Source organism: Pseudomonas sp. NPDC086581 (assembly GCF_044746165.1).
Classification (GTDB): Bacteria; Pseudomonadota; Gammaproteobacteria; order Pseudomonadales; family Pseudomonadaceae; genus Pseudomonas.
Genome location: NZ_JBIVBR010000004.1, coordinates 166,493 through 219,957, shown reverse-complemented (window position 1 = coordinate 219,957; position 53,465 = coordinate 166,493). Strand labels below are relative to the sequence as shown.

Genomic DNA, 53,465 nt, shown 5'->3' with positions numbered 1-53,465 from the left:
TATCTCGGGCGGTTCGCGAGCAAGGGCTAGGCGCCCCCCTCGGTCCTAAGAAGAGCAAGCTCGGCACGCGGGCTACCTGTAGGAGCGAGCTTGCTCGCGAACACCGCCTGGCACCGAAACGGAAAAACCGGCACTCTCTCGGCCTTTCGTTTTTCACGCCCCAGGATTTCCCATGGACCGCTACTGCGTCTTCGGCAACCCCATCGGCCACAGTAAGTCGCCGCAGATCCATCGTCTGTTCGCCGAGCAGACCGGCCAGGCGCTGAGCTACGACGCGCGGCTGGCGCCGCTGGACGATTTTGCCGGAAACGCCCTCGAGTTCTTCGCCGAGGGCTGGGGTGGCAATGTCACCGTGCCGTTCAAGGAAGACGCTTATCGCCTGGCCACCGAGCTGACCGAGCGCGCGCGCCGGGCTGGCGCAGTGAACACCCTGAAGAAACTCGACGGCGGCGGGCTGCTGGGCGACAACACCGACGGCGCCGGGCTGACCCGCGACCTCACGGTGAACCACGGTGTCGTCCTGCACGGTGCGCGCATCCTGGTGCTGGGCGCTGGCGGTGCGGTGCGCGGCATCCTCGAACCCTTTCTAGGCCAGCAGCCGGCGTGCATTGTCATAGCCAACCGCACGGCGTCCAAGGCCGAGCAACTGGCGCAGGAGTTCAAGGACCTGGGCGAGGTGAGCGGCGGCGGTTTTGACTTGCGTGCCGAGCCTTTCGACCTGATCGTCAACGGCACCTCGGCCTCCCTGGCCGGCGAGCTGCCGCCCATCGATCCGACGCTGATCAAGCCAGGGCATACCGTCTGCTACGACATGATGTACGGCAAGGATGTGACGGCCTTCAACCGCTGGGCCGCCGAACACGGCGCGGCGCGCTGCATCGACGGGCTGGGCATGCTGGTCGAGCAGGCGGCAGAAGCCTTCCTGCTGTGGCGGGGCGTGCGCCCGGATTCGGCGCCGGTGCTGGAGGAGTTGCGCCGTCAGCTCAAGGGCTGATCGGGGCTCCCCCTGGGTTACTCCTGCGCTCGGATCGGCCCTCACCCTAACCCTCTCCCAGGGGGAGAGGGGACCGTTCGGTGCCGGATGAAACCACAGCGTCAGCCGGCACGATTTGCTCCCTCTCCCTGAGGGAGAGGGGGACAGCGCCAGCACGGAATCATCCGGTGAAGGACGGTCGCTCCTGTAACGGGGCACCCCAACCCCAAAGGTGCGAAGCAAAAGCGCACACCTACTCCTCGACCAGCAACACCCCGCCCTTCCCCATCTGTCTTTCCAGCTCCGCGCGCACCCGTGGCCGGGCGTTGCGCAGTACCAGGCTGCGGCCTTCGCTGGCCAGGCGGCGGGCCTCCTGCTGGAGCATCTGCGCACCGGCGAAGTCGATGAAGTTCACGTGGTGGGCGTCCAGCACCAGGCGTTCGCCGCGGCTGTGCTGCATCAGCTTCTGCAGGTAGTCGCAGGCGCCGAAGAAGATCGAGCCTTCGATGCGCAGCACTTCCTCGTCCTCTTTCTCCCACTGCTGCACGCGCGGTTGCGAGGTGCGCTTGAGGTAGAAGAACAGCGAGACCAGTACGCCGGCGTAGATGGCGTTCTGCAGCGGCAGCAGCAGGGTAGCGGCGAGGGTCAGCAGCATCACCAGGGACTCCGCGCGGCTGCCTTTCCACAGCGCGTGCAGGGCTGGGCGGTCGACCAGGTTCCAGCAGATCAGCAGGATGCCGGCGGCCATGGCCGGCAGCGGGATATGGGTGATCAGGCCGGAGCCGGCCACGGCGAGAAGTGCGACCCACATTGCCGAGAAAACCCCGGCCAGCGGCGTGCGTGCGCCCGCATCCTGGTTTAGCCCGGAGCGGGTGAAGGAGCCGGCGGACAGCGTGCCCGACAGCCACGGCCCGATCAGGTTGGACAGCCCCTGCGCGCGGACTTCCTGGTTGGCATCCAGCGGCTGGTGCGAGCGCGCGGCCAGGGCGCGGGCAATCGACAGGCTGGTGACCAGCCCGAGCATGCCGCAGGCCACGGCGGCGGGGAGCAATTGGGCGAGGGCGGACAGGTCGAACGACAGCGGGCTAAGCGGCGGCAGTGCGCTGCGGAAGGCGGCCACCTTGGCAACCTCGGCGAAGGTCGCCGGCATCGCCCAGACCAGCGCGCTGGCGCCGAGCAGGCCGACCAGCAATGCCGGCCCGCGCCGCCACAGTCGCTTCACGATCAGGCTCAGCGCCAGGCTGAACAGCCCCACCAGCAGCGACGGCCCGTGGAACTGCGGCAGCTGCCACCAGAGCGCGGCGGCGCTGGTCAGCGCCGTGCCCTGCCCCGCTGCACTGATGCCGAGCAGGTACGGCAACTGGCCGATCACGATCACCAGCGCGGCGCCGCAGGTGAAGCCGAGCAGCACCGAGTGCGAAACGAAGTTCACCAGCACGCCGAAGCGCAGCATGCCCAGCAACCACTGGAACAGCCCGGCGAGGAAGGTCAGCAGCAGTGCGTACTGGATGAACTGCGCGCTGCCCGGCGGCGCTAGCGGGGCTATGGCGGTGAACAGCACCACCGAGATCGCCGCCGTCGGCCCGCCGACCATGTGCTTCGACGATCCCCACAGGCAGGCGATCAGCACCGGCAGCATGGCCGCGTAGAGCCCGTATTCCGCCGGCAGCCCGGCGATCAGTGCGTAGGCCATGGACTGCGGAAGGGCGAGCACCGCGCCGGAAAGGCCCACTCCCAGGTCACGGCGCAGGTCGCGACAGCTGACCTGGGGCAGCCAGGCGAGGAACGGTAGCAGGCGGATCAGGCGCTCCATCGAAGGCCTACAGCTTGGCCTTCACGGCAGCTAGCGCGTCGCCGCCGTCGCGGGTCTTAACGCCTTGCAGCCAGGTGTCGAGGCTCTGCGGGTTGGCCTTGATCCAGGCTTTCACCGCGTCGGGGGCCTTGGCGTTCTTCTCCAGCACCTCGGCCATGATGGCGTTCTCCATCTTCAGGTCGAAGGACAGGTTGGCCAGCAGCTTGCCGCTGTTCGGGCACTGCTCGGTGTAGCCGTTGCGGGTCACGGTGAACACGCTGCCGGTGCTGCCGAAGTACTTCTCGCCGCCGGTGAGGTACTTCATGTCGTATTTCACGTTCATGGGGTGCGGTGTCCAGCCGAGGAATACCACCCAGCGCTCGCGCTTCACCGCGCGGCCGACCTCGGCGAGCATCGCCTGCTCGCTGGACTCCACCAGCTTCCAGTCGCCCAGACCAAACTCGTTGCCCGTGATCATCTTCTGGATCGACTGGTTGGCCGGCGCGCCGGAACCGATGCCGTAGACCTTCCGGTTGAACTGGTCGGCGTGCTTGTCCAGGTCGTCGAAGGTCTTCACCCCGGCGTTCCACACGTAGGTGGGCACGGCGAGGGTGAACTCGGTGCCCTGCAGATTCTTCGCCAGTTGGGTGACCTGTTTGCTGGCGATGAACTGGTCATGAAAGCCCTGCTGCGCGGGCATCCAGTTGCCGAGGAAGGCGTCGACCTGGCCGTCGCGCAGGCCGCCGTAGGTGATGGGCACCGACAGGGTGTCGATCTTCACCTTGTAGCCCAGGCCTTCGAGGAGGAAAGCGGCGATGCCGTTGGTGACGGCGATGTCGGTCCAGCCCGGATCGGCCAGCTTCACCGTACTGCAGGCTTCATCTTCGGCCCGGGCCAGCGGGCCGCCCAGCGCCAGTGCGCTGGCCAGCAATAGTGCGGATGCTTGTCGTACGGTGCGCTTGGTCATGCTCCCTTCCCCTTCGGCGTGTTGTGGTTGTTATTTCGGTTGCGGATAGCGGGCGCGGCGCTCCAGATCGTCGAGGTCGATGTGGTTGCGCATGTACTGCTGGCTGGCGTCGACCATGGGCTGGTGATCCCAGCTTTTCAGCGTGCCCTGGGTCAGTGCGTCGGCCACCAGTCGGCGGCGGCGTTGGCTGGCCAGTACCTGCCGGGTGATGGCTGTCACGTCCCAACGCGCGCGGGCTTCGCCCAGCAGGTCGCGTACCAGGTTCGCGTGGGCCGGCGAATCCATGAGGTTGTGCAGCTCGCGCGGATCGTTGGCGACGTCGAACAGCAGGCACGGGTCCTGCTCGGAGTAGATGAACTTGAAGTCACCGCGACGGATCATCATCAGCGGGCTGACGGTGCCTTCGGCGGTATATTCGCCGATCACTTCGTCATGCCCGCCGGCGCCTTGCAAGTGCGGCAGCAGTGAGCGGCCGTCGAGATCGACGCCGGGCTCGACCTGCCCGCCGGCCAGCTCGAAGAGGGTCGGCAGCAGGTCGACGGTGGACACTGACTGGCTGACCCGATGCGCGGCGAAACGCTTGGGCGCGTGCACCAGCAGCGGCACACGGGCGGCCATCTCGAACCAGTGCATCTTGTACCAGAGGCCGCGCTCGCCAAGCATGTCGCCGTGGTCGCCGGAGAACACGATCAGGGTGTCTTCACTCAGGCCGCAATCCTCCAGGGTGCGCAGCAGCGCGCCGATCTGCGCGTCCACGTAGCTGCACGAGCCGAAGTAGGCGCGGCGGGCGGCGCGCACCTTCTCCTCGGGCATCTCCTGGCCCCACAGGTCGATCACCTTGAGCAGGCGCTGCGAGTGCGGGTCCTGTTCGTCCTGGGCGATCTGCACCGAGGGCAGCGGGATTTCCTCGTCGCGGTACAGGTCCCAGTACTCGCGTGGAATGGTGTAGGGGTCGTGCGGGTGGGTCATGGACACGGTGAGGCAGAACGGCTGCTCGGGGTGTTCGCGCACGTGGTCGTAGAGGTATTGGCGCGCCTTGAACACCACCTCCTCGTCGAAATCGAGCTGGTTGGTGCGCACGCACGGGCCGGCCTGCAGCACCGAGGACATGTTGTGATACCAGCTTGGGCGCACGTCCGGCTCGTCCCAGTTCACTGCCCAGCCGTAGTCGGCGGGATAGATGTCGCTGGTCAGGCGCTCCTCGTAGCCATGCAGCTGGTCCGGGCCGCAGAAGTGCATCTTGCCCGAGAGCGCGGTGCGGTAGCCCAGGCGGCGCAGGTAGTGCGCGTAGGTGGGGATGTCGGCGGCAAAATCCGCGGCGTTGTCCCAGGCGCCGATCCTGGTCGGCAGCTGGCCGCTCACCAGGGTGAAGCGCGAGGGCGCGCAGAGCGGGCTGTTGCAGTAGGCCGAATCGAACACCACGCCCTCAGTGGCGAGGCGCGAGAGGTTGGGCAGCTTGATCGGCGACTGGGCGTCGTAGAAGGGCAGGAGCGGCGCGGCCATCTGGTCGGCCATGATGAAGAGGATGTTCGGGCGCTGGCGCTTCATGGCGTTGGGCTTATCCTATTGGCGCTGTTATGGGATGCTGTGCGGTATGAGTCTGTGGCCTGCTGGATACGGGGTGAAGTGCATGGCGGAGCATGCTTCGGATAACGCCTGCTTATGTGAGGGCCAGCCATGAGCGTGCCGCTGGAACTGCTGCGCGTGTTCGAGTCCGCCGCCCGCCTGCTCAGCTTCACCGCCGCTGCCGGCGAGCTGGGCACCACCCAGCCGGCGGTCAGCCAGCAGATCAAGCGCCTGGAGAAGCTCCTCGCCGCGCGCCTGTTCGACCGCATCCACCGGGGCATCGCCCTCACCGAGAGCGGACAGCTGCTGCAGCAGCACGTCCAGGCCGGGTTGGAGAGCATCGATGCCGGAATCGCCGCAGTCACCGCCAGGCATCCCCACGAGGTGTTGCAGGTCGCCACTGACTTCGCTTTCGCCGCGTACTGGTTGATGCCGCGCCTGCCGCGCTTCCGCCAGGCGCATCCGGAGCTGGACGTCGGCCTGATCAGCAGCGACCGCAGCCCGATTGCCCTGCGTAGCGATATCGACGTGGCCATCGCCTTCGGCGACGGGCGCTTCAAGCACGGTGAGGCGTTGCGCCTGTTCAGCGAGGAAGTCTTCCCGGTGTGCAGCCCGCGTTTGCTGGAAGGCCGCGAGCTGCCGCTGTCGCCGCAGGCGCTCACCCAGTTGCCGCTGCTGCACCTCAAGCCCGAAGCCTCCAGCCGCTGGTTCGACTGGGGCGGCGTCTACCGTGCGCTGGGCATCGAGGGCGCCCCGGCACCGGCCGGGCTGCGTTTCGACAACTACACCTTGCTGGTGCAGGCGGCCATCGCCGGGCAGGGCGTGGCCATCGGTTGGCGCCACCTGGTCGACGAACTGCTGGAGCAGGGGTTACTGTGCCGGCCCATCGCCGGATCGCAGCAATCGCGCTTCGGCTATTACGCCGTACTGCCCGAGCGCAAGCGGCGGATGCGCCTGGTGCAGCGTTTCGTCGACTGGCTGCAGGCGGAACTGGAGCAGGACCCATGACCGAGATTCAGGACTTCCACGCCCACGTCTATTTCGACGCCGGCAGCCTCTCACGCGCCCGCGCGCTGTGCGAGGAGGCCGCGCGCCGCTTCGGCGCGAAGATGGGCCGCGTCCACGAGCGGCCGGTCGGTCCGCATCCGGACTGGAGCTGCCAGCTGGCCTTCGACAACGCGACCTTCGCTACCCTGGTGCCATGGCTGGCGCTCAACCGCGACGGCCTGGTGATCTTCGTCCACCCCAACACCGGCAATGACCTGCGCGACCACCGCGACTACGCCCTGTGGATGGGCGAAGTGCGGCCGCTGGACCTCTCGCAGTTTACGAGCTGACACTTTTTTGCATTCGATAATAATTCTCGATTCGTTGTATGCTGCCCACCCTTCGTATCGGCCTGACAGACGTTGGCCGATTTTCCAGGGTATTTCGGCCATCATGCGGCGCTTCGCCTCCTCCTCCCTGCTGCAGAGCTTCCAGGCGCACTACGCGGACCTGATGCGCTTCCTCGCCCGCAGGCTGGGAGACCACCAGCGCGCCGCCGACGTTGCCCAGGACACCTGGCTGCGCCTGGCCGACCACCCCGCCGAAGCCGAGGTGCAGGACCCGCGCGCCTACCTGTTCCGCGTGGCCGGAAACATTGCCATCGACAACCTGCGCCGCGAGGGCCGGCTGGCCGAGTTGCACGTCGACGAGACCGTCGCCAATGACCTGAGCGACCCCGCGTCCGGGCTGGAGCACCGCCTGCTCGCCCATGAGGCGCTGGAACATCTGGACGCCGCCCTTGACCAGTTGCCGTCGAACGCCCGCGAGGCGCTGCTGATGAACCGCCTCGACGGCCTCACCCACGCGCAGATCGCCCAGCGCCTGGGCGTGTCCGAGAGCATGGTGGGCAAGTACATCGTCCAGGCCATGCGTCATTGCCGCGACTGGGCGCAGCGCCAGGAGGGCACGCCATGAGCCGTGTGGAGCTGCCTCTTTCCGACGAGGCCATCGAGCGCCTGGTTCAGCTGCACTCGGGCGGCGCCGAGGCTGCCGAGCGCATGGACTTCCTGCGCTGGCGCGGGCAGAGCGCGGAGCACGAACTCGCCGCCCGCGAGGCCGAAGCCCTGTGGGGTGCCCTGCCGGAAACCCGCAGCGCCCAGCGCTATCGCCAGCTCGCGCGGCGTCCCCGTCGGCTGCTGGCGCTGGCGGCCGCTGCGTGTGTCGCCGCCATCGCGGTGACCATTGCCCTGCCCGAGCCGCTGGCCGGGTTGTATGCCGACTACGCCACCCGCACCGGCGAGCGGCGGATGCTGGAGCTGGCCGATGGCAGCCGCGTCTGGCTTAACAGCGACAGCGCGCTGTCCGTGGACTTCAGCCCGCAGCAGCGGCGCCTGCGCCTGCATGGCGGCGAGGCGTTGTTCGAGGTGGCCAAGGATGCGGCGCGGCCCTTCATCGTCGAGGCGAAAGGTGGCGAAGTGCGCGCCGTGGGTACACGCTTCGATGTCGACAGCCGCGGGCCGCAGGTGCGCGTGGACGTGACCGAAGGCGTGGTTCAGGTCAACAGCGCCGGCAGTGCGCCGGTGCGCCTGGCCGCCGGCGAGCGCCTGAGCTACCGCGACAGCGCCGCGTCCGAGCCGGTGCAGCCGCTGGACCTGTCCAGCGCCAGCGCCTGGCAGCGTGGCAAGCTGATCTTCAACCAGCGCCCGCTGGGCGAGGTGCTCGATGAACTGGAGCGCTACGTGCCTGGCCGCATCCTGCTGACCGACAGCGCGCTGCGCCAGCACAAAGTCAGCGGCGTGTTTGACCTGCAGGACCCCGGCGCGCTGCTCAAGACCCTGGAACGGTTGCAGCCGGTGACCGTTACCCATCTGCCCTGGCTGGTGCTGATCCGTCCCGCGCCGAAAGCCGGATAGATCTTCGTAGGATCGAGGGGGACGCCTAGTTCTTGCTCGCGAACAGATTTCCCGGCGGTTCCATGGCTGGGCGGTTCGCGAGCAAGCTCGCTCCTACAGGTACGGGAAACCGCAGAACCGGCCGTCTCGCAAGAAAATGAAAATTTTTTGCATTTACCACTGCAAGGTTTGCCTGGCCGTTTCGTCGTAGGCAGGAACGCGAAAAATTCTCAATACGCGACCCTGCCACACAAGAACGGATTTCTCCCGCATGCCTTACCGTCCTTCCCCGCTGCACCGCGCGCTGTTGCTGGCTTCCCTGCTCGGCGCCGCGGCTCCCCTAGCCCACGCGGCCGGCTCCGCGACCGTCGAACTGCACATCGCGCCGCGCAGCCTGGACAGCGCGCTGACCCAGTTCGCCGACCAGGCCGGGCTGCACCTGCTGTTCAACTCCGAGGACATCCAGGGCCTGCAGAGCGAAGGGCTGGACGGCACCTACAGCACCGAGGAAGCGCTCAACCAGCTGCTCTCCGGCAGCGGCGTGAGCTGGCGCTTCACCGACGAGCGCACCGTGCTGCTCAAGCGCGAGAAGGACGACTCCGCGGCCCTGAGCCTGGCGCCGATGCAGATCAGCGTGGCGGCGCGTACGCCCACCGAGATCAGCTCGATCCCCGGCACCGTCTGGGTCGTCGACCAGACCCAGCTGCGCGAACAGCTGGATACCGGCGTCAGCCTCAAGGAAGCCGTGGGCAAGCTGGTCCCCGGTCTCGACCTGGCGCCGGAAGGCCGCACCAACTACGGCCAGAACATGCGCGGGCGCAACGTGCTGGTGATGATCGACGGCGTCAGCCAGAACAGCTCGCGCGGTCTGTCGCGGCAGTTCGACAGCATCTCGCCGTTCAACGTCGAACGCATCGAAGTGCTCTCCGGCGCCAGCGCCATCTACGGCGGCGGCGCCACCGGCGGCATTATCAACATCATCACCAAGAAGGGTGCGGCCGGTGATACGCGCTTCGAGACGCAGCTGGGCGCCACCAGCGGCTTCAACAACAGCGACGACCTGTCGACCCGTGCCGCCCAGTCCATCAGCGGCGGCAATGACCGCGTAGTCGGTCGCCTGGGCGTCTCGGCGGAGAAGAACGAAGCCTTCTACGACGGCGCCGGCAACCAGATATTCATCGACAACACCCAGACCGACCTGCAGTACAACCGCACCGTCGATGTGATGGGCAACCTCACCGCACAGTTCACCGACGAGCAGAGCCTCGATCTGCTGGCGCAGTATTACGACTCGGGCAACGACGGCAGTACCGGCATCTACTTTCCCAACCTGAAGTACCAGGGCCCGTCGAACCTGGAAGACGCGGAGATTCGCAGTGGTCTGGACACCGATCTGGAGCCGCGCTCGCGCCGCGTACTGCTTAACGCCAACTACCACCACAGCAATCTGCTGGAGCAGGACTTCTACCTGCAGGCGTACTACCGCAAGGAAGACGACAACTTCTATCCCTTCCCCTACTACAACACCGGCAAGCCCACCGGTTCCAAGGGCGTGTACTTCGCCGGCTCGCAGCAGAATTTCGAGGTCAGCGGCCTCAAGGGGCTCTTCAGCAAGCAGTGGGATTCGCTGAAGTTCACCTACGGCGTGGACTTCGACCACGAGCGCTTCAACGCCGAGCAGAAGGTCTTCGACCAGCGCCTGTCCTCCGAGAGCGGCGGGCTGGACCTGGAAACCGCCAGCAGCGCGCCGCGCTACCCCAGCTACATCGTCGACGGCCTGTCCTTTTATGGCCAGCTGGACTGGAAGGCCACCGACAACCTGACCCTCTCCGGCGGCGCGCGCCACCAGAAGATGGACGTCGAAGTAGACGACTTCAAAGGCGTGCCCGGCGGCAGCAACGACTATCAGGTCAACCTGTTCAACCTCGGCGCGATCTACGACTTCAAGAACGGCCACCAGGTCTGGACCAACTACAGCGAGGGCTTCGACCTGCCCGACCCGGCCAAGTACTACGGCAAGGCCGGCCTGTCGGTGGACGACAACCCGCTGGCCGGGATCAAGAGCCGCCAGGTCGAGACCGGCTGGCGCTACAGCGACATGCAGTGGCAGACCCAGGCGGCGGTGTATTACATCTGGTCGGACAAGATCATCACCACCGACATGGCCACCCTGACCATCGACGTGCAGGACCAGAAGAGCCGCGACTTCGGCTTCGAGGGCGCGGTCACCCGCTACTTCGAGAATGGCTGGCAGGGCGGCACCACGCTGCACCTGGTGCGCTCGGAAGAAGAGGACGCAGACGGTGACTGGATCAAGCGCGATGCGCGTTATGCGTCGCTGTCCAAGTCCACCGCTTTCGTTGGCTGGGGCGATGGCGAGCGCAGCGCCCGCCTGCAGGCCCAGCACGCCTTCAACCTGAAGGACGACGCGGACCACGAGATCGACGGCTACACCACCTTCGACCTGATGGGCGAGCAGAAGACCGGCTTCGGCACCTTCAGCGCCGGTATCCAGAATCTGCTGGATAAGCAGTACAGCACCGTTTGGGGCCAACGCGCCGCGCTGTTCTACTCGCCGACCTACGGGCCGGCCTACCTGTACGACTACCAGGGCCGCGGTCGCACCTTCAACCTGGGCTGGAGCCTGGAATACTGAGGGCCTGAAAGCTCTGTTACCTGAAAGCTCTCTACCCAAATCTCTCTACCTGAAAAGACTCAGGCCACCTTTCCGGTGGCCTGATCGAGGGCTTCCACTATGCCGCCGCTGAGGCTTCGGCAGTGGCATAAAAGCACTTCGCCGAGCAGCTGCAACGAGGGCGTGGCGAAGTAGTCGAGCAGTGCCTCCTCGTCCTTCCAGCTGCCCTGCAGCAGCCAAGGCTGACCGTTCTCACGGGCTACCAACTGACAGCGCAGGCAACCCGGCGCACGACGTGCGCCGTCGACCAGGTTGTCGATCAGCGCGCCCAGTTCCGCCTCGTGGCCCAGCCGGGGGTGAATCTGCAGTTCGTGTTCGATGGGGCTTTGCCAGTGCATGTCCTGTCCTCCGCGTATACAGGAAGAAGCCCGAGGTGGCTCCTCGGACGACTGACAGTAAGCTTACGGCGCGGCCAGCAGCGGGCGTTATCCGGATGCTGTCGCCTTCTTGCCTGATCCTGCGGAACATTCGCCACGCCCCGAAAAAAGATGATTCTCCGCAGTTTCCAGCCCTTGCACCGCTACGGTGCGCGCCCCGATGCCGGCGTGGCTTGTCCATTTCTGCCGATTGCTTGCCTGATCCTCCAGCGGCTGCCTTACTGTCACACGCGCGCATGCGCCGTGGGCGTAAGCTTCGTGCGCCGTCACTGGAGGTCCCGTGCATGTCCCAGTCCGTTCCCGCCTTTGATCCCATTGCTGCCGGCCGCCAGGAGCTGGCCGACATCATCCAGCGCCACTGCCTGGGTGAAGGTGTCTTCGAAACCCCCATCGATTCGCTGCTGGTCGCGCGCAACGACAGCCCGAGCGAAGGTCGCATGCCGACGCTCTACCGTCCGGCCCTCTGTGTAATTGCCCAGGGCTGCAAGGAGGTGCGCCTGGGCAGCGAGGTCTATCGCTACGACGAACTCAACCTGCTGGTGGTGTCGGTGACGCTGCCGGTCTCCGGCCAGGTGATCGAAGCCTCGTCGGACAAGCCCTACCTGTCCATCCGCCTGGACATCGACCCCGGCGAGCTGACCCGGCTGATCGCCGAAGCAGGCCTGGCTGGCAGCGCGCCGCGTCCGGCCAGTCGCGGCATCTACCTGCAGCGCGTGGATTGCACGGTGCTCGACGCCCTGCTGCGCCTGATGCGGCTGCTGGATACTCCGCGCGACATCGGGATGCTGGCGCCGCTGTTCGTCCGCGAAATCCTCTATCGCCTGCTGCGCGGCCCGCAGGGCCACCTGCTGCACGATCTGGCGATGACCGACAGCCAGACCCACCGCGTCACCCGCGCCATCGAGTGGCTCAACCGCAACTACGACAAGTCCCTGCGCATCGAGGACCTGGCCCGTGAGGTGAACCTCAGCGTGTCCACGCTGCACCACCGCTTCAAGGAAGTGACCGCGCTCAGCCCGCTGCAGTACCAGAAGCAACTGCGCCTGCAGGAAGCGCGGCGGTTGATGCTGTCCGAGGGACTGGAAGTGGCGGTAGCCGGACACCGCGTCGGTTATGAAAGCCCGTCGCAGTTCAGTCGCGAATACAGCCGTCTGTTCGGCGCGCCGCCGCTGCGCGACCTGGCGAGCCTGCGCGGGGCGCTGGGCAGCGAGGCGGTGCCGGCCTGAGGTTGTTCCGCTCTTGTAGGAACGGGGCTTCTGCGCGAACGGCCTGTGGCGATGCCCGCGGAGGGATTCGCGGACAAGGTCCGCTCCTACGGGGGCGTTGGCTTGGCATCGGAGCTATGCATTTCCCCCTCACCCCAGCCCTCTCCCTCAGGAGAGGGGGCCGTTCGGCGTGCCTGTGAACAGCAGAGCCAGCCGGCGAGCACCGAGTTTTCAAAGCGCTCGGGACAGTCCCCTCTCCCCCTGGGAGAGGGTTAGGGTGAGGGCATGCCCAGGCACCTGAAGCCGGGCATCAGCGCTCGTAAAGCTCCAGCGGCAGCTCATCCGGGTCGGCGAAGAAGGTGAAGCGCTTGCCGGTCAGTTCGTCGTCGCGGATCGGCTCGCAGGCCACGCCATGGCTCTGCAGATGGGCCACGGCGCTCTCCAGGTCGTCCACGGCGAATGCCAGGTGGCGCAGCCCCTGCGCCTCGGGATAGGAAGGCCGCGCCGGCGCGCCGGGGAAGGAAAACAGCTCCAGCCGCGCATCGCCCAGTTCCAGGTCGAGCTTCCAGGAGTCGCGGGCGGTGCGGTAGGTCTCGGCAACCACCTTCAGGCCCAGCACCTGGGTGTAGAAGTGCTTGGAGCGCGGGTAGTCCGAGCAGATCAGGGCGACGTGATGGAGGCTGTGCAGCAGGGCCATGGGCGGTTATTTCCGGAGAGTCGGAGCGCTCTATCCTGACAGCCATGCACCGATGGTCAATGCTGGCGCTGTGAAGTCGGTCGCCAACGGTGCTGGAGTGATGGCAGTGCGCCTGCTAGCATCCCGCCGCCCACTCCCATAAACGGTCGACAGGATGTCCCCCGTTCGGCCGCACCTGAAAGGACTCAGCATGAAAAAGACCGCCCTGGCCATCGCCATTCCCGTTGCCGTCGTCGGCGCCGCCATTGCCGGTGCCTGGTACACCGGCACCCGCGTCGAGCAGGAGGTGAACCGCGGTATCACCGAAGCCAATGAACTGTTCAAACAGGAAGCACCTGGTCTTGGCGCCTACCTGACCCTGGTGGACATCCAGCGCGGCCTGTTCTCCAGCACCGCGCGCTACAACCTGACCTTCACCGGCAAAGAAGGCGAGCAGCCGCAGACCCTGGTATTCACCGATCGGCTGGAACACGGCCCCTTCCCCGCCTCGCGCCTGGCGGCCGGCAAGCTGGCGCCGGTCATGGCGCAGAGCCATTTCGCCCTCGAGCAGAACGAGCTCACCGCACCGTTGTTCACCGCTGCCGGCGGCAAGGCGCCGCTGTTCGGCGACCTGACCATCCACTACGACCAGAAGCAGGAAGGCAACGTCGAAACCGCGCCCCTGGAGTTCGCCAAGGATAGCGACAAGCTGCGCCTGTCGCCGATCAAGCTGGCGTTCAGTGTCTCCGGTAACAAGAAGGACGTGAGCGCCGTGGGCAACCTCGCCGAGGTCGACCTGGACTTCACCGACGAGAACACCGGCCAGCTGGCGCATGTGCAGCTGCGTGACCTTGGCCTGCAGGGCGACAAGAAGGAAAACGCCAACGGCTTCGCCCTCGGCCCCAGCTCCGCCACCATCAAGAGCCTGAACATCAAGTCGCCGGGCGCGCCGGAAGTCGAACTGCGCGAAGCCGTGGTCGAGGAAGTGCTCAAGCAGGGCGGCAAGGGCCTTGACCAGAGCGTCTCGTACCGCATCGGCAAGGTTGTGGTGCAAGGCCAGGAAATCGGCGGCGCAAAGCTCGACCTGAGCCTGCGCAACCTCGATGAAGGCGTGCTCAAGACCTTCAAGGAAACCTACAGCAAGATGGCGCTGGACAGCCTGGAAAGCACCGAGCTGACCCCGCAACAGGAAGAGGAACTCAAGCGCCTCGGCCTGGCCCTGCTGGAGGGCTCGCCGGTGCTGTCGCTGGACGAGCTGTCGCTCCAGACCAGCCATGGCGTGGCCAAGGCTTCCCTGTCGGTCGACCTGCGCAAGCCCGACGCCGCGGCTGCCACGCCTGACGAGATGGCCCGCAGCATCCTGGCCGCGCTCAAGGCCGACCTGAAGGTGGACAAGGCAGTGATCGGCGACATCGTCGCCCTGCAGGGTTCGCTGGGTGGCGAGGCGGCTGGCAGCGTCGACCCGGTGGCGCTCAAGCAGCAGTCCGATGCCATGACCGACCTGTTCAGCGGCATGGCCCTGAACTCGCAGTGGGCGGTGCTCGACGGCAACGCGCTGTCCAGCTCGCTGGCGTACGCCAACGACCAGGTGAAGTTCAACGGCAAGGACATGAGCATGCCGGAATTCATGGCCTTCGCCATGGGCTCTGCGCAGGGCCTGGGCCTGGGCGGCGGCGCCGAAGGCGAAGAGGCGCCCCAGGAAGAAAGCGTGGAATAACCCGCGCCCGAAACGAAAAAGCCCGGCATTCGCCGGGCTTTCTTCTTGGTGCAGACCTTGTAGGAGCAAGCTCGCTCCTACAGAAAAGCGATCTGGCGGCGCCGCGATCAGCGGGCGTTACGCACGCCTTCGGCCAACTGGCGGCACAGGCCCAGCACGCTTTGCACTGCGTCGGCGGAGCTGGTGGCTTCGGCGATCTTGTCGATCAGCGCCGAACCCACCACCACGCCATCGGCCAGGCGGGCGATGTTCGCCGCGTGTTCCGGGGTGCGGATGCCGAAGCCGATGGACACCGGCAGGTCGGTATGACGGCGCAGGCGCGCCACGGCTTCCTCGACGTGGTCCAGGGTCGCCGCGCCGGCGCCGGTCACCCCGGCCACCGAAACGTAGTAGACGAAGCCCGAGCTGCCGTTCAGTACGGTCGGCAGTCGCTGGTCGTCGGTGGTCGGCGTGGTCAGGCGGATGAAGTCCAGGCCGGCGGCCTGGGCCGGCTCGCAGAGGTCTTCGTTGTGCTCCGGCGGCAGGTCCACGACGATCAGGCCGTCGACGCCGGCTTCTTTCGCGTCGGCGATGAACTTGTCCACGCCGTAGTAGTGGATGGGGTTGAAGTAGCCCATCAGCACCAGCGGCGTGGTGCTGTTGTCCTGGCGGAATTCGCGAACCATCTTCAGGGTCTTGGCGAGGTTCTGGCCGTTGCCCAGGGCGCGGATGTTGGCCAGCTGGATCGCCGGGCCGTCAGCCATCGGGTCGGTGAACGGCATGCCCAGCTCGATCACGTCGGCGCCGGCTTCGGGCAGGCCCTTGAGGATGTCCAGCGAGGTCGAGTAGCCAGGGTCGCCAGCGGTGATGAAGGTCACCAGGGCGGCGCGGTTCTGCTCTTTGAGTTCGGCGAAGCGGGTCTGCAGGCGGCTCATGCTTGCGGCTCCTGTTGCATGTGGTGCATGACGGTCTGCATGTCCTTGTCGCCACGACCGGACAGGTTCACCACCATGATGTGGTCCTTGGGCAGGTTCGGCGCGCGCTTGAAGACTTCCGCCAGCGCGTGGGAGGACTCCAGCGCGGGGATGATGCCTTCCAGGCGGCAGCACTGGTGGAAGGCTTCCAGCGCCTCGTGGTCGGTGATCGAGGTGTACTCGACGCGACCGATGTCGTGCAGCCACGCGTGTTCCGGGCCGATACCGGGGTAGTCCAGGCCGGCGGAGATGGAGTGCGCGTCGATGATCTGGCCGTCCTCGTCCTGCAGCAGGAAGGTGCGGTTGCCGTGCAGCACGCCCGGTACGCCGCCGTTCAGGCTGGCCGCGTGCTTGCCGGTCTCGATACCGTGGCCGGCGGCTTCGACGCCGATGATTTTCACGCTGGCATCATCGAGGAAGGGGTGGAACAGGCCCATGGCGTTGGAGCCGCCGCCGATGCAGGCGACCAGCGAATCGGGCAGGCGCCCTTCCTTGGCGGCCAGCTGCTCGCGGGTTTCCTTGCCGATCACGGCCTGGAAGTCGCGGACCATCGCCGGGTACGGGTGCGGGCCGGCCACGGTGCCGATCAGGTAGAAGGTGTTGTGCACGTTGGTCACCCAGTCGCGCAGCGCTTCGTTCATCGCGTCCTTCAGGGTGCCGGTGCCGGCGGTGACCGGAATCACCTCGGCGCCCAGCAGCTTCATGCGGAACACGTTGGCCTGCTGGCGATCGATGTCGGTGGTGCCCATGAAGATCACGCATTCCATGCCGAAGCGCGCGGCCACGGTGGCGGTCGCCACGCCGTGCATGCCGGCGCCGGTCTCGGCGATGATGCGTTTCTTGCCCATGCGCTTGGCCAGCAGGATCTGGCCGATGCAGTTGTTGATCTTGTGCGCGCCGGTGTGGTTCAGCTCTTCGCGCTTGAGGTAGATCTTCGCGCCGCCGCAGTGCTCGGTCAGGCGCTCGGCGAAGTACAGCGGGCTCGGACGGCCGACGTAGTCGCTCTGGAAGTAGGCGAGCTCCTTCTGGAACTCCGGATCTTCCTTGGCCTTCTCGTACTCGTGGGCCAGGTCATGGATCAGCGGCATCAGGGTCTCGGCGACGTACTGGCCGCCGAAGTGGCCGAACAGGCCCTTGGCGTCTGGACCGGTGCGCAGTGTGGACATGGGAAGGCTCCTTTATCTGTCGAAAGGTAGGTGCCGGCTGGGGCGATCGCGGACAGAGTCCGCTCCTACGAATGGCATCAGGATACGGCTGTGTGATGACGGGGAAAAGCGATAAGATCGCCATGACCTGTCAGAAAAACTCACGAATTGACCGCCATGAGCCGAGACCTTCCGCCGCTCAACGCCCTGCGCGCCTTCGAAGCCGCTGCCCGCCTGCACGGCGTGAGTGCAGCGGCTGATGAGCTGAGCGTCACCCACGGGGCGATCAGCCGGCAGATTCGCCTGCTGGAGGAAGAGCTGGGCGTGACCCTGTTCGTCAAGGAAGGGCGCGGCGTAAAACTCACCGATGCCGGCGTTCGCCTGAGCGAAGTGGCCAGCGATTCCTTCGAGCGTCTGCGCAGCGTCTGCACCGAGCTGCGCCGTCAGGCCGGTGGCGACGCGCCGTTCGTTCTCGGTTGCCCCGGCAGCTTGCTTGCCCGCTGGTTCATCCCGCGCCTGGATCGCCTGAACCGCGACCTGCCGGACCTGCGCCTGCAACTCTCCGCCAGCGACGGCGACCTCGATCCGCGCCGTGGCGGCCTCGACGCCACCCTGTGCTTCGCCGCGCCGCCGTGGCCGGCGGACATGCGCGTGCTGGAGTTGGCGGTGGAAAGTATCGGCCCGGTGCTCAGCCCGCGCTCCCCGCGCTTCGAGCAGCTGCGCGCGGCGCCCGCCGAGGCGCTGCTGGGCGAATCGCTGCTGCACACCGTGTCGCGCCCGCAGGCCTGGCCGGAATGGGCCGCGCGCCACGCTCTCGACCCGGCGCGGCTGAAGCTCGGGCAGGGTTTCGAGCACCTCTACTACCTGCTGGAGGCCGCCGTGGCCGGTCTTGGCGTGGCCATCGCGCCGCAGCAACTGGTGGCCGACGACCTCGCCGCCAGCCGTCTTGCCGCACCCTGGGGCTTCGTCGAAACCACGGCGCGCCTGGCGCTGTGGGTGCCCGAGCGCCGCGCCGACCCGCGCGCCGAGCGCCTGGCGCAGTGGTTGCGCCAGGAACTGGGTTGATTCACAGCTCCGGTGTGTATTTGACGCTGAACATCAGGTTGCGCGGATCGCCGAAGTTGTTAGCGCCATCGGCGGCGGCGAAGCCGGGCAGGTAGTAGCGCTTGTCGAACAGGTTGTTGGCGTTCACCGCCAGATCGATTTCCTGGCTCAGGCGATAGCCCAGGCGTGCGCTCCAGACGGTGAAGCCGGGCACGTCGAACTCGCGGTCGAAGCTCACGGTATGGCTCTGGGTGACGAAGCCGAGGCCGGTGCTGACGCGGTTCAGTTCGCCCGGCAGTTGGTAGTCGGCCCACATGCGCAGCATGTGCTTGGGCGTCCACTGGCTGAACACGCGGCCCTTGTTCTCCGGGTCGTCGAGGAACTTGGTGGTGTTGTAGGTGTAGCCGGCGAACAGTTGCAGGTCGCGCACGACTTGGCCGCTGACCTCGGCTTCGATGCCCTGGCTGCGCACCTTGCCCGAGGCGTTCGAGCAGTACCAGCCGTCGCAGGCGTAGCCGGAGGCCTCGTCGATCACGGCGCGGTTCTTCTGGTCGTAGCGGAATACCGCCAGCGAGGTGTTGACCCGGCCGTCGAGCAGCTCGCCCTTCAGGCCCACTTCGTAGTTGCTGCCGATCACCGGCTCGAGCATTTTCTGCTGCGCATCGCGGGCGCTCTGCGGTTCGAACACGTCGGTGTAGCTGGCGTAGGCCGACCATTCGGGCGTCAGCTCGTAGATCAGGCCGAAGTAGGGGGTGACCTCGCCGGTCTCGGTCATGCTGTCCTGGTAGTCATCGTCCGGCAGCTTGTAGGCGTAGTCGTACCAGCTCACCCGCCCACCGAGCACTGCCGTCAGCGGCTCGGCCAGCTTCACCCGCCAGCTGCTGTACAGGCCCTTCTGGCGCACGTCGTAGGCGGCGTTGGTGGAGTTGCCGCCAGGCGAGGCGAGGATGTTTTCCAGGGTCGGTTTCGGACGGTGGTGATCGATGTCGAAGATGTTGCCGCCGGGGACGAAGCGCCGCGCATAGAAGTCGTCCGAGGTGTACTTGGAGTAGTTGCCGCCCAGGACCAGCTCCTGCTCCAGGGAGAAGGCCTCGAAGTGGCCGTTGAGGTACATGTCCAGGCCGATCTTGGTGGACTCGAAGTTGGTCAGCCAGTCGGCGAAGTTCAGCCCGCTGCCATCGGGCTGCACTTCCCCGTGCATGCGCTGGTGGGTCGAGTCGTTGTGCTCGCGCATGCGCACGGCGGCGGCCTTGAAGCTCCAGTTGTCGTCGAAGCGATGGGTCAGGTCGGCGTAGACGGTGGTCTGCTCGATGTCGTTGCGATTCCAGGTGGCGCCGGAATAGGTCGAGCGCGAGAAACCGATGTCGCTGCCGTCGGGGTAGCGCGGCAGGCCGCGGACCATCGGCCGGGAGTTGAGGTCGGTGTTGCTGAAGCCGATGCCGACGGTGGTGTCCGGGCTCAGGTCGAAGTCCAGCGCACCATACAGCGAGGTGGTCTTGCTCCACACATAGTCGGTGAAGGAGTGAGTGTCGTTCTGGTCGGCGACCATCCGCCCGCGGAGCGTGCCGGCCTCGTTCAGCGGGCCGCCGACATCGGCCTGCAGGCCGTAGTGATCCCACGAACCGGCCTTGCCGGTGAAGGTGGCGACCGGCGTGTGCTGGCCGCGCTTGCGCACCAGGTTGATGGCACCACCGGGGCTGCCGGCGCCTTGCAGCAGGCCGGAGGCACCACGGAGGATTTCCACGCGGTCGAAGAACACCAGGTCCTGGTCCGCCCAGTTGCCCAGCACGTAGAAGTTGCGCGGGATCGGCACGCCGTCGTACTGCCAGTCGTCGATCTGGAAGCCGCGCGAGGAGATCACCATGCCCGGGCCGATGCCGGTGGCGCCGACCAGGCCGGTGCTGTGGTTCACCGCATCGCGCAGGTCGGTGATGTTCTGGTCGTCGAGCTGCTTGCGGGTGATCACGCTGACCGACTGGGGAATGTCCTTGAGCTTCTGTTCGCCCTTGCCGATGGTGGTGGCGCGCGCGGCGTAGGAGCCGCTGCCCTCGCTGGTGGCGTCCAGGCCCTGAGCGGTGACGGTGGTGCTGTCCAGTTCCACGGCGCCGTCGACCGGCGCGGCTTCGACGCTGTAGGCGCCGCTGGCAGTGACCTTCAGGCGCAGGTTGCTGCCAGCCAGGGCCTGTTCCAGCGCCTGCGCGACGCTCAAGTCGCTCTGCACGGCGGGCGCGCGCTGGTCGCGTACCAGCGACGGGTCCAGCGAGATCACCTCGCCGCTCTGCCGGGCGATGGCGTTCAGCGTGGTGGCGAGGCTCGCAGCGGGCAGTTCGAAATGCAGCAACGCGGGTTCGGCGGCGAACAACGAGGGAGCGTTGGCCACCAGCACGAAGGCGGTGGCGAAGGCGCGGGGCCAGGGTGAGGACACATCAATCTCCTGAGAATTATTCGTATTCAGGAGCTAGGTGCGATGAAGTGGAAAATCCGGACAGGCGCTGCCGAAATATTTTTCTCACGTAGAGACATCAAGGCTCCCGCAGGCTGATCAGGGTCAGCCAGGGACCGAAGCGGCGCACCTGCAGCGGCAGGGTTTCGCCCAGCGCGGCCAGTGCGCGGTGAGGCTCGTCCAGCGGGAAGACACCCTGCACGCGGAGAGTGCGGGCGCGTGGTTCGACGCGGACGTAGCCCGGCAGGTAGGGACGCAGCGACTCGATCACCGCTTCCAGCGGCTCGTCGGTGACGCTCAGCCGGCCGTTCAGCCAGTCAGCGCGGGCGGACTGTTCGCGCAACGGGTGGATGCCGTCCGCGGCCAGCAGCGCCGCCTCCCCTTCGCCAAGCTCGCGCGATTCGCTGTGCCCGGCCAGGCTGGCGCGGACGCTGTGCTCCAGCACCACCACGCGCGTGGCGTGCTGCTCCTGGCTGACCAGGAAGCGCGTGCCCAGCGCGCGCACTTCGCCCTGGGCGCTGCGCACGATCAGCGGGCGCTCCGCGTCCGGGGCCACCTGGATCACCAGCTCGCCGTGGCGCAGCAGGATCAGGCGCTGGCGCGGGTCGAAGGCGAGGTCCACCGAGCTGCCGGCATTCAGGCTCAGGCGGCTGCCGTCTTCAAGGGTGAAGTTGCGCCGCTCGCCGGTGCCGGTGCGCAGGTCGGCGAGCAGGTCGCGCACCGGCGTGCTGCTGGCGGTCAGCCACAGGCCGCCGCCGAGCACGCCGAGGCCGGCCAGGCCGCGCAGCAACTGGCGCCGCGAGCCATGTTGGTGCATTAGCAGATCGGCCGCGCCGGGCATGCGCCGCAGGTTGTCATAGGGCGCCCCGAGGCCGCGCTGCAGGCGCGCCCAGGCATCGGCGTGGGCCGGGTCGCTGTTCAGCCAGGCCTGCAGCTGGCGCTGCAGCCGCGCATCGGCGTGGCCCGAGCGCAGCCGCACCATCCAGTCGATGGCCTGTTCTGCGGCCGTATCCAGCTGCACTTCGCTCATGGCACCAGCTCGTTGAGGTAGATCTGCCGCAGCGCCTGCTTCATGTAGCGGCCCACGGTGCGTTCGCTGACGCCCAGGCGCCGACCGATCTCGGCATAGCCCAGGCCGTCGAGCTGGCTGAACAGGAAGGCGCGGCGCACCACCTGCGGCAGGCCGTCCAAGGTGCGGTCCACCAGCAGCAGGGCTTCCAGCAGGAGGGCGCGGTCTTCCGGCGAGGGCTCCAGGGCTTCGGGCTGGAGGGCCAGGTAGTCCAGATAGGCGCGTTCCAGGCGTCGCCGCCGGTGACGGTCGTAGATCAATCGGCGGGCGATGGTGGAGAGGTAGGCGCGCGGCTGTTCGATGCTCTGCGGATCGACCCTGGCGGAGAGGATCTGGCAGAACGTCTCGGCGGCCGCGTCCTCGCTATCGGCGCGGTTATCCAGGTAGCGCTGCACGTGCTGCAGCAGCCAGCGGTGGTGATCGCTGAAGAAGAACCCCAGCTTGCTGGAGAGTGAACCGGCCACGCGGACCATCCCTGGAAGATTAAATAAGAATGCTTCGCATTATACATTTTCGGAAAAAGACGGCAATTCGCCGCTACCGGCAATTTGCTGCACTTCTGCCCATCGACTAGGGTCCAACTGGGACACTCACTCACCGCGCGCCGTGCGGCGCACCTGGGAGCAAGCGATGTCGAATCACCACACCTACAAGAAGATCGAGCTGGTCGGCTCCTCGCGCACCAGCATCGAGGATGCGATCAACAACGCGCTGGCCGAAGCGGCCAAGAGCATCGACTTTCTGGAGTGGTTCGAGGTGGTGGACACCCGCGGGCATATCGAGAACGGCGCGGTGGGGCACTACCAGGTGACCATCAAGGTCGGCTTCCGCATCGCCAACAGCTAGCTCGCACGCGGCTCGATCCTGTTTGTAACGCATTGCTGCCATGTTGGTGGGGTGCGTGATCGTGCGTACCGGGGTAGCCCGGTTTTTCCGGCCCGTTCGGGCCTTTTCCTGTGAAAGACGAGGGAGCGTTACCGATGAAGAAGTTCCTGATCGCTGTGGGGGTCTTCGCCCTGGTTGGCAACGTCTTTGCCGCCGGCAAGCCGTGCGAAGAGCTGAAGTCGGAAATCGATGCGAAGCTCAAGGCCAAGGGCGTTGCTTCGTACAGCCTGGAGGTCGTCGACAAGGGCAGCTCGGGCGGCAAGCAAGTCGTCGGCACCTGCGAAGGCGGCACCAAGGAAATCGTTTACTCCAAGTAAGCGCCTGGATGTGAAACGAGGCCGGGCTCCGCGAGGGGCCCGGCCTTTTTCATGGTCTGCAAAAAGCTGAACCCACTGGTGCGGGCCGGCCTCGAAAGTCCTGACTGCAACCCACGCGGAGGACGCGACATGAAGAAATCGGCATCGGCCCACTGGCAGGGCGGTCTGAAGGACGGCAAGGGCACGATCTCCACCGAGAGCGGTGCGCTCAAGTCCCAGCCTTACGGCTTCAACACCCGCTTCGAGGACGCGCCGGGGACCAACCCGGAAGAACTGATCGGTGCGGCTCACGCTGGCTGCTTTTCCATGGCGCTGTCGATGATGCTCGGCGAGGCCGGCCTGACCGCCGAGAGTATCGATACGAAGGCCGAGGTCAGCCTGGAAAAGCTCACCGACGGCTTCACCATCACCGCTGTGCACCTGACGTTGAAGGCGAAGGTGCCGGGCACCGACGCGCAGACCTTCCAGGCTATCGCCGACAAGGCCAAGGCCGGCTGTCCGGTCTCGCGGGTGCTCACCGCGCGCATCACCCTCGACGCCAGCCTCGAATGAGCCTGCGGGGCACTCTGTCCGGCGGTTGCGGTCCACCGTTAGGATAGGGTGCCCCGCCGTGGGGCTATGACGAGGGACTGTGATGACGACGAAGAAGTGGGCCCTGGCGATGGGCGTGGCGGTACTGCTGGCGAGCGGCGCGAGCTGGGGGGCGGTGAAGCCCTGCGAGGAGCTCAAGGCCGAGATCGAGACCAAGATCCAGGCCGCCGGGGTGACCTCCTACACTCTGGAGATCGTGGACAAGTCCGAGGTGAAGGACCCGAACATGGTGGTCGGCACCTGCGACAACGGACAGCGGCGGATCATCTACCAGAAGAACGACAGCTGAGCGCGGAGTCTGACCGCAGGAGCACGCCTTGCACGCTCCTAGAGTCCCAGAACGTAGGGCGCATAACCCGGCACGGGTTATCCGCCAGCTCGGCGGATAACGCCCCAGGCGTTATGCGCCCTCCCAGCGCCTGGAAGTCTTCCGTCAGAACGGCCCGCAGCGCACCGCTCCCTGGAAATCCGTCTTCGCCACTAGCTTGCCGTCGGCGTCCGTCAGCAGCGCCAGGGCGCTGCGCAGTTGCGGGCGCAGCTCCAGCCGGTAGCGCTGGCCGGCGGCGAAGTCGTCGTAGGTCACCTTGACCCGGCAGGTCAGCTCCGAAGGGTCGGTCATCTGGCCCATGCCGCCGCCGCTGGAGACTTCGTACTGAAAGCGCACCAGCAGCTCATGGCGGCCCGGCGTCACCTGGTAGTAGCGGCCGTCGTTCACCGACTGGCCGTCCAGGCGCTCGGCCATCAGCGTCTTGCCCGGCGTGGTGTAGAGGTCGACCCAGGCCATCTGTGGGTCGTGGGCCGGCAGCGGGCTGGCACAGCCGGCGAGCAGGGCGATGCCCAGGGGAAGGAGGCCGGGGAGATGACGCGGGCGCATGGAGGTTCACCGTGGGATGGGCTCATCCCACAGCATACCCCGCTCAGGCTTTGGCGCAGCCCCGTTCGCGGCCGCGGGCGATTTCGCCGCCCTGGGCGTCGTAAAGCTTGGCCCAGGGGCGGAAGCCGATGCTGCCGGTCTCCAGACGGTAGCGCTGACCGGCGCTGAATTCCTTGTACTGCACCGTCATTTCGCAATCGCGCCACAGCGATTCGGCGACCGGGCCGATGTCCACTGGTTCGACCTGGAACTGGAAGCGCACGCGCAGCTCGTGAGAGCCGGGGTCGACCTCGAAGTAGCGGGTGCTCGACCATTCCTTGCTGTCCACTTCGATGGCGGCCAGGTCGCTCTGGCTGTTGGTGTTCAGGTCCACCCAGGCACGGTTCGGATCGGGCTGGGGCATCAGCAGCGAACAGCCGCTCAGGGCGAGCAGGCCGGCAGGAATGAGAAGGGCGCGCATCGGGTTGGCTCCTGGGTCGATGGGGGCGGCAGCGGGCGGACCAGGCCCTGTGCTATGTTCCGCGCATGCCCTTCCGCCTTCTTATCCCGACACTCGACAGCCGCCTGTGCCGCTGGGTTCCCTGCCTGGCCATCTGGGCGCTGAGCGGTTGTTCCACCGTGGGGTATTACGGCCAACTGGCGGACGGCCAGTTGCGCCTGCTCGCCGCCCGCGAACCGGTGGCCGAAGTGGTCGCCGACCCGACCCGCGACCCCGCCTTGCGCCAGCGTCTTGAGCTGTCCCAGGAAGCCCGCGCCTTCGCCAGCGCCGAACTGGGCCTGCCGGACAACCAGAGCTACCGCCTGTATGCCGACATCCACCGGCCCAACGTGGTGTGGAACGTGTTCGCCACGCCGGAGCTGTCGCTGCAGCCGCTGACCCACTGCTTCCCCATCGCCGGCTGCGTGGCTTACCGCGGCTACTACGGCGACCAGGGGGCGCAGGCGGAGGCCAAACGCCTCAAGGAACAGGGGCTGGACGTCTATGTCGGCGGCGTGGAGGCCTATTCGACCCTCGGCTGGTTCGACGACCCGATCCTCAGCAGCATGTTGCGCTGGGGCGACCAGCGCCTGGCCGAGACGATCTTCCACGAACTGGCGCACCAGAAGTTCTACCTGCCCGGCGATACGGCGTTCAACGAGTCCTACGCCTCCTTCGTCGAGGCCGAGGGCGGTCGCCGCTGGCGTGAGGCGCGCCATCTGCCGGATGAAGCGCCGTTGCTGGCCGAGCAACGCAAGCGCTTTACCGAGCTGGTGCTCGATACCCGCGAGCGCCTGCAGGCGCTTTACGCCAGCCCACGCAGCGACGCCGAGAAACGCGCCGGCAAGCAGGCCGAGTTCGAGCGCCTGCGCCGCGACTACGCGCGGATGCGCGATGAGGACTGGGGCGGCAAGGCGCCCTTCGACGCCTGGGTCAACGCTCCGCTGAACAACGCCAAGCTGCTGCCCTTCGGCCTCTACGACCAGTGGGTGCCGGCCTTCGCCGCGCTGTTCGCCCAGGTCGGTGGCAACTGGCCGGCGTTCTACGCGCGGGTGGAAAAGCTCGGGGCGTTGCCGCCGGCGGAGCGCAAGGCGGCGCTGGAAAAGTTGAAGGCTGGGGAGTTCGTCAGCTTCCGGTGAGCACTTCGCCGGGGTGGGTTCGCGAGCAAGCTCGCTCCTACGAAAAGCTGCATCGCGCTGGCCTCTTGGAGCGAGGGAGCGCTTAGTTATTGCTCGCGAATCGCCCAGCGCCGGCGCCCGTCCTACAGGTTGAAGAATGTCACTCCGGCCGATCCGGGCTATGCAGCGGCAAATCCAGCTGCACGCGGCGGCGCAGCCACGGGCTGGGCCGGTAGCGAGCCTCGCCGTAGCAGGCCTGCAGGCCCTGGAGGATGGTGAGGATGCGCGCCGCGCCGTAGTGTTCGCCGAAGGCCAGCGGGCCCAGGGGATAACCCAGCGCCAGTTGCACCGCGCGGTCCAGCGTCACCGGTGTGGCGATGCCGCGCTGGGCGATCTCGCCGCCGAGGTTGACGATGCCGGCGACCACCCGCTGGCTGATGAAGCCGGGCGAATCGTTGATCACTTCCACTGGCACGCCGTCGCTGCCCAGCGCCTGGCGCGCCTGGGTTTCGAGCTTGGGGTCGAGCGCCGGCTGGCGCATCAGCACGCGGCGGCGGTCCAGTTCGGTGAAGGTCTCCAGCGCCAGGCTGCGCTCCGGCGGCAGGCCGAGGGCGTCGATGCGCGTGCTGGCATCCACGCCCAGCGGGGTGACCAGGCAGATGGCGCGGGACGACGGTGCTTCGCCGGTCTCCAGCACCACGCCGCCCAGGGTAAGGATCGCCGCCACACGGTGGCGCAGCTCCGGGTCCTGGCTGTCGAGCCAGTACGGGCGATTGAGCAACACGGTTTCGTGCTGTTCCTCGGGCTCGCGCACGGCCTGGTCGTCGCGGTAGCGGTAGAAGCCCTCGCCGCTCTTGCGCCCCAGCAAGCCGCCGGCGACGCGCTGCGCGGCCAGCGGCGACGGGGTATAGCGCGGGTCCTGGTAGAACTGCTGGTAGAGCGACTCCATCACCGCGTGGGACACGTCCAGGCCGGTCAGGTCGAGCAGCTCGAAGGGCCCCATGCGAAAGCCCACGCCGTCGCGCAGGATGCGGTCGATCTGCGCCGGGCTGGCGATGCCTTCGCCGAGGATGCGCAGGGCCTCGGTGCTGAAGGCGCGGCCGGCGTGATTGACGATGAAACCGGGGCTGTCCGGCGACACCGCCGGGTAATGCCCGGCCTGCTCCGCCAGCCGGCTCAGGCGGCGCACCACCGACTCGCTGGTGCGTTGGCCGCGCACCACCTCGACGATGCGCATCAGCGTCACCGGGTTGAAGAAGTGGAAGCCGGCGACCCTCTCCGGATGCTGGCAGCGCGCGGCGATGTGGGTGACCGAGAGCGACGAGGTATTGCTCGCCAGCACGGCATCCGGCGCCACGCGTCTTTCCAGCTCGGCGAGCAGCGCCTGTTTGGCGCCGAGGTCCTCGATGATGGCCTCGATCAGCAGGTCACAGTCGGCCAGCTCGTCGAGGCTGTGGGTAGGCAGCAGGCGCTGCATCGTCGTTTCGAGGCCGTCCGCGGCGAGCTTGCCTTTGGCCACCGCGCGCTCCAGCAGCTCGCGGTTGAAGGCCAGGGCCTGCTCCACGGTCTGCGGGTTGCTATCGTACAGGCGCACCGGTAGGCCGGCCGTGGCGAACAGCTGGGCGATGCCGCGGCCCATGGCCCCGGCGCCGATCACGCCGATACGGTGGAAGGACTCGGTCATGCTGCGGGTCTCGTCGTGCGCACCTGCTTCAACCATAGACGTTGTGCTCACACGGTGGTCCTTTTGGCCAGTTCCAGATCGCGCAGCTGCCGGCGCAACAGCTTGCCGACGCTGGTCTTGGGCAGCTCGTCGAGCACCTCGACGAAGCTCGGCACCTTGTAGCCGGTGAGGTGCTCGCGGCAGTGGGCGATGATCTGCGCCGGTGCCAGCGTCTCGTCCTTGAGGCTGACGAACAGCTTCACCGATTCGCCCTTGCGTTCGTCCGGCACACCGATGGCCACGCACTCGCGCACGCCGGGGTGGCGCATCACCGCGTCTTCCACTTCGTTGGGGAACACGTTGAAGCCGGAGACCAGGATCATGTCCTTCTTGCGGTCGACGATCTTCAGCATTCCGTCGGCATCCAGCTCGGCGATGTCGCCGGTCTTCAGCCAGCCGTCGGCAGTCAGCACCTGGGCGCTTTCTTCGGGGCGCTGCCAGTAGCCCTGCATCACCTGCGGGCCGCGCAGCCACAGCTCGCCCGGCTGGTCGGGGCCGGTGTCGTTGCCCTCCTCGTCCACGGTGCGCAGCTCGGTATCCACCAGCGCCTGGCCGACGTAGCCCTCGCGGTACGGGCTCAGCAGCGTGCCTGTGGAGACCACCGGCGAGGCCTCGGTGAGCCCGAAACCTTCGCGCACCGGTGCGCCGGTCAGCGCTTCCCAGCGCCGGCCGACTTCGCGGTTCAGCGGCGCGCCGCCGGACGTCACCCACTTCAGGTGGCTGAAGTCGATGCTGGGGAAATCCGGATGGTTCATCAGGCCGACGAACAGGGTGTTGATCCCGCTCATCAGGGTGAAGGGATAGCGGCGCATCGCGCCAATGATCTCGTCGAGGTTGCGGCCGTCGCGGATGAACACCGTGTGCAGGCCCATGCCCACCGAGGACAGGCAGTTCGTGGCGAAGGCCATGATGTGGTAGAGCGGCAGCGGCGCGATGCGCACGTCGCTGGCCGGCTCCAGCAGGCCGGGGCGCAGGAACAGCTCCAGGGTCTGGATGACATTGGCGATCAGGCAGCGGTGGCTGAGCATCGCGCCCTTGGAGACGCCCGTGGTGCCCCCGGTGTATTGCAGCAGCGCGAGGCGATCCAGGCCCGGCTCGGTGTCCACCGGTGGCGCTTCGGCGCCCAGGCGCAGGGCCTGCTGGAAGCGCGTGCAGTCGGCCTCGTCGCTGTCGAACTGCGGGCGCTCGATGTCATCGATGGAAGTCAGCAGCACCTGGCGAATGTCGCTGTGTGCCTGCACGCCGCGCAGCAGCGGCAGCAGGCGGTCGAGCAGCAGCACGGCGCTGGCGCCGGAGTCGGCGAGTTGGTGGCGCAGCTCGCTGGCAGTGTACTGCGGGTTGGTGTTGACCAGCACCACGCCGGCCTTCAGCGCGCCGAAGGTGGCGATGGGGTATTGCAGGGAGTTGGGCAGCATCAGCGCCAGGCGGTCGCCGGGTTGCAGACCGGCGTGGTGGCGCAGGTAGCGGGCGAAGGCATCAGCCTGGCGCTCCAGCTCGGTGAAGCTCAGGTGGCTGTCGCCGCAGGAGAACGCCAGGCGTTCGGGGAATTCACGGCAGGCATCGCGCAGCAGGTCGTGGAGGTTCTGGTAGGCGTGACGGGCGATCTCGCGGGCCACGTGACCGGAGGGTTGAGCAGACATCGACTTCTCCGTTTCTTTTTCGAGCCTGTACTGGCTCTGGATTCGAATTGTTGTTCTGCACAGCGAAACATCGTGTCGAAATTGATGGTATGCGATAGGCTAGCCCGGCGCAACGAGCACACGCGGACCGCTGCGTGGCGACTGGGCGATCTGCTATCGTTCGCCCGCGCCGCGCGTGGCGCCGTAACTGCAATCCCCCGCCGAGGCCCCATGAGCGACGACGTCGAAGACAGCAGCAACCCCAAGGACCGCAAGTACGTCGAGGCGCTCGCCCGCGGGCTGGACGTGCTGCGCGCCTTCACCCATGGCTCGGTGGTGCTCGGCAACCAGGAAATCTCGCGGATCACCGGCCTGCCCAAGGCGACGGTGTCGCGCATGACCTACACCCTCACCCAGCTCGGCTACCTCTGCTACTCGCAGCAGCACGAGAAGTACCAGCTGGATTCCGGCGTGCTGGCGCTGGGTTACGCCTATGTTTCCAACCTGCGCGTCCGCCAGCTGGCGAAGCCGTACATGGACGCCTTCGCCCGCCGCACCAACACCACGGTCGGCCTGACCTGCCGTGACTGGCTGTCGATGATCTACGTGGAGAACTGCCGTCCGCCGGAAGCCACTTCGCTGCGCATGGACGCCGGTGTGCGCTTGCCGCTGGCAACCACCGCTGCCGGCCGCGCCTACCTCGCCGCGACTCCGGAGCAGGAGCGCGAGCACCTGCTGTCGGCCTTGCAGGAGCGCCACGAAGGCGATTGGTCGGTCATGCGTGCCTCGCTGGAAGCGTCCTTCGAGGAGTTCCGCCAGCATGGCTTCTGCCTGTCTCTCGGCGACTGGGACCGCAACGTGCGGGCGGCCGGCGTCCCGCTGCGCCTGGCCGATGGCGGGCTGATGGCGCTGACCTGCGGCGCGCCGTCGTTCCAGCTCAGCGAGGAAACGCTGCGCGGGTCGCTGGCGCATGAGCTGGAGATCCTGGCGCGGGATATCGAGAGCCTCGGGGCCTGATCGTCCTCGAGCTTTTGTAGGAGCGGACTCCGTCCGCGATGTGTCGGCCTCAAGCCTTGTTTCCCGCGTCGCTTCGGCGTGCGCGCGGGCTTCTTGTTTCGTCCCCTCGGGCGACCTTCTTTGGCAAACGCCCCAAAGAAGGCAAAGGTCTTGCCCCAATCATCCGGTTTTTCGCTTAGGCGAAAAATTCCCTCGTTGAACCGAAGTTTCAGGGGCACGCGTCGAAGGGCCATCTCTGGCCCATCGCCGCTCTCGCGACATCCATGTCGCTCAACCCCTGAAACTCCGCTTCAACGAGGTCTCCTGAACGGGGCATTCGGCGCGTGCGGATATTTCTCTGGAAGCCTTTTGGGAGTCAGAGCCGAAGCCGGGGTTGGAGCGATAGGGCTGTTCGTAGGAGCGAGCTTGCTCGCGAACCGTCCAGCGCTGGAGCTGCCGGTGAATCCGTTCGCGAGCAAGCTCGCTCCTACAGGTGAAACCGGTGCGCCTCAGGCGACTTCCATCAACCCCGCATACACCTTCAGGTGATGATCGTCGTCACCCAGTTGGTGGCTGAGCATCACCAAGCGCTTGGCGTGGTGCGCCAGGACGTATTCCCAGGTCATGCCGATGCCGCCGTGCAGCTGGATCGCCTGCTCGGCCACGAAGCGCGCCGCGCGGGTGACGATGAACTTGGCGGCGGCCAGGGTGCGGCTGCGCTCGGCGCTGTCGGGCTGGTCGGCGACGCAGGCGGCGAGGATCGCCATGCTGGTGGCCTGTTCCAGCTCGCTGCGCATGTCCACCATGCGGTGCTGCAGCACCTGGAACTGGCCGATGGGGATGCCGAACTGCTTGCGCGTCTTCAGGTAGTCCAGGGTCAGCGCGCAGGCTTCCTGCAGGCTGCCGAGGGCTTCGGCGCACTGTGCGGCGATGGCGCGGCCCTGTTGATAACGCAGCGCCGGTAGCGCCTCGCCAGGCGTGCCGATGGCCTCGCTGCTGGCACCGTCGAGGAACAGCTCGCAGGCGCGCTGGCCGTCCACCGTCGGATAGTCGCGGCGGCTCACGCCGGCCTGCTGCGGATCGACGAGGAACAGGCCGATGCCCGCTTCGTCCCGCGCAGTGCCGGAGACCCGTGCCGAGACCAGGATGGCCGCGGCGCTCTGCCCGCCGATGACCACCGCCTTGCGCCCGCTCAGCTTCCAGCCGTTGCCGACCTGCTCTGCACGGGTCTGCACGTCGTGCAACTGGTAGTGGCTCTGCGGCTCTTCCAGCGCGACCGCCAGCTGCGCTTCGCCGCTGGCGATGCGCGGCAGCCAATGGTCCTTCTGCGCATCGCTGCCCAGCTGGGCGATCAGCCCGCCGCCATGTATCACCGATTGCAGGTAGGGCTCCAGGCACAGGCCCCGGCCCAGCTCGGTGAGCACCAGCATGCTTTCCACGCCGCCACCGAAGCCGCCGTAGGCCTCCGGCAGCGACACCGAGGTCAGCCCCAGCTCGCCGAGCTGGCGCCAGAACTCGGCGCTGTAGCCCAGCTCGGAACGGCTGAAACCCTCGCGCTTGTCGAACGGGTAGGCGTCGCGGACCAGGCGGGCCGCGGTGTCCTGCAGCATTTGCTGCTCTTCACTCAGTTTGAAGTCCATGGTCCTGGCCTCACAGCTCGAGAATCATCTTGGAGACGATGTTCTTCTGGATTTCGTTGGAGCCGCCGAAGATCGACAGCTTGCGCAGGTTGAAGTACTGGCTGGCCGGCGCGGCCGAGTAGTCCGCGTGCAATGCCTCGCTGCCCAGCTCGAACTCGTCCTCGATGAAGGGCAGCGCGTAGGGACCGATCACCTTGCGCAGCAGGTGGCTGATCGCCTGGCGGATCTCGGTGCCCTTCACTTTCAGGATCGAGCTTTCCGCGCCCGGCACGCCGCCTTCGCGGGCGGCGGCGAGGATGCGCAGCGTGCTCATCTCGATGGCCATCAGCTGCATCTCCACCTCCGCCACCTGGGCGCGGAACAGCGGGTCTTCGAGCATCGGTTTGCCGTCGCACTGCTCGCGGCTGGCGACCTGCTTCAGGTGCGCGAGCACCGCCTTGGACGCGCCGATGCCGGCCAGCCCGGTGCGCTCGTAGGTCAGCAGGTACTTGGCGCAGGTCCAGCCTTCGTTCTCGCGGCCTACCAGGTTTTCCACCGGCACGCGCACGTTGTCGAAGAACACCTCGTTGACCTCGTGCTCGCCATCCAGGGTGATGATCGGGCGCACGGTGATGCCGGGGCTCTGCATGTCGATCAGCAGGAAGCTGATGCCGCGCTGCTGCTGGGCTTCGGGGTCGGTGCGCACCAGACAGAAGATCCAGTCGGCGTGCTGGCCGAGGGTGGTCCAGGTCTTCTGGCCGTTCACCACGTAATGGTCGCCGTCGCGCACGGCGCGGGTCTTCAGCGACGCGAGGTCGGAGCCGGCGCCCGGCTCGGAGTAGCCCTGGCACCACCAGTCGGTGCCGTCGAGGATGCGCGGCAGGTAGTGCGCCTGCTGCTCGGGCGTGCCGAACTTGATGATCACCGGGGCGACCATGTTGACGCCGAAGGGGATGGTGCGCGGCGCGCCGAAGGCGGCGCATTCTTCTTCGAAGATGTGCTTTTGCACGGCGTTCCAGCCGGTGCCGCCGAACTCCTCCGGCCAATGCGTGGCGTACCAGCCCTGTTCGGCGAGCACGCGCTGCCAGCGCTGGTGGTCGCCCTTGTTCAGGTGTTTGCCCAGGCGCACCTTGGTGGCGATGTCCTGGGGCAGTTTGGTTTGCAGGAAGTGGCGGACTTCATCGCGGAACGCCAGTTCGTCGGGGGTGAAATGGATGTCCATGGCAGGTCCTCTACAGATCGGCGAAGCGGCGGCCTTCGGCCGCCAGGCGTTCGAGCAGCGGAGCGGGCTGCCACCAGGCGCCGAGGCGCTGGTGGAACTCGCGGATTCGTTCGAGCACTTGCGCAAGGCCCACGCTGTCGGCGTAGAACAGCGGGCCGCCGCGCCAGGCAGGGAAGCCGTAGCCGTTGAGGAAGATCACATCGACGTCGCTGGCGCGCTGGGCGATGCCTTCGTCGAGGATGTTGGCGGCCTCGTTGATCAGCGCGTAGAGGCAGCGCTCGACGATTTCTTCATCAGCGACCGGCGCGCGGGTGATGCCGCGCTCGGCGGCGGCCTGCTCCAGCATGGCCGGCAGTGCCGGGTTGTCTTGCGCGGCGCGTCCGCCTTCGCCGTAGTGGTAAAAGCCGGTACCGGACTTTTGCCCGAGCATGCCGGCGGCGATCAGGTGATCGAGCACCGTGGGCAGGGTCTGGCCGGGCTTGAGGTTCGGCCGCTGGCGCGAGCGAATCGCGTGGCTGATGTCGAGGCCGGAGAGGTCGCGCACCGCCAGCGGCCCCATGGCCATGCCGAAAGTGCGCAGCGCGCGGTCTACCTGCGCGGGTGCGGCGCCCTCCTCCAGGAGGAATTCGGCTTGGCGGCCGTATTGGAAAATCATGCGGTTGCCGACGAAACCGTCGCACGCGCCGACCACTACCGAGACCTTCTTCAGGCGCTTGCCCAGTTGCATGGCGGTGGCCAGCACGGCATCCGAGGTAGCCTTGCCGCGTACCACTTCGAGCAGGCGCATGACGTTGGCCGGGCTGAAGAAGTGCAGGCCGACGACGTCCTGCGGACGCTGGGTGAAGGCGGCGATTTCGTCGAGGTCCAGCGACGAGGTGTTGCTGGCGAGAATCGCGCCGGGTTTGCAGACCGCGTCCAATCGTCCGAAGACCTGGCGCTTCACCTCCAGGCTCTCGAACACGGCTTCGACGACCACGTCGGCATCGCCCAGCGCGGCGTAGTCGAGCACGCCGCTGATCATGCCCAGGCGCAGCTCCATCTCTTCAGCGCTCAGGCTGCCGCGCGCCACGCTGGCGGCGTACAGGCCGCGGGCGCGGTCGAGGCCGCGTTGCAGAGCTTCTTCATTCACTTCCAGCAGTTGCACCGGAATGCCGGCGTTGGCGAAGCACAGCACGATGCCGACACCCATGGTGCCGCCACCGATGACCGCGGCGCGGCGGATGTCCCGTGGCTGCACGTCGGCGGCCAGTCCGTCGACCCGCGCCGCTTCGCGCTCGGCGAAGAAGGCGTGGATCAGCGCGGCGCGCTGCGGCGATTCCATGCATTGCATGAACAGCTCGCGCTCGCGCAGCAGGCCTTCACGCAGCGGCAATTGCGTCGCCGCTTCCACCGCGTCGATGCAGCGCAGCGGGGAGAACTGGCCGGGCAGGCGCTTCTGCACTTCGCCGCGCTTGTGGGCGATCAGCTCGGCGAGGCCGCTTTCCTGCACGCGCTCGTTGCGCTCGCCGGTGCGGCGCGGGCCCTTGCCGTCCGCCAGCAGCCGTTGGGCGAAGGCGAGGCCGGCTTCGATCAGGTCGCCGTCGAACAGGTCGTCGACGATGTTGAATTCGAGGGCCTGCGGCGCGCGGACCGGCGCGCCGGAGACGATCATGTCCAGGGCTTTTTCCACACCCGCGAGACGCGGCAGGCGCTGGGTGCCGCCGGCGCCTGGCAGCAGCCCGAGCTTCACTTCCGGCAGGCCGACCTGGGCATCGCGGCGGGCGATGCGGTAGTGGCACGCCAGGGCGACTTCCAGCCCGCCGCCCAGGGCGGTGCCGTGGATCACGGCGACGCTGGGCTTGCTGGCGCCCTCTAGGATTTCGACCACTTCGGGCAGGGACGGCGCCTGCGGCGGCTTGCCGAACTCGCGGATATCAGCGCCGGCCATGAAGGTGCGCCCAGCGCAGACCAGTACCACCGCACGCACCTGCGGATCGGCCTCGGTCTGCTGGAAGGCGGCGAGCAGCCCGGTGCGGACGGAGTGTCCGAGGGCGTTCACAGGTGGGTTGTCGACCGTCACCAAGGCTATCTCGCCCCGGCGTTCGAGCTTTACCGCTTCTGACATGCTGAACTCCGTTCTTAGCGTTGTTTTAACGGAATGATGTTTCGCTGTGCAGAATACGATGTCGATTTTGTTCTGTCGAGTCGGTGCGGGATGGCGCTCTTTGTAGGGCGATTACCTGGCGGGTGGTTGCGTGCTGCCGGCGACCAGCAGGTCGCCGTGCAGCTCGCAGTAGCATTCGTCGTTCCAGCCGTAGTGCGGGTCGCGGCAGGTCGTGTGGCGTACCGGGCCGGTTTCGCCCGGTTTGCGCGTTTTCAGGCTGTCGCGCAGAGCCGCGTAGATCGAGCCGGGCTGTGGCCAGTCGGTGCACACGGGGCCTTCGCCGAGCTGGTTGCCGGCGCGCAGTTCGGCCTGCAGGATGGCGTCGAGTTCCGGGCAGAGCCGGGCAGTGGGCGGGTGCTTCATGGGGTTCCTTCCTTGATGTTGCAGCGGATGCGCTGGGCATTATCAATGCGTTTGCCTTCGACGCTTCACTCTGCGGACAGGTCGTTTCATTCGCCCGGTGAATAGCGTTCGGACTGCCCGCCGGGCTTGGCATAGTGGAGACCGTTACTTGCGAGGGCGCGCCCATGAACGAGTTCGGTCACCAGCTGCTGGCGGTCAACGACATCCAGCTCAGCCTCTACAGTGCCGGGCCGGCGGACGGCAGGCCGGTGTGGCTGCTGCACGGCTTCCCCGAGTGCTGGCATTCCTGGCAGCACCAGATGCGCGCCCTCGCCGCTTCCGGCTATCGCGTGTTCGCCCCGGAAATGCGCGGCTACGGCCAGTCCAGCGCGCCACAGGAAGTGGATGCCTACGACGTATTGACGCTCTGCGGGGATATCCAGGGGGCCATGGATGCGCTGGGGCACGACCGCGTGGCGATGGTCGGGCATGACTGGGGCGCACCGGTGGCGTGGCACCTGGCGCTGCTGGAGCCTGAGCGCGTGGCGGTGTTGGCGACGCTCTCGGTGCCCTTTGCCGGCCGCGCGAAACGTCCGCCGGTGGAAATCATGCGCGAGGTGTTCGCCGGGAAGTTCTTCTACATCCTCTACTTCCAGCAGCCCGGTCGCGCCGAGGCGGAGCTGGATGCGGACATCGCGCTGAGCCTGCGCCACTTCCTCGGTGACAACGTGCGCCTGGCGCCGGATCAGTCTCCCGACGGCCGCCTGTTCGACGGCCTGCCACCGCCGCCGGCGCGCCCGGTCTGGTCCAGCGAAGACGACTTCCAGTGGTATGTGCGCACCTTCGAAGGCCGTGGCTTCCACGGCGCGCTGAACTGGTACCGCAACTTCGAGCGTAGCTGGCAGCGTACCGAGCCGCTGGCCGGGCGTAAGGTCGAGCAGCCGACGCTGTTCCTGATCGGCGACCGCGATCCGGTCGGGCGCTTCGAGGCTTACACCGTGCAGCGCATGCCCGAGCACGTGCCCAACCTCGAACAGCATGTGCTGGAGAACTGCGGCCACTGGATCCAGAGCCAACAGCCGGAGCGGGTGAACGCGCTGCTCGGAGACTTCTTCGGCCGGCACTACCCGGCCTGAGTCAGGCCTCGCGGCGCATGCCGATGTGCGGGATGTCGTCCTCCAGGTAGACCTCGGTCACCGCCGAGAACCCATAACGACCGTAGTAGCCCTGCAGGTGCGCCTGGGCCGAGAGGTACACCGGCAGCCCCGGCCAGCGCTGGGCGATGGCCTGCAGCGCCTGCTCCATGAGCTGGTGGCCCAGGCCAGTGCCGCGGCCCTGCGGGGCGATCACCACGCGACCGATCACCACGTCGCCGTCGTGGCGTTGCGGGTCGAGCAGGCGCAGGTAGCCGATCAGCTTGCCCTCCTCTTCCACCATCAGGTGGCAGGTGTCGCCAAGCAGGTCCAGGCCATCGACTTCCTGGTAGGGGCACTTCTGTTCCACCACGAAGACTTCGGTGCGCAGCTGCAGGATGGCGTAGAGCTCTTCCTTGGTCAGGTCGCGGTGGTGCTTGCAGGTCCAGTTCAGGGCCATGTGGTGTTCACTCCAATCATCGAGGCGGCGTCTTCAGAGCGGCATGGTAGCGCGCCTTAGACCGGCGCGTGGAAGCGCAGCGTGGTCGAGCCGCCCAGGTGTCGGCGCAACGCTTCGATGGCGACCTTCACCTTGGCCGGCTGGGCATCGCGACGCGGCGTCACGGCGTAGATGCCGAACGGCGGCAGCGACCACTCCGGCAGCAGCCGCACCAGCCTGCCCTCCTCCAGCGCCTCGCGGACTTCCGGCTCCGGTTGGGCGGAAACGCCGAGGCCGTCGAGGGTGAACTGGCGCAGGGCGATCATGCTGTTGGCTGCCACGCGCGCTTCGAGCCGTAGCTTGCAGGACTCCCCGCCCGGCCCGCTGAAGTTCAGGTAGGCCTGGTGCGCCACAGTGTTCAGCGAGAGCCAGTCAATGCCCTGCAGTTGCCGCGGATGGTCGATGGCCGGCATGCGTCGCAGGTAGGCAGGAGCGGCGCAGATGACGTTGTTCCACTCCGCCAGGTGCCTTGCCACCAGGCTGGAATCGGAAAGGCTGCCCACGCGGATCGCGAGGTCGATGCGCTGCTCGATCAGGTCGATCTGCTCGTCGTGGAAGAACAGCTGCAGACGCAGTTGGCGATGATTCTCCAGCAGCGGGCGCAGCGCCTCGGTGATCAGCTTGCCGGAGAAGCCCACCGGCGCGGCCAGACGCAGTTCGCCCACCGGCGCTTCGCGCCATTCGCCCAGGCGCTGCTCGGCCTCCTCGGCGATGGCGAGCATCTGCGCGCAACTTCGGTAGAAGGCTTCGCCGGCCTCGGTCAGCGTCAGCTTGCGGGTGGTGCGGTGCAGCAGCGTGACCTGGGCGTGGGCTTCGAGCTTGCGGATCTGCTGGCTGACCGCCGAAGGCGTCATGCCCAGCGCTTCGGCCGCAGCCGCCATGGAGCCGCGGGCGACCACGGTGGCGAATACCGCCATGCCGCGAAGATTGTCCATTGTGAAGCTCCGCTAAAGAGTGAAAGGCAAAATAGCGGGTTTTTCCCTTGATTGCCGACGCCTAGGATGTCATCTCCCAAAATGGAGAAGAGAAAAGATGCCTTCGAGCCGTGCCACCGTCCCTACCCCCGATGCCGCGCGCTATCTCAAGCGCCTGTGCAACCACTTCGCCCACAAGCTGCCGGTCGAATTGACCGACGACCGTGGCGTGCTGCCCTTCGATTTCGGCACCTGCCGCCTGCACGCGACCCCGGAAGCGCTGCTGATGGACGCCGAGTCCGCTGATGCGGAAGGCCTCGAGCGCCTGCAGAACGTGGTGGTCAGCCACCTCGACCGTTTCGCCTGGAAAGAAGGCCAGCTGCCGGTGAACTGGCAAGCCGCCTGATAGCGCTGGCGAAAAAGCGCAAAAACGAAAAAACCCGGCCAAGGCCGGGTTTTTTGTTGCCTGGAAAAAGCCAGGCGTCGCTGAGATTCCGTGACCATTGTTGCGCCATCTGGTCACTGAAAATCCATGAATTTCAGAATGGTCGATAAAGAGGCCAGCTTCCCGAGAAGTGTGCATTTGATTGCTTTTTAACCAGATTAAAAAGTCAATACTCTGAAATATCTTGTAACCGTGTGGCCACTTTTACCCCGAGTTATCCACACGGTCGATGCGCAAAATCTGCACAGAACGGCCCTTTACTCGGAAAGCGGCCTGGTACGGCCAGCGCTCGACCAACAATTCGCGCACGCCGGGCACCTCGCTGGGCACACCGCTGCTGCTTTGCTCCAGGTTCGCCAGCGGGCTGACCTGCTCGACGATGTCCTGGATGGCCCGCAGCGCCTTCTCCGGGCCGATCAGCACGACGTAATGGTCGTAGATGGCGTCCAGATCGGCGGCGGCCTTATGCGTCCACTGCAGGCTCATGCCAGGCCCCACTTGGCTTCGATGGTCGCGTGCTCCAACAGGTGGCCGGCATCGGCGTCCGCCACCCCTTCATCGATGGCCGCCACGTGCCAACTCTGGCGTTCCAGGTACTGCGCCAGCGCCTGGCGCAGGTGGTAGGGCCGGTCCCGGTGGGTGGCGCGGGCCAGTTGGTCCAGCGCCGCCACAAGGGCGTCATCGGCGCGGAACGAGACAACGGTGGTCACTTTTTGAACAGCTCCGTTTACGCTGTATACAGTGTTTACAACGATAACATACGTATACGAATCAAGCACTTGAGGAGGGAGAAGTTTTTTGCTTCGAGCGCCCGGGAGGGCGTCTGAAGGCCTGTGGATGCGGGCTGGAGCAGCACTTTCGTGGCGGCGAAAGTTGGCTTCCGGCTTCGGGGATTTGTTGGCGGGGCGAGGGGCATCAGGCTGGCGGGGCGAAGGCCTGATTCCCACATAACAACAACAGGAGCCCCCCGCCATGCTGCTCGATTACCTGATCATGCTGGTCTACGCCCTGGGCATGCTTGCCCTGGGCTGGTACGGAATGCGCAAGGCGCGCAACCAGAACGACTTCCTCGTCGCCGGGCGTCGCCTCGGCCCAGGGCTCTACCTGGGCACCATGGCTGCGGTGGTGCTCGGTGGCGCGTCCACCATCGGCACGGTGAAGCTGGGCTACCTCTACGGGCTGTCCGGCCTGTGGCTGGTGTTCATGCTCGGCCTGGGGATCATCGTCCTCAGCCTGGTGTTCTCGCGGCAGATCGCGAGGCTGAAGGTCTACACCGTCACGCAGATCCTCGAGCAGCGCTACCAGGCGTCCTCGCGGCTGATCGGCGGCATCGTGATGGTCGCCTACGACCTGATGGTGGCGGTTACCGCGACCATTGCCATCGGCTCGGTGACCGAGGTGGTCTTCGAGATCCCGCGCATCCCGGCGATCCTCTGCGGCGGTGGCATCGTCATCGTTTATTCGGTGATTGGCGGCATGTGGTCGCTGACCCTCACCGACATCATCCAGTTCGTGATCAAGACCCTCGGCATCTTCGCCGTGCTGCTGCCGTTGTCGATCCACGAGGCGGGCGGCCTGTCGCGCATGCAGGAAGTGCTGCCGGCGGGCTTCTTCGATCTCGGCCACATCGGCCTGGACACCATCCTCACCTACTTCCTGCTGTACTTCTTCGGCGCGCTCATTGGCCAGGACATCTGGCAGCGCGTGTTCACCGCGCGCAGCGAGAAAGTGGTGCGCTACGCCGGCCTCGGCGCGGGCGTCTACTGCATGCTCTATGGCCTGGCCTGTGCACTGATCGGCGCCGCCGCCCACGTTCTGCTGCCCAACCTGGCAGTGCCGGAAAACGCTTACGCCGAAGTCACCCGCCAGGTGCTCCAGCCTGGCCTGCGCGGGCTGGTGGTCGCGGCGGCGCTGTCGGCCATCATGTCCACCGCCTCGGGCTGCCTGCTGGCGGCCGCCACGGTGTTCCAGGAGGACATCTATGCGCGCTTCCTGCGTCCTGGCGCGCCCAACGGCCTGCGTGAGAGCCGCCTGTTCACCTTGATGATGGGCGTGGTGATGCTGGCCCTGGCATGCCTGGTGAACGACGTCATCGGTGCCCTGAGCATCGCCTACAACCTGCTGGTCGGCGGCCTGCTCGTGCCCATTCTCGGCGCCCTGCTGTGGCGTCGTGCCTCCGCACGCGGAGCCATGGCCAGCATCGTGGTCGGCTGCCTGGTGGTGGTCGCCTTCATGGCCATCGATGGCGTGCTCGCCAATACCCCCATCGCCTACGGCCTGCTCGCCAGCCTGATCACCTTCGTGGTGGTCAGCCTCGCCGGCGCACCCGCCGCCAGCCTGCAGGCGCAGGCCGACTGAATCTCAATCCGACAGGAGACGCCCCATGCCCCATGATTTCCCGCAGCCCCTGGACGCCGCCCAGATTCCGCGTTTCGCCGGCATCCCCAGCTTCATGCGCCTGCCGATCTTCGAGGACCCGGCGCAGGTGGATATCGCCCTGCTCGGCGTGCCCTGGGACGGTGGCACCACCAACCGCGCCGGCGCCCGCCACGGTCCGCGCGAGGTTCGCAACCAGTCGAGTCTGATGCGCAAGGTGCACCACGTCAGCCACATCGCGCCCTATGACCTGCTGCGCATCGGCGACATCGGCGACGCCCCGGTGAACCCCATCGACCTGCTCGATTCGCTCAAGCAGATTGAGGGCTTCTATCGGCGCATCCACGCCGCCGGCACCATCCCGCTGTCGGTGGGCGGCGACCACCTGGTGACCCTGCCGATCTTCCGCGCGCTGGCCGCCGAGCGACCCATTGGCATGGTGCATTTCGACGCCCACTCCGACACCAACGACCGCTACTTCGGCGACAACCCCTATACCCACGGCACGCCGTTCCGTCGCGCCATCGAGGAAGGGCTGCTGGACCCGAAACGCACGGTGCAGATCGGCATTCGCGGCTCGATCTACGACGCCGACGACGAAGCCTTCGCCCTTGAGCAAGGCATCCGGGTGATCCACATGGAAGAGTTCGCAGACCTGGGCGTCGCCGCCACGCTGGCCGAAGTGCGTCGGGTGGTGGGGCAGGGCCCGACCTACGTGACCTTCGATGTCGACGTGCTCGACCCGGCCTACGCGCCCGGCACCGGAACGCCGGAGATCGGTGGCATGACGACCCTGGAGGCGCAGCACATGATCCGCGGACTGCAGGGGTTGAACCTCATCGGCGCCGATGTGGTGGAGGTTTCGCCGCCGTTCGACCAGGGCGGAGCGACCGCGCTGGTCGGTGCCACCATGATGTTCGAGTTACTCTGCGTGCTCGCTGATTCGGTCGCCGCACGCCGTTGACCACCCTGGGGGTTCACGGGGCGGCGCGCTCGGCGCTATAACGAAAGACCTGCGCCCGCCGCCACGAGAACTCCCATGCTGGGCAATCTTTCCGATATCGACCTGCGCCTGCTGCGCACCTTCTGCACCATCGTCGAGGCGGGCGGCTTCACCGCCGCCCAGGTGCGGCTTAACACCAGCCTGTCGCGGCTGAGCGTGCTGGTGCGCGATCTCGAACTGCGCCTGGGCTATTCGCTATGCCGGCGCGGCAGCAGCGGTTTCCAGCTCACCGAGGAAGGGCAGCAGCTTTACGAGGCGGCGCTCGGGTTGTTCGTCGACATCGAGCGCTTCCGCGAGCAGGTGACCGGCCTCGGCGGCCGCGATCGGGAAGTGCTGCACCTGGGCTGCGTCGACGGTGTGCTCGGCCAGCACTGCTGGCCGCTGCCGCTGGCGCTCCGACTGTTCCGCGCGGGTAACCCGAGGGTGCGCCTGAACCTGCACACCCAGCGCCCGGACGAGCTGGAAAACGCCGTGCTGGAGGAACGCCTGCAACTGGCCATCGGCGCCTTCCATCATCGCTTGTCGGGGCTGCGCTACCAACTGCTGTTCCGCGAAGAGCAGAACCTCTACTGCGCCCAGGGGCACCCGTTCTTCGAGCGTGCGCAGGACGAGCCTTCCCTGGAGCAGATCTGCGCGGCCGAATACGTCGGCCGCGGCTACATGACCGAAAGCCGCCGGCCCCACGGGCTGGTCTTCAGTCGCGCCACCAATGCCTACAGCATGGAGGCCATCGCCAACCTGGTGTTCAGCGGCACCTTCATCGGCTACCTGCCCACGCACTACGCGACGGAATGGGTCGCACAGGATCGCTTGCGGGCGATCCGCCCTGCGCAGCTGGCCTATGTTTCGGAGTTCCATTGCGTAACGCGCCAGGGTGCCGAGCCGGGCGAGGTGCTGGGCGCCTTCCTCGACGCCCTTGAGCGCGCCCAGGCTGAACTGGGTAGCGGGGAGCCGGCATGAGCGACGGCCTGCAGGCATTGCGCGAGGAAGGCTTCGTCCTGCTGCGCGGCCTGCTGGACGCCAAGCAGGTGGCCCAGGTGCGTACGCTGATCGACGACCTGCGCCCGCTGCACTGGGACTACGAAGGGCTGGTGGATCACTACAAGTGCGTGTTCAACCGCTCGCCGAGCTGGCTGCCCTTTCTCGATCCACCGGGGTTGATCGAGCTTGCGGAAGCCGCGCTGGGCGCGGACTGCCATGTGATCGGCCAGACCGCCTGGCGCTGCCATCCCGGCTTCATCGGCGCGGACATGCACCAGGACTACCTGCCCGTTGCGCTTCCGGGAGCGGACCTGGAACTGCCAATGTTCATCTGCACGGCGCAGGTCTATCTCGATGACATCGATGATGCGCTGTGCCCCACCTGGGTGATCCCCGGCAGCCATCGCGCCGGCCGCGCGCCGGCACCGGACGAGCGCGAATGGGCGGGCAGGACGGCCGAGCCGGTGCTCTGCCGCGCGGGCGATTGCCTGCTGTTTCGCAGCGACTTGTGGCACGCCGGCAGCCGCAACCTGAGCGAGCGCACGCGCTACCTGCTGCAGGTGCACTATGGGCGCCGGATGGTCGCGCAGAAGTTCTCGCCCTACCTGGACTGGACCTTCAACCCCGAGGTGCTCGCCGCCTGCACGGCGCGACAACGCCGGCTGCTGGGCGATCACGAAGAGGCCGAGTACGACTGAATGGGAGACTCACTGATGAAGGCTGTACATGCCGGCGGCTGCCACTGCGGCCAGCTGCGCTACGAGTGCGACGCCGAACTGAAGGACGTCGCCCATTGCCATTGCTCGATCTGCCGGCGCACCACCGGCGGTATCGTCACCACCTGGGCCACGGTGCCACTAGGCAGCTTCCGCTGGACCCTCGGGACGCCGGCCGAGTATCGCTCCTCGGCGTCCTGCATCCGCTACTTCTGCAGTCGCTGCGGCGCGCAGCTGGCGCTGTTCACCGACCAGGCACCGGAGACCCTCGACCTCACGACGGCGACGCTGGACGAGGTGGCGACGGTGCTGCCGGACCGGCATATCTGGGTGAAGAGCCGGCTGCCCTGGATACACCTGGACGAGCAGTTGGAAGAGGAGTGGGAAGAGAAGCTGTAACGCTGCCGCACCGACGTCAGGGTGACGCTTCGCAGGATGGGTGGAGCGCAGCGATACCCATGCGGTCGGCGCGGCGGATTGATGGGTATCGCTGCGCTCCACACCATCCTACAAGGGCAGTCACGGAGTCTCAGGGCAGCTCCAGTCCGCCCGACGCCTTGTGCAGCTCGCGCAGGTGCGCGCCGATCTGCTTGGTATTGGCTTCCAGCGCGGCCAGTTCGTCGCGGCGTTCCGGTGTCAGCAGGGCGCGGACTTCACGGTCGAGGTTGTCGCTGAGCTGGCGCAGGCGCTGCTGGCGCTGCTGCGTCTGTTTCTCCAGGGTTGCCGTCTCCGGCGCCTGGGGCAGGCCGTAGCCGCCGTCGAGCAGCTCGGCCGGGCGGCTGAGGAAGCCGCTGTCGTCGAGGATCTGCTGCAAGGTCTTGCCGGCCGCGGCGAGGTCCGGCTTGCTCTGCATGGCGTCCGGGTTGCTCAGGTACAGGCGCTTGAGTTCGTCCTGGGCCAACAGCAGCTGGCGGCGCAGCGAGGCCTGTTCGAGCAGCAGCAGGGCGGCGCTCGAGCGCAGGTCGGCCTTGTCGAACCACGGGCGGCGCTCGACGGCGGGCAGGGCGAGCCAGTCCTCGACCTTGTCCTGCGGGACGTTCATGCGCTGCTTCAGCACATCGAACATGGCCTGGTAGCGGTCGCGGAAGGAGTCGAAGCGATAGCCCAGGCGCAGCGCTTCCTTGGGGTTGTCCAGCACGCTGGCGTCGGCGATGCCCTTGTTCTCCAGCAGGCCGAGCACGCCATAGGGCGTGATGCTGTCCATGCTCTGCAGGCTCTGGCGCTGGATGCCGCTGCGTAGCAGCTTGAGCGTCTCCACCGCGCAGTTGTTGGACAGGAAGTAGTAGTTGCCGTCGTAGCTCCAGTGGCTCTGCGCCGAGCGCTCCACCAGGCTGGCGACCTCGTCGCGGCTGAGCTTGAGCGGAATCGAGGCGAGGCTGCGCAGCTCGACCTTGGTGTATTCCTCGATCACCTGGGACAGCGGCAGCACGAACAGGCGCGAGGGGTAGGCGCCGGTCAGGCCGTCCCAGCTGGAGAGCTGCAGATCGCCGACGAAGGCGCGGTAGGACAGCACCAGGTGCTGGTCGAGGTCCAGGCGGCAGGCCGGGCCGCGCGGGCGCCCCGGTGCGCAGACCACCAGGCGCAGCATGGTGTGGCCCCAGCGGCTGGCGATCTCGTTGTTGGCCTCGGCGATCAGATAGTCGACCTCGTAGACACGCTCCGGGTCGAGATACCCCAACGGCTGGCGGCCGAAGTCGCGGCCGGCGTTGAGGTAGGCGTACTGCGTCGAGCATTCGTCGTGCGGACGCTCGCCGAAGCGTTCCGCGTAGTAGCGGTACAGAGCCGGGCGGCGGCAGGCGAAGCTGCGGTCGAGGAGGAAGTACTCCATGTTCACCGCGACGTACTCGCGCGGGTTGGTCAGCTCGTAGCGGTCCGGGCTGCGCAGCAGGAAACGGTTGTGCTGTTCGCGCTCGCCATGTTTGCCGGCGTATTGCGGCCAGCCGGCGAGGTCGAGCAGGCGCGGGTCGTCCGAGAGGCTGAAGCGGCGGCCGGTCTGGCCACGGCAGTCGTCCGGTGCGCCGACGCGGCCCAGGCTCTTGTCGCGCATCGTGCAGCGACGGATCACCCGGCCTTCTTCGGTATCCCAGAGGCGCGCGCGGTCGTAGAGGTGAGTCAGCTCATGGAGCAGGGTGGCCAGCAGTTCGCGGCGCAGGGTGCCGTGGGTGCGGCCGGTCTGCTCGGTGGCGGCGCTGCCGTCGGTGAGCGGGCCGAGGTAGCGGGTGTTCAGGGCGATGGCGCCGGGGCGCAGGGTGCGGCCCATGCCATTGCTGGGCAGGTCGTCGCGCCACTGCACCTGGACGCTGCGGTCCAGGCGCTGCACGAAGCTGTCCGGCAGGGTGTGGAGGGCTTCGTCCAGCAGTTGCTGGCTGGCCTGGCGCTGGGCGGCGCTCAGGCCGTCGGCGTCCAGTTCCAGGCGGAGCGAGGCGTGGCTGCTGGCGGCGACGATAAGCGCCAGGGCCGCCAGCCAGCGGCCAGCCCGGAGTCTCACAGAGCGAGGATGGCTTCGGCCAGGTCCTGGTCGGAGGCTTCGCGAGCCTGCGGCACCTGCTCGCGCAGTACCTTGAACGCGGCTTCCAGTTGCGCACCACGGATCGCGCCGTCGCTGCCAACGTAGCTGGCGGCATCGTCACGGGCTTCGCGGACGACTTTCATGTCACGCACGGAGGTGGTGGTGTCCGAGGTGAAGTCGATGCTGCGGGCGAAGGCGTTGGTGGTGATGTTGAACACGCGGACCACCGATTGGGCCTGGGCGGTGGAGGCGCAGGCGGCAAGCAGGAGGCCGAGGATCAGGGGGCTCTTGGAAAGCGAGCTGAGGCGCATGGATGTCTCCGAAAGGGCAGCGGGAGCTGCTCACGACTTATTTGGCAAGAATTGCTTCGGCCAGTTCCCGATCGTTCGCCGCCAGCTCCGGATGCCGCTGACGCAGCCAGTGCAGCGCAGCCTCCAGGCGGGCACCGCGCAGGGCTCCATCGGTGGCAACGAACTGCGCCGCGTCGTCGCGGGCGCCGCGCAGCAGTTTGTTGTCGAAGGGCGCGCTGGTGACCTGGCTGGTGGCGTAGCTGGTCGCGACCGGAAACTGGGTGGTCTGGTCGAATGCCCAGGCGGGCAGCGAACAGGTCAGCAGCGGCAGCAGGAACAGCAGGGTACGCATGGGCTTGGACAATCGAGAAAGCACGGCCGCCAAGGCTAACGGAATGCGCGGGCGAGAGCCAGCGCAGAGCGCCGGGCGGAGCGCCCGGCGCGGAGGGTTCAGCCGATCAGATGGTCAGGATGGCCTGGGCCAGCTGCTGGTCATTGGCGGCCAGGGTCGGCAGCTTGCTGCGGATGTGGGCGAGGGCGGCTTCCAGGTGCGCGCCGCGGATCTGGCCCTGGCTGGCAACGAAGGTGGCCGCGTCGTCACGGGCTTCGAGAACGATCTTGTCGTCCTTGAAGGAGTTGCTCAGGTCCGAGGTGCCGTCGGAAGTGGCGCCGGTGGCGCGCACCGACAGGTCGGTGGTGTAGACGAAGCTGGTGGCGTAGGCGCCAGTGGCGCAGCCGATCAAGGCGGCGGCAGCGATCAGGCGAAGGCTGTTCTTCATGGAGTGGCTCCGGATAAGACCAAGCAAAGGTGGCCGGGGCGGCCACTCTAACTGTGCTCAGACTAGCCAAGACTGACCGGCGTCACCAGCATTCAGCGCCAGAATGGTTTCGAGATTTCCCGTATACGTTCGCTGGGGCTGATGCCGATGTCGGCCAGTTGCTGGCTGGTGAGTTCGGCGAGCTGACGGCGGGTGCGGGCATTGCGCAGCCATTCGCCAAGCAAGGCTGGTAGACGACGTAGCAGGGCGGGGGCCGGAGTGGGCAGATCGGATGACAGTGCGCGTTCCATGACGGGCCTCCTCGTGACCGTGGTGGACTGTCGGTACAGGCTCGCATTCGTCGAGCCGGCGCATTAGAGGCAGCGAAGGGTAATTGCGGGAGTACAGCGAAGCGAAATTCAGAACTGTACCGCCGTGGTTGCAGCTGGCTGTTCTGTGATCAGCGAGGGAGACGGTACAAAAAAGCGGGTTTCCAGAATGCCAAGGGCCGCTCCAGGTGAGCGGCCTCAGGCAATCTACCAGTACAGTTAGGGCGAGCCTGGAAGGTGCGGCTCAGTTGTACTGTTGGATCAGCGCCAGAACGGCTTGTTCAGTTCGGCGTAACGCTGGGCTTCGCTGATGCCGGCGTCGGCCAGCAGTCGGGAGTCCAGGCGAGCCAGCTGACGGCGGCTTTCCATGCGGCGCTGCCACAGGCGAACGGTGCCGACGAGGCCACGGTGGGCGCTGGAGGTGCTACGGGTAGTGCTCAGAGCTGCGGAACCGAGGGTACGTTCCATGGTGGTCATCCTTCTCGCTTGTGGCGAGTAGTCAGTTGCTGAATGGATTGAGCATATGATCTGACTTTTTGGTCAGGGATGACAGGTACAGTTGCACTGTATTGCGGCTGGTCAGGCGATTGTAATTTTGAACTGTAATGGTCTTTCCCGGGGTGAACTGTACCGTTGCGCTCCATTCTGGTGCGCAATTGGTGGGTGTCTGAGGTTCTTCGAGGGTGCCGGCCAGGGTGGCGGCGGGGGAAGCGGAACAGTTGGTGCGGGATAAAAATCTGTTCAGGAGTGTTTTTACGTGGTTTTTTTCCGGCTGTAAACCCTTGCGGGCCATTCATTGCTGAATGACCCGCAAAGCGTCTGGAATCAGCTCGCCGCCAGCATGTGGCCGCGTTCTTCCAGGTTGATATGCCACTCCAGGGCCTCGCGCAGGATGTGCGGGGTATGGCCGCCGCGCTCGCAGGCGGCATCGAAGTAACTGTTCAGGGCGTCGCGGTACGACGGGTGCACACAGTTGTCGATGATCACCCGGGCGCGCTCGCGCGGTGCCAGGCCACGCAGGTCCGCCAGGCCGACTTCGGTGACGAGGATGTCCACGTCGTGCTCGGTGTGGTCGACGTGGCTGACCATCGGCACCACGCTGGAGATGTTGCCGCCCTTGGCGATGGACTTGGTGACGAAGATGGCCAGGTGCGCGTTGCGGGCGAAGTCGCCCGAGCCGCCGATGCCGTTCATCATCTTGGTGCCGCCCACGTGGGTGGAGTTCACGTTGCCGTAGATGTCGAATTCCAGCGCGGTGTTGATGCCGATGATGCCTAAGCGACGGACCACTTCGGGGTGGTTGGAGATTTCCTGCGGGCGCAGTACCAGCTTGTCCTTGTAGCGCTCCAGGTTGCCGAACACGTCGGCGTTGCGGCGGGTCGACAGAGTGATGGAGCTGCCAGAGGCGAAGCGCAGCTTGCCGGCGTCGATCAGGTCGAAGGTCGAGTCCTGCAGTACTTCGGAGTACATGGTCAGGTTCTCGAAGGGCGACTCGATCAGGCCGCACATCACCGCGTTGGCGATGCTGCCGATGCCGGCCTGCAGCGGGCCGAGGCTGTTGCTCATGCGGCCGGCGTCCACTTCACGCTTGAAGAAGTCGATCAGGTGGTTGGCGATGCCCTGGGTTTCGTCGTCCGGCGGCAGCACGGTGGACGGGGAGTCTGCCTGGTCGTTGACGACGATGGCGACGATCTTTTCCGCCGGGATCGGGATGGCGGTACTGCCGATGCGGTCGTCGACCTTGGTCAGCGGGATCGGCGTGCGGGTCGGGCGGTAGGTCGGGATGTAGATGTCGTGCAGGCCTTCCAAGTTGGTGTTGTGCGCGACGTTGATCTCGACGATCACCTGCTTGGCGAAGATCGCGAAGCTGGCCGAGTTGCCCACCGAAGTGGTCGGCACGATGTGGCCTTTTTCGGTGATGGCGACGGCTTCGATGACGGCGATGTCCGGCAGCTTGAGCTGGTGGTTGCGCAGCTGCTCGACGGTCTCGGAGAGGTGCTGGTCGATGAACATCACTTCGCCGGCGTTGATCGCCTTGCGCAGGGTGCTGTCGACCTGAAAGGGCATGCGACGGGCCAGGACGCCGGCTTCGGTGAGCTGCTTGTCGAGGTCGTTGCCCAGGCTGGCGCCGGTCATCAGGCTGATGCGCAGCGGCTCCTGCTTGGCGCGCTCGGCGAGGGCCTTGGGTACGGCTTTGGCTTCGCCGGCACGGGTGAAACCGCTCATGCCGACGGTCATGCCGTCCTTGATAAGGGCCGCGGCCTGGTCGGCAGTCATCACCTTGTCTAACAGGGAGGACATACGCACGCGATCACGGAACATGGGAAAACCTCGGGCAGTAAGAAGTGCGAGGCGGCCAGTCTAGGGATTCGGCGATTTTTGGCTCTTATACCAAGGTCGCAAAATCACCCGGCTGGTTGCCTTCTTACTACCAAAGTTCATGCGGGTTGCCTGAAGTCAATGGCCGCTCAGTCAGCGGCCAGGGGCCGATGAGCGGAGTTCTGGAGAGATTCGAACTCCAGTACCGGCGGGAAGCTGACGGCCTTCAGCGGGTATTGACGATCTTTGCGTTCGTAGACAGTTACCCAGTGTGCCAGTCGATAGCGCGGCACGTAGTTGTCGAGTAGCCACTGGCTGTTGGACAGGTGGTAGGTGAGCGTCAGCGGGTTGCGTGTGACGAAGCCGTGGATCAGCACCACGTCCGGGTTCTTGTCGTAGACATATTGCATTGCGCCCTCCAGGCCGATGTCGCGATCAGCGTTGGAACGCAGGCCGATCAGCGGGTCGGCCACGAGCTTGTAAAGCTGCTTGGCGCTGTTGTTGGCGGCGTTGAGGTTGAAGTAGTACAGCGACACCGGGGGCGAGGCGAGGCCGAGCAGGTCGACGAACTGCTGCTGAATGCCGGCCAGGTAGGCGGTTTGTCCCATCTGGTCGTAGACGATGCACAGGCCGTCGGGGTAGTTCTCCCGCAGGAAGTGGCCGATGGCGGCCTGGTAGTTGCCGTCGAGGCTCTGTGCAGCCAGCATCGGCGAGCGCTGTGCCAGCGCGTCGTCGAGCGGTACGTGGCTTTGCGGGTCGCGCAGCTTGTCGCGGTACGACGCCAACGCGCCAGCCGGATCCTCCACCACTAGGCGACCCATCAGCAGCAGCGCGTTGGGGCTGCGGCCAGCAAACAACTCGATGCGCGGAATCCAAATAACGGCGATCACCGCGCAGAAGGCGTACAGCGCGACTACGGCGCGAGCCGGGCGCCAGGAAAGCTGGCTGAGCGCGTAGCCCGCGCAGGCAAACAGCAGATAAAACTGGGGTAGGGCGAGCGTGTAGAAGCGGAAGTAGGGTTTGAAGTCGAAGTTCGAGCCGGCGAAGAAGATTCCCATTAGCGACAACGCCACTAGCAGGGAGAAGTGCGCTTGCTGCTGCATGTGGCGAAGCAGCAGGGCCGCCGGAATCGCCAGGGCGATTGGGTAGACGATGCGCAGCTCCTGGAGGACGAACCAGACGTAGGGCCAGTGGGTGCCTTCCGCTGTGATCTTGGCGTAGAACGCGCTGATCTGGACTTCGCCGAAGTAGAAGAAGCGAAACAAGAGGTACGCCGAATAGCTCGCCGCGCAGAGCGCGAAGATACGCAGGGCGAATGCGCGCTGTCGGGTGAAGGCGAAGAACAGAATGAAGAACGGTTCCACCAGGAAAGCTTCCGGGCGCGCGAACAGTAGCAGGGCGAAGGGCAGAGCGGGCAGCCAGCCGATCTTCACCGGACGCGAGCTGATTAGCAGGCAACCCGAAAGCAGCAGGGTGTAGCCCGCCAGTTCCAGGCCGCTGTTGGCTCACCACACGAATGGGGTGCTGCCGGCGATCATTAGTGCCGCGGCTCCGCCCCAGGCCGGGTTGGCGAAGTTTCGGCCGGCCAGGTACACCAGGTACACCGTGCCCAGGCCACAGGCCAGGCCTAGTAGCTTGACCATCAGGATCGGCGTGGCACCAAGGTAGATGCCCAGGGCCAGCAGGTACTGCCAGAGTGGCCCGCTGCCGGTCTCGACCGGCATGTCGCCGATGTTGAAGACGTATCCGTAGCCATTTGCGATGTTTCCGCGGCGCGGAAATAGATGTAGCTGTCTTCCTCGATATAGAAGTAGGCGAGCGCCGTGAGGACGAAGTAGAGGAATAGCGCCAGCAGGGCGAGCATGCGGCCCGTCAGGTTTTCTCGGGTGGACATCGTGGGGGCGGACATGGCGTAGATTCTTGTCATCTTTGCTGTTGGGGCGCGGCGCCCACCGTGTACCGGCTCGGACGCTACGCGGGGAAGGCTCGGCGCGAGCGGTTAGTGGAGCCGCAATTAGCCGTTGTCCGGCATCTCGCGGAACTGCAGGGCTGCCGGCAGGTTCTTCGCCTTGAGCGGGAACGACAGGTCCTTGCGCTCGTAGACCAGCAGCCAGGTGGCCAGGCTGTAGCGCAGCACGTAGTTCTGCTTGAACCAGTCGCTGTTGCGCACGTGGTAGGTGAGCGTCTTGTCGGAACTGGCGACCAGCGTGTGAATGATGATGACGTCGGGATTGGATTGCTCCACCGATGCGAGCGCGCCTTGCTGGTCGATATCGCGGTCTTCCGGGCGCTGGTGTTGCAGCAGCGGGTCGACCACCTGCTTGTAGAGGGTCTTGCTCTTGCTGTCGCGGGCGTTCTGGTTGAAGTAATACAGCGAGATCGGGCGCGTCGCCAGGCCGAGGAAGTCGACGAAGTTTTGCTGCGCGCCGGCGAAGTACGGAGTCTGTCCCATCTGGTCGTAGCCGATGGTCAGTCCTTGCGGGTAGTTGTCATGCAGGAAGTGGCCGACCAGTGCCTGGTAGTTCGCGTTGATGACGTAGGGTACGCGGGCCTGCAGCGTGTCATCGAGGACGGTGGTGGCATGCGGGGCGGCCAGCTTCGAGCCGAGTGCCGACAGGGTCGTGGCCGGCTGCTCGCGCAGCAGGTCCAGCACGGTATAGAACGGGTTGCGGGTGTGTTCGAACAGCCCCGGCACACGCGGCATCCACGCCACGGCGATGCAGGCGACGGCGACGTAGCCGACCAGAACTGGCTTGAGCGTCTTCGGCGCGAATGCCAGCAGACGCGCTATCGCGACGGCGACCAGCAGCAGCAACACCGGCAGGCTGTGGGCGAAGAAGCGATGGTAGATCTTGAAGTCGTAATTGGCGGCGGCGAAGTAGAGCCCGCCGCAACTCAAGAGCAGCAGCAGGACGAAGGGGCCATTGGCGGCGTCGCGACGCCACAGCAGGGCGGCTGGCAACACAAGCGCCAGCAGGTACACCAGGCGGTACTGGCGCAGGGCTGTCCAGAGGTAGTCCCAGAGCACACCATCGACCGAGATCTTTGCGTAGAAGGCACTGATCTGCACTTCATCGAAATAGAAGTAGCGGAACACCAGGTACCCGCCGTAGCTCAGTGCGGCCAGCAGCAGCGTTCGGAACGCTAAGGCGCGCCGGTCGCTCGCGAGCAGATACAGGACAAATACGCCCACGCTGATGAAGGCTTCGGGGCGGGCGAAGAGCAGCAGGGCAAACGGCAGCACGCTCAGCCAGCCGTCACGGTACGGTTCGGGCGCGCAGGCCACTGCCACGCAGACGCTGAGCAGGAGGGTATAGAGCGATACTTCCAGGCCGCTGCCGGTCCACCAGATGAAGGGGACGCTGGCTGCCAGCGCGAGGGTCAGCCAGCCCGCCACAACGGGCGTTGAGAGCCGGCCGGCGGTGTGATGGAAGACATACAGGGTAGCCAGACCGAAGAGCATCCCCATGAGCTTCGCCAGCACCACCACGTTGCAGCCGAGCAGCACGCCGAGCGCCAGCAGGAATTGCCACAGTGGTCCGCTGCCCGACTCGATCGGGATATCGCCAATATTGAACACGTAGCCATAGCCGTGAGCGATGTTCTCGGCGACTCGGAAATAGATGTAGCTGTCTTCCTCGATGAAGAAGTAGCCCAAAAGGTAGAACGCGATATAGACCAGGGCGGCGAACACGCTGAGGGCGTTGCCCAGCGAGTACTGTCGCTGCGAAATGCTGGTAGTTGTCATCGTGACTTCTTTGGCTT

Annotated in this window: 55 protein-coding genes; 22 read left to right on the top strand and 33 right to left on the bottom strand. The window is 66.4% G+C overall.

Annotated features, from left to right (window positions below; genetic code table 11):
* Positions 1-172: 172 nt before the first annotated feature.
* A complete protein-coding gene (gene aroE / locus ACIPK7_RS10785) occupies positions 173-994 on the top strand; it encodes a shikimate dehydrogenase (protein WP_401087625.1) in 822 nt (273 codons plus the stop codon).
* Positions 995-1,226: 232 nt separating this feature from the next.
* Here aroE and ACIPK7_RS10780 read toward each other — a convergent pair whose 3' ends face one another.
* From ACIPK7_RS10780 to betC, 3 genes are read right to left on the bottom strand one after another with little or no spacing between them, the layout of a single operon-like run.
* A complete protein-coding gene (locus ACIPK7_RS10780; RefSeq protein ID WP_401087623.1) occupies positions 1,227-2,786 on the bottom strand; it encodes a SulP family inorganic anion transporter in 1,560 nt (519 codons plus the stop codon).
* Positions 2,787-2,793: 7 nt separating this feature from the next.
* On the bottom strand, positions 2,794-3,732 hold the full coding sequence (locus ACIPK7_RS10775) for a choline ABC transporter substrate-binding protein (protein WP_401087621.1): 939 nt from the start codon (positions 3,730-3,732) through the stop codon (positions 2,794-2,796).
* Between the two features lie 30 nt (positions 3,733-3,762).
* Complete coding sequence (gene betC, locus ACIPK7_RS10770) at positions 3,763-5,280, bottom strand: choline-sulfatase (RefSeq protein WP_401087619.1); 1,518 nt, start codon at positions 5,278-5,280, stop codon at positions 3,763-3,765.
* A 129-nt stretch (positions 5,281-5,409) separates the two neighbouring features.
* On the opposite strand from betC, the gene ACIPK7_RS10765 reads away from it, so the two are divergent.
* The 5 genes from ACIPK7_RS10765 to ACIPK7_RS10745 all read left to right on the top strand — a co-directional run bounded on the left by ACIPK7_RS10765 (position 5,410) and on the right by ACIPK7_RS10745 (position 10,833).
* Positions 5,410-6,306 carry a choline sulfate utilization transcriptional regulator gene (locus ACIPK7_RS10765; RefSeq protein ID WP_401087617.1) on the top strand — a complete coding sequence of 299 codons (897 nt, stop codon included), beginning with the start codon at positions 5,410-5,412 and terminating at the stop codon, positions 6,304-6,306.
* A complete protein-coding gene (locus ACIPK7_RS10760) occupies positions 6,303-6,635 on the top strand; it encodes a DOPA 4,5-dioxygenase family protein (RefSeq protein ID WP_401087615.1) in 333 nt (110 codons plus the stop codon). The genes ACIPK7_RS10765 and ACIPK7_RS10760 overlap by 4 nt, the downstream gene beginning before the upstream one ends.
* A 103-nt stretch (positions 6,636-6,738) precedes the next feature.
* Positions 6,739-7,260, top strand: a complete 522-nt coding sequence (locus ACIPK7_RS10755; RefSeq protein WP_401087613.1) for a sigma-70 family RNA polymerase sigma factor — start codon at positions 6,739-6,741, stop codon at positions 7,258-7,260.
* Positions 7,257-8,198, top strand: a complete 942-nt coding sequence (locus ACIPK7_RS10750) for a FecR family protein (RefSeq protein WP_401087611.1) — start codon at positions 7,257-7,259, stop codon at positions 8,196-8,198. Before ACIPK7_RS10755 ends, ACIPK7_RS10750 begins: the two co-directional genes overlap by 4 nt.
* Before the next feature lie 250 nt (positions 8,199-8,448).
* Positions 8,449-10,833 (top strand): TonB-dependent receptor, encoded by a 2,385-nt coding sequence (locus tag ACIPK7_RS10745; RefSeq protein WP_401087609.1) that lies wholly within the window; start codon positions 8,449-8,451, stop codon positions 10,831-10,833.
* Positions 10,834-10,892: 59 nt separating this feature from the next.
* Here ACIPK7_RS10745 and ACIPK7_RS10740 read toward each other — a convergent pair whose 3' ends face one another.
* Positions 10,893-11,210 (bottom strand): antibiotic biosynthesis monooxygenase family protein, encoded by a 318-nt coding sequence (locus tag ACIPK7_RS10740; RefSeq protein WP_401087607.1) that lies wholly within the window; start codon positions 11,208-11,210, stop codon positions 10,893-10,895.
* A 323-nt stretch (positions 11,211-11,533) separates the two neighbouring features.
* Between ACIPK7_RS10740 and ACIPK7_RS10735 the strand changes: the two genes are divergently transcribed.
* Entirely contained in the window at positions 11,534-12,475 is a 942-nt protein-coding gene (locus ACIPK7_RS10735) for an AraC family transcriptional regulator N-terminal domain-containing protein (protein ID WP_401087605.1), read from the top strand.
* A 289-nt stretch (positions 12,476-12,764) separates the two neighbouring features.
* Here the strand turns inward: ACIPK7_RS10735 and ACIPK7_RS10730 are convergent, their stop codons facing one another.
* Complete coding sequence (locus ACIPK7_RS10730) at positions 12,765-13,151, bottom strand: VOC family protein (RefSeq protein WP_192435653.1); 387 nt, start codon at positions 13,149-13,151, stop codon at positions 12,765-12,767.
* Positions 13,152-13,341: 190 nt separating this feature from the next.
* Here ACIPK7_RS10730 and ACIPK7_RS10725 point away from each other — a divergent pair, with 190 nt between their 5' ends.
* Positions 13,342-14,847 carry a YdgA family protein gene (locus ACIPK7_RS10725; RefSeq protein ID WP_401087603.1) on the top strand — a complete coding sequence of 502 codons (1,506 nt, stop codon included), beginning with the start codon at positions 13,342-13,344 and terminating at the stop codon, positions 14,845-14,847.
* A gap of 107 nt (positions 14,848-14,954) precedes the next feature.
* On the opposite strand, the gene trpA is transcribed toward ACIPK7_RS10725, so the two are convergent.
* The gene (trpA, locus tag ACIPK7_RS10720; RefSeq protein ID WP_192435651.1) at positions 14,955-15,761 is read right to left on the bottom strand and encodes a tryptophan synthase subunit alpha; all 807 of its coding nucleotides are present in this window, start codon (positions 15,759-15,761) and stop codon (positions 14,955-14,957) included.
* Positions 15,758-16,966: a tryptophan synthase subunit beta gene (gene trpB / locus ACIPK7_RS10715; RefSeq protein ID WP_401087601.1), complete on the bottom strand. Its 1,209-nt coding sequence runs from the start codon at positions 16,964-16,966 to the stop codon at positions 15,758-15,760. Before trpB ends, trpA begins: the two co-directional genes overlap by 4 nt.
* A gap of 156 nt (positions 16,967-17,122) precedes the next feature.
* Between trpB and ACIPK7_RS10710 the strand changes: the two genes are divergently transcribed.
* Positions 17,123-18,010: a LysR family transcriptional regulator gene (locus ACIPK7_RS10710; RefSeq protein ID WP_192435649.1), complete on the top strand. Its 888-nt coding sequence runs from the start codon at positions 17,123-17,125 to the stop codon at positions 18,008-18,010.
* Between the two features lies 1 nt (position 18,011).
* Here ACIPK7_RS10710 and ACIPK7_RS10705 read toward each other — a convergent pair whose 3' ends face one another.
* From ACIPK7_RS10705 to ACIPK7_RS10695, 3 genes are all read right to left on the bottom strand, one after another.
* Positions 18,012-20,414, bottom strand: coding sequence for a TonB-dependent siderophore receptor (locus ACIPK7_RS10705; protein ID WP_401087599.1), 2,403 nt, complete (start codon positions 20,412-20,414; stop codon positions 18,012-18,014).
* 97 nt (positions 20,415-20,511) lie between these two features.
* Positions 20,512-21,462: a FecR family protein gene (locus ACIPK7_RS10700; protein ID WP_401087597.1), complete on the bottom strand. Its 951-nt coding sequence runs from the start codon at positions 21,460-21,462 to the stop codon at positions 20,512-20,514.
* Positions 21,459-21,965, bottom strand: a complete 507-nt coding sequence (locus ACIPK7_RS10695) for a sigma-70 family RNA polymerase sigma factor (protein WP_401087595.1) — start codon at positions 21,963-21,965, stop codon at positions 21,459-21,461. The genes ACIPK7_RS10700 and ACIPK7_RS10695 overlap by 4 nt, the downstream gene beginning before the upstream one ends.
* Before the next feature lie 166 nt (positions 21,966-22,131).
* Between ACIPK7_RS10695 and ACIPK7_RS10690 the strand changes: the two genes are divergently transcribed.
* The 4 genes from ACIPK7_RS10690 to ACIPK7_RS10675 all read left to right on the top strand — a co-directional run bounded on the left by ACIPK7_RS10690 (position 22,132) and on the right by ACIPK7_RS10675 (position 23,583).
* Complete coding sequence (locus tag ACIPK7_RS10690; protein ID WP_017518905.1) at positions 22,132-22,347, top strand: dodecin; 216 nt, start codon at positions 22,132-22,134, stop codon at positions 22,345-22,347.
* A gap of 134 nt (positions 22,348-22,481) precedes the next feature.
* Positions 22,482-22,703, top strand: a complete 222-nt coding sequence (locus ACIPK7_RS10685; RefSeq protein WP_192435645.1) for a DUF1161 domain-containing protein — start codon at positions 22,482-22,484, stop codon at positions 22,701-22,703.
* A gap of 129 nt (positions 22,704-22,832) precedes the next feature.
* On the top strand, positions 22,833-23,255 hold the full coding sequence (locus ACIPK7_RS10680; RefSeq protein ID WP_192435644.1) for an OsmC family protein: 423 nt from the start codon (positions 22,833-22,835) through the stop codon (positions 23,253-23,255).
* 109 nt (positions 23,256-23,364) lie between these two features.
* The gene (locus ACIPK7_RS10675; protein ID WP_401087819.1) at positions 23,365-23,583 is read left to right on the top strand and encodes a DUF1161 domain-containing protein; all 219 of its coding nucleotides are present in this window, start codon (positions 23,365-23,367) and stop codon (positions 23,581-23,583) included.
* A gap of 144 nt (positions 23,584-23,727) precedes the next feature.
* On the opposite strand, the gene ACIPK7_RS10670 is transcribed toward ACIPK7_RS10675, so the two are convergent.
* Both ACIPK7_RS10670 and ACIPK7_RS10665 read right to left on the bottom strand, forming a co-directional pair.
* A complete protein-coding gene (locus ACIPK7_RS10670; protein ID WP_192435642.1) occupies positions 23,728-24,168 on the bottom strand; it encodes a hypothetical protein in 441 nt (146 codons plus the stop codon).
* A 43-nt stretch (positions 24,169-24,211) separates the two neighbouring features.
* The gene (locus tag ACIPK7_RS10665; RefSeq protein ID WP_192435641.1) at positions 24,212-24,628 is read right to left on the bottom strand and encodes a hypothetical protein; all 417 of its coding nucleotides are present in this window, start codon (positions 24,626-24,628) and stop codon (positions 24,212-24,214) included.
* A gap of 65 nt (positions 24,629-24,693) precedes the next feature.
* Here ACIPK7_RS10665 and ACIPK7_RS10660 point away from each other — a divergent pair, with 65 nt between their 5' ends.
* Positions 24,694-25,785 (top strand): aminopeptidase, encoded by a 1,092-nt coding sequence (locus tag ACIPK7_RS10660; RefSeq protein WP_192403378.1) that lies wholly within the window; start codon positions 24,694-24,696, stop codon positions 25,783-25,785.
* A gap of 139 nt (positions 25,786-25,924) precedes the next feature.
* On the opposite strand, the gene ACIPK7_RS10655 is transcribed toward ACIPK7_RS10660, so the two are convergent.
* A complete protein-coding gene (locus ACIPK7_RS10655; RefSeq protein WP_401087817.1) occupies positions 25,925-27,448 on the bottom strand; it encodes a 3-hydroxyacyl-CoA dehydrogenase in 1,524 nt (507 codons plus the stop codon).
* 47 nt (positions 27,449-27,495) lie between these two features.
* Positions 27,496-29,127 (bottom strand): AMP-binding protein, encoded by a 1,632-nt coding sequence (locus ACIPK7_RS10650; RefSeq protein WP_401087592.1) that lies wholly within the window; start codon positions 29,125-29,127, stop codon positions 27,496-27,498.
* Positions 29,128-29,337: 210 nt separating this feature from the next.
* Between ACIPK7_RS10650 and ACIPK7_RS10645 the strand changes: the two genes are divergently transcribed.
* Positions 29,338-30,123, top strand: coding sequence for an IclR family transcriptional regulator (locus ACIPK7_RS10645; RefSeq protein WP_192435638.1), 786 nt, complete (start codon positions 29,338-29,340; stop codon positions 30,121-30,123).
* A gap of 488 nt (positions 30,124-30,611) precedes the next feature.
* On the opposite strand, the gene ACIPK7_RS10640 is transcribed toward ACIPK7_RS10645, so the two are convergent.
* From ACIPK7_RS10640 to ACIPK7_RS10625, 4 genes are all read right to left on the bottom strand, one after another.
* The gene (locus ACIPK7_RS10640; RefSeq protein ID WP_401087590.1) at positions 30,612-31,742 is read right to left on the bottom strand and encodes an acyl-CoA dehydrogenase family protein; all 1,131 of its coding nucleotides are present in this window, start codon (positions 31,740-31,742) and stop codon (positions 30,612-30,614) included.
* A gap of 10 nt (positions 31,743-31,752) precedes the next feature.
* Positions 31,753-32,943, bottom strand: a complete 1,191-nt coding sequence (locus tag ACIPK7_RS10635) for an acyl-CoA dehydrogenase family protein (RefSeq protein WP_401087588.1) — start codon at positions 32,941-32,943, stop codon at positions 31,753-31,755.
* A 10-nt stretch (positions 32,944-32,953) separates the two neighbouring features.
* Complete coding sequence (locus tag ACIPK7_RS10630) at positions 32,954-35,047, bottom strand: 3-hydroxyacyl-CoA dehydrogenase NAD-binding domain-containing protein (RefSeq protein WP_401087586.1); 2,094 nt, start codon at positions 35,045-35,047, stop codon at positions 32,954-32,956.
* Between the two features lie 111 nt (positions 35,048-35,158).
* Positions 35,159-35,449, bottom strand: coding sequence for a hypothetical protein (locus ACIPK7_RS10625; RefSeq protein WP_401087584.1), 291 nt, complete (start codon positions 35,447-35,449; stop codon positions 35,159-35,161).
* A 164-nt stretch (positions 35,450-35,613) separates the two neighbouring features.
* On the opposite strand from ACIPK7_RS10625, the gene ACIPK7_RS10620 reads away from it, so the two are divergent.
* Entirely contained in the window at positions 35,614-36,564 is a 951-nt protein-coding gene (locus ACIPK7_RS10620) for an alpha/beta fold hydrolase (protein WP_401087582.1), read from the top strand.
* A 1-nt stretch (position 36,565) separates the two neighbouring features.
* Here ACIPK7_RS10620 and ACIPK7_RS10615 read toward each other — a convergent pair whose 3' ends face one another.
* Positions 36,566-37,021 (bottom strand): GNAT family N-acetyltransferase, encoded by a 456-nt coding sequence (locus ACIPK7_RS10615; RefSeq protein WP_401087581.1) that lies wholly within the window; start codon positions 37,019-37,021, stop codon positions 36,566-36,568.
* A gap of 56 nt (positions 37,022-37,077) precedes the next feature.
* Entirely contained in the window at positions 37,078-37,995 is a 918-nt protein-coding gene (locus ACIPK7_RS10610; RefSeq protein WP_401087579.1) for a LysR family transcriptional regulator, read from the bottom strand.
* Positions 37,996-38,092: 97 nt separating this feature from the next.
* On the opposite strand from ACIPK7_RS10610, the gene ACIPK7_RS10605 reads away from it, so the two are divergent.
* On the top strand, positions 38,093-38,380 hold the full coding sequence (locus ACIPK7_RS10605) for a DUF2218 domain-containing protein (RefSeq protein ID WP_138213394.1): 288 nt from the start codon (positions 38,093-38,095) through the stop codon (positions 38,378-38,380).
* 243 nt (positions 38,381-38,623) lie between these two features.
* On the opposite strand, the gene ACIPK7_RS10600 is transcribed toward ACIPK7_RS10605, so the two are convergent.
* Both ACIPK7_RS10600 and ACIPK7_RS10595 read right to left on the bottom strand, forming a co-directional pair.
* The gene (locus tag ACIPK7_RS10600) at positions 38,624-38,905 is read right to left on the bottom strand and encodes a type II toxin-antitoxin system RelE/ParE family toxin (RefSeq protein ID WP_081518921.1); all 282 of its coding nucleotides are present in this window, start codon (positions 38,903-38,905) and stop codon (positions 38,624-38,626) included.
* Positions 38,902-39,129, bottom strand: a complete 228-nt coding sequence (locus ACIPK7_RS10595) for a CopG family ribbon-helix-helix protein (RefSeq protein WP_192432478.1) — start codon at positions 39,127-39,129, stop codon at positions 38,902-38,904. Before ACIPK7_RS10595 ends, ACIPK7_RS10600 begins: the two co-directional genes overlap by 4 nt.
* Before the next feature lie 262 nt (positions 39,130-39,391).
* Here ACIPK7_RS10595 and ACIPK7_RS10590 point away from each other — a divergent pair, with 262 nt between their 5' ends.
* The 5 genes from ACIPK7_RS10590 (at position 39,392) to ACIPK7_RS10570 (ending at position 43,894) form a co-directional block, all read left to right on the top strand.
* Positions 39,392-40,777 (top strand): sodium:solute symporter, encoded by a 1,386-nt coding sequence (locus tag ACIPK7_RS10590; protein WP_192432477.1) that lies wholly within the window; start codon positions 39,392-39,394, stop codon positions 40,775-40,777.
* Positions 40,778-40,802: 25 nt separating this feature from the next.
* The gene (gene speB / locus ACIPK7_RS10585) at positions 40,803-41,759 is read left to right on the top strand and encodes an agmatinase (RefSeq protein WP_192383466.1); all 957 of its coding nucleotides are present in this window, start codon (positions 40,803-40,805) and stop codon (positions 41,757-41,759) included.
* Positions 41,760-41,834: 75 nt separating this feature from the next.
* On the top strand, positions 41,835-42,758 hold the full coding sequence (locus ACIPK7_RS10580) for a LysR family transcriptional regulator (protein ID WP_192432476.1): 924 nt from the start codon (positions 41,835-41,837) through the stop codon (positions 42,756-42,758).
* Positions 42,755-43,477, top strand: a complete 723-nt coding sequence (locus tag ACIPK7_RS10575; protein WP_401087576.1) for a phytanoyl-CoA dioxygenase family protein — start codon at positions 42,755-42,757, stop codon at positions 43,475-43,477. Before ACIPK7_RS10580 ends, ACIPK7_RS10575 begins: the two co-directional genes overlap by 4 nt.
* A 15-nt stretch (positions 43,478-43,492) precedes the next feature.
* Complete coding sequence (locus tag ACIPK7_RS10570; RefSeq protein ID WP_151188889.1) at positions 43,493-43,894, top strand: GFA family protein; 402 nt, start codon at positions 43,493-43,495, stop codon at positions 43,892-43,894.
* 130 nt (positions 43,895-44,024) lie between these two features.
* Here ACIPK7_RS10570 and ACIPK7_RS10565 read toward each other — a convergent pair whose 3' ends face one another.
* The 11 genes from ACIPK7_RS10565 to ACIPK7_RS10515 form a co-directional block, all read right to left on the bottom strand.
* Positions 44,025-45,983 (bottom strand): DUF4105 domain-containing protein, encoded by a 1,959-nt coding sequence (locus tag ACIPK7_RS10565; protein ID WP_401087574.1) that lies wholly within the window; start codon positions 45,981-45,983, stop codon positions 44,025-44,027.
* Complete coding sequence (locus ACIPK7_RS10560; RefSeq protein WP_017517696.1) at positions 45,980-46,315, bottom strand: DUF2388 domain-containing protein; 336 nt, start codon at positions 46,313-46,315, stop codon at positions 45,980-45,982. Before ACIPK7_RS10560 ends, ACIPK7_RS10565 begins: the two co-directional genes overlap by 4 nt.
* A gap of 37 nt (positions 46,316-46,352) precedes the next feature.
* On the bottom strand, positions 46,353-46,646 hold the full coding sequence (locus tag ACIPK7_RS10555) for a DUF2388 domain-containing protein (protein ID WP_081518915.1): 294 nt from the start codon (positions 46,644-46,646) through the stop codon (positions 46,353-46,355).
* A gap of 106 nt (positions 46,647-46,752) precedes the next feature.
* Entirely contained in the window at positions 46,753-47,073 is a 321-nt protein-coding gene (locus ACIPK7_RS10550; RefSeq protein ID WP_081518914.1) for a DUF2388 domain-containing protein, read from the bottom strand.
* 92 nt (positions 47,074-47,165) lie between these two features.
* Positions 47,166-47,363 carry a DUF1127 domain-containing protein gene (locus ACIPK7_RS10545; protein ID WP_192432472.1) on the bottom strand — a complete coding sequence of 66 codons (198 nt, stop codon included), beginning with the start codon at positions 47,361-47,363 and terminating at the stop codon, positions 47,166-47,168.
* Positions 47,364-47,642: 279 nt separating this feature from the next.
* Complete coding sequence (locus ACIPK7_RS10540; RefSeq protein ID WP_015474893.1) at positions 47,643-47,849, bottom strand: DUF1127 domain-containing protein; 207 nt, start codon at positions 47,847-47,849, stop codon at positions 47,643-47,645.
* 31 nt (positions 47,850-47,880) lie between these two features.
* Positions 47,881-48,174, bottom strand: a complete 294-nt coding sequence (locus ACIPK7_RS10535; RefSeq protein WP_401087571.1) for a hypothetical protein — start codon at positions 48,172-48,174, stop codon at positions 47,881-47,883.
* Between the two features lie 32 nt (positions 48,175-48,206).
* Entirely contained in the window at positions 48,207-49,703 is a 1,497-nt protein-coding gene (locus ACIPK7_RS10530; protein WP_401087570.1) for an acetyl-CoA hydrolase/transferase family protein, read from the bottom strand.
* Positions 49,704-49,849: 146 nt separating this feature from the next.
* Positions 49,850-51,133: a hypothetical protein gene (locus tag ACIPK7_RS10525; protein ID WP_401087568.1), complete on the bottom strand. Its 1,284-nt coding sequence runs from the start codon at positions 51,131-51,133 to the stop codon at positions 49,850-49,852.
* Between the two features lie 72 nt (positions 51,134-51,205).
* On the bottom strand, positions 51,206-51,424 hold the full coding sequence (locus ACIPK7_RS10520) for a hypothetical protein (protein ID WP_192432467.1): 219 nt from the start codon (positions 51,422-51,424) through the stop codon (positions 51,206-51,208).
* 290 nt (positions 51,425-51,714) lie between these two features.
* On the bottom strand, positions 51,715-53,448 hold the full coding sequence (locus tag ACIPK7_RS10515) for a hypothetical protein (RefSeq protein ID WP_192432466.1): 1,734 nt from the start codon (positions 53,446-53,448) through the stop codon (positions 51,715-51,717).
* Positions 53,449-53,465: the final 17 nt, after the last annotated feature.

Bases quoted from the DNA above. Each gene is read 5' to 3' on its own strand.
- ACIPK7_RS10550 (WP_081518914.1), bottom strand. From the start codon at position 47,073: ATGAAGAACAGCCTTCGCCTGATCGCTGCCGCCGCCTTGATCGGCTGC.
- ACIPK7_RS10625 (WP_401087584.1), bottom strand. From the start codon at position 35,449: ATGAAGCACCCGCCCACTGCCCGGCTCTGCCCGGAACTCGACGCCATC.
- speB (WP_192383466.1), top strand. From the start codon at position 40,803: ATGCCCCATGATTTCCCGCAGCCCCTGGACGCCGCCCAGATTCCGCGT.
- ACIPK7_RS10650 (WP_401087592.1), bottom strand. From the start codon at position 29,127: ATGTCTGCTCAACCCTCCGGTCACGTGGCCCGCGAGATCGCCCGTCAC.
- ACIPK7_RS10575 (WP_401087576.1), top strand. From the start codon at position 42,755: ATGAGCGACGGCCTGCAGGCATTGCGCGAGGAAGGCTTCGTCCTGCTG.
- ACIPK7_RS10610 (WP_401087579.1), bottom strand. From the start codon at position 37,995: ATGGACAATCTTCGCGGCATGGCGGTATTCGCCACCGTGGTCGCCCGC.
- ACIPK7_RS10685 (WP_192435645.1), top strand. From the start codon at position 22,482: ATGAAGAAGTTCCTGATCGCTGTGGGGGTCTTCGCCCTGGTTGGCAAC.
- ACIPK7_RS10670 (WP_192435642.1), bottom strand. From the start codon at position 24,168: ATGCGCCCGCGTCATCTCCCCGGCCTCCTTCCCCTGGGCATCGCCCTG.
- ACIPK7_RS10735 (WP_401087605.1), top strand. From the start codon at position 11,534: ATGTCCCAGTCCGTTCCCGCCTTTGATCCCATTGCTGCCGGCCGCCAG.
- ACIPK7_RS10745 (WP_401087609.1), top strand. From the start codon at position 8,449: ATGCCTTACCGTCCTTCCCCGCTGCACCGCGCGCTGTTGCTGGCTTCC.
- ACIPK7_RS10515 (WP_192432466.1), bottom strand. From the start codon at position 53,448: ATGACAACTACCAGCATTTCGCAGCGACAGTACTCGCTGGGCAACGCC.
- ACIPK7_RS10640 (WP_401087590.1), bottom strand. From the start codon at position 31,742: ATGGACTTCAAACTGAGTGAAGAGCAGCAAATGCTGCAGGACACCGCG.
- aroE (WP_401087625.1), top strand. From the start codon at position 173: ATGGACCGCTACTGCGTCTTCGGCAACCCCATCGGCCACAGTAAGTCG.
- ACIPK7_RS10555 (WP_081518915.1), bottom strand. From the start codon at position 46,646: ATGCGTACCCTGCTGTTCCTGCTGCCGCTGCTGACCTGTTCGCTGCCC.
- ACIPK7_RS10645 (WP_192435638.1), top strand. From the start codon at position 29,338: ATGAGCGACGACGTCGAAGACAGCAGCAACCCCAAGGACCGCAAGTAC.
- ACIPK7_RS10605 (WP_138213394.1), top strand. From the start codon at position 38,093: ATGCCTTCGAGCCGTGCCACCGTCCCTACCCCCGATGCCGCGCGCTAT.
- ACIPK7_RS10655 (WP_401087817.1), bottom strand. From the start codon at position 27,448: ATGACCGAGTCCTTCCACCGTATCGGCGTGATCGGCGCCGGGGCCATG.
- ACIPK7_RS10725 (WP_401087603.1), top strand. From the start codon at position 13,342: ATGAAAAAGACCGCCCTGGCCATCGCCATTCCCGTTGCCGTCGTCGGC.
- ACIPK7_RS10710 (WP_192435649.1), top strand. From the start codon at position 17,123: ATGAGCCGAGACCTTCCGCCGCTCAACGCCCTGCGCGCCTTCGAAGCC.
- ACIPK7_RS10675 (WP_401087819.1), top strand. From the start codon at position 23,365: ATGGGCGTGGCGGTACTGCTGGCGAGCGGCGCGAGCTGGGGGGCGGTG.
- ACIPK7_RS10535 (WP_401087571.1), bottom strand. From the start codon at position 48,174: ATGGCCCGCAAGGGTTTACAGCCGGAAAAAAACCACGTAAAAACACTC.
- ACIPK7_RS10615 (WP_401087581.1), bottom strand. From the start codon at position 37,021: ATGGCCCTGAACTGGACCTGCAAGCACCACCGCGACCTGACCAAGGAA.
- ACIPK7_RS10630 (WP_401087586.1), bottom strand. From the start codon at position 35,047: ATGTCAGAAGCGGTAAAGCTCGAACGCCGGGGCGAGATAGCCTTGGTG.
- ACIPK7_RS10540 (WP_015474893.1), bottom strand. From the start codon at position 47,849: ATGGAACGTACCCTCGGTTCCGCAGCTCTGAGCACTACCCGTAGCACC.
- ACIPK7_RS10780 (WP_401087623.1), bottom strand. From the start codon at position 2,786: ATGGAGCGCCTGATCCGCCTGCTACCGTTCCTCGCCTGGCTGCCCCAG.
- ACIPK7_RS10635 (WP_401087588.1), bottom strand. From the start codon at position 32,943: ATGGACATCCATTTCACCCCCGACGAACTGGCGTTCCGCGATGAAGTC.
- ACIPK7_RS10560 (WP_017517696.1), bottom strand. From the start codon at position 46,315: ATGCGCCTCAGCTCGCTTTCCAAGAGCCCCCTGATCCTCGGCCTCCTG.
- ACIPK7_RS10620 (WP_401087582.1), top strand. From the start codon at position 35,614: ATGAACGAGTTCGGTCACCAGCTGCTGGCGGTCAACGACATCCAGCTC.
- ACIPK7_RS10660 (WP_192403378.1), top strand. From the start codon at position 24,694: ATGCCCTTCCGCCTTCTTATCCCGACACTCGACAGCCGCCTGTGCCGC.
- ACIPK7_RS10750 (WP_401087611.1), top strand. From the start codon at position 7,257: ATGAGCCGTGTGGAGCTGCCTCTTTCCGACGAGGCCATCGAGCGCCTG.
- ACIPK7_RS10520 (WP_192432467.1), bottom strand. From the start codon at position 51,424: ATGCCGGTCGAGACCGGCAGCGGGCCACTCTGGCAGTACCTGCTGGCC.
- ACIPK7_RS10740 (WP_401087607.1), bottom strand. From the start codon at position 11,210: ATGCACTGGCAAAGCCCCATCGAACACGAACTGCAGATTCACCCCCGG.
- ACIPK7_RS10680 (WP_192435644.1), top strand. From the start codon at position 22,833: ATGAAGAAATCGGCATCGGCCCACTGGCAGGGCGGTCTGAAGGACGGC.
- trpB (WP_401087601.1), bottom strand. From the start codon at position 16,966: ATGTCCACACTGCGCACCGGTCCAGACGCCAAGGGCCTGTTCGGCCAC.
- ACIPK7_RS10600 (WP_081518921.1), bottom strand. From the start codon at position 38,905: ATGAGCCTGCAGTGGACGCATAAGGCCGCCGCCGATCTGGACGCCATC.
- ACIPK7_RS10530 (WP_401087570.1), bottom strand. From the start codon at position 49,703: ATGTTCCGTGATCGCGTGCGTATGTCCTCCCTGTTAGACAAGGTGATG.
- ACIPK7_RS10665 (WP_192435641.1), bottom strand. From the start codon at position 24,628: ATGCGCGCCCTTCTCATTCCTGCCGGCCTGCTCGCCCTGAGCGGCTGT.
- ACIPK7_RS10730 (WP_192435653.1), bottom strand. From the start codon at position 13,151: ATGGCCCTGCTGCACAGCCTCCATCACGTCGCCCTGATCTGCTCGGAC.
- ACIPK7_RS10570 (WP_151188889.1), top strand. From the start codon at position 43,493: ATGAAGGCTGTACATGCCGGCGGCTGCCACTGCGGCCAGCTGCGCTAC.
- ACIPK7_RS10690 (WP_017518905.1), top strand. From the start codon at position 22,132: ATGTCGAATCACCACACCTACAAGAAGATCGAGCTGGTCGGCTCCTCG.
- trpA (WP_192435651.1), bottom strand. From the start codon at position 15,761: ATGAGCCGCCTGCAGACCCGCTTCGCCGAACTCAAAGAGCAGAACCGC.
- ACIPK7_RS10590 (WP_192432477.1), top strand. From the start codon at position 39,392: ATGCTGCTCGATTACCTGATCATGCTGGTCTACGCCCTGGGCATGCTT.
- ACIPK7_RS10760 (WP_401087615.1), top strand. From the start codon at position 6,303: ATGACCGAGATTCAGGACTTCCACGCCCACGTCTATTTCGACGCCGGC.
- ACIPK7_RS10755 (WP_401087613.1), top strand. From the start codon at position 6,739: ATGCGGCGCTTCGCCTCCTCCTCCCTGCTGCAGAGCTTCCAGGCGCAC.
- ACIPK7_RS10580 (WP_192432476.1), top strand. From the start codon at position 41,835: ATGCTGGGCAATCTTTCCGATATCGACCTGCGCCTGCTGCGCACCTTC.
- ACIPK7_RS10545 (WP_192432472.1), bottom strand. From the start codon at position 47,363: ATGGAACGCGCACTGTCATCCGATCTGCCCACTCCGGCCCCCGCCCTG.
- ACIPK7_RS10765 (WP_401087617.1), top strand. From the start codon at position 5,410: ATGAGCGTGCCGCTGGAACTGCTGCGCGTGTTCGAGTCCGCCGCCCGC.
- betC (WP_401087619.1), bottom strand. From the start codon at position 5,280: ATGAAGCGCCAGCGCCCGAACATCCTCTTCATCATGGCCGACCAGATG.
- ACIPK7_RS10700 (WP_401087597.1), bottom strand. From the start codon at position 21,462: ATGAGCGAAGTGCAGCTGGATACGGCCGCAGAACAGGCCATCGACTGG.
- ACIPK7_RS10775 (WP_401087621.1), bottom strand. From the start codon at position 3,732: ATGACCAAGCGCACCGTACGACAAGCATCCGCACTATTGCTGGCCAGC.